At 61.5% G+C, this 56734-nt stretch carries 51 protein-coding genes and 1 tRNA gene (2 of these 52 cut by a window edge); 19 read left to right on the forward strand and 33 right to left on the reverse strand.

Going from position 1 to position 56734, the window contains the following annotated elements; all coding sequences use genetic code 11:
- The 5 genes in view from ACFWXH_RS24165 to ACFWXH_RS24185 are tightly spaced (at most 10 nt apart) and all read right to left on the reverse strand, a layout consistent with a single transcriptional unit that may run on beyond the window.
- On the reverse strand, positions 1–453 hold the 5' portion of the coding sequence (locus tag ACFWXH_RS24165; protein ID WP_379123880.1) for a sarcosine oxidase subunit gamma. 120 nt of this gene lie to the left of the window's left edge; only the first 453 of its 573 coding nucleotides appear in the window; the start codon lies at positions 451–453; its stop codon lies off the left edge, out of view.
- Complete coding sequence (locus ACFWXH_RS24170) at positions 446–3436, reverse strand: sarcosine oxidase subunit alpha (RefSeq protein ID WP_379123881.1); 2991 nt, start codon at positions 3434–3436, stop codon at positions 446–448. Before ACFWXH_RS24170 ends, ACFWXH_RS24165 begins: the two co-directional genes overlap by 8 nt.
- Complete coding sequence (locus ACFWXH_RS24175) at positions 3433–3729, reverse strand: sarcosine oxidase subunit delta (RefSeq protein ID WP_054312850.1); 297 nt, start codon at positions 3727–3729, stop codon at positions 3433–3435. The genes ACFWXH_RS24170 and ACFWXH_RS24175 overlap by 4 nt, the downstream gene beginning before the upstream one ends.
- 10 nt (positions 3730–3739) lie before the next feature.
- On the reverse strand, positions 3740–4168 hold the full coding sequence (locus ACFWXH_RS24180; RefSeq protein ID WP_379123882.1) for a hypothetical protein: 429 nt from the start codon (positions 4166–4168) through the stop codon (positions 3740–3742).
- A complete protein-coding gene (locus tag ACFWXH_RS24185; protein ID WP_054312852.1) occupies positions 4168–5421 on the reverse strand; it encodes a sarcosine oxidase subunit beta in 1254 nt (417 codons plus the stop codon). Before ACFWXH_RS24185 ends, ACFWXH_RS24180 begins: the two co-directional genes overlap by 1 nt.
- Before the next feature lie 204 nt (positions 5422–5625).
- Between ACFWXH_RS24185 and ACFWXH_RS24190 the strand changes: the two genes are divergently transcribed.
- From ACFWXH_RS24190 to ACFWXH_RS24205, 4 genes are all read left to right on the forward strand, one after another.
- Positions 5626–6384, forward strand: a complete 759-nt coding sequence (locus ACFWXH_RS24190) for an SDR family oxidoreductase (protein ID WP_379123883.1) — start codon at positions 5626–5628, stop codon at positions 6382–6384.
- A gap of 263 nt (positions 6385–6647) precedes the next feature.
- A complete protein-coding gene (gene rpsU, locus ACFWXH_RS24195) occupies positions 6648–6908 on the forward strand; it encodes a 30S ribosomal protein S21 (protein ID WP_024926224.1) in 261 nt (86 codons plus the stop codon).
- A gap of 169 nt (positions 6909–7077) precedes the next feature.
- Positions 7078–7923, forward strand: a complete 846-nt coding sequence (locus ACFWXH_RS24200; RefSeq protein WP_379123884.1) for a tetratricopeptide repeat protein — start codon at positions 7078–7080, stop codon at positions 7921–7923.
- Positions 7924–8173: 250 nt separating this feature from the next.
- Complete coding sequence (locus ACFWXH_RS24205) at positions 8174–8644, forward strand: DUF992 domain-containing protein (protein ID WP_054312855.1); 471 nt, start codon at positions 8174–8176, stop codon at positions 8642–8644.
- A gap of 62 nt (positions 8645–8706) precedes the next feature.
- Here the strand turns inward: ACFWXH_RS24205 and ACFWXH_RS24210 are convergent, their stop codons facing one another.
- Positions 8707–10653 (reverse strand): DUF4139 domain-containing protein, encoded by a 1947-nt coding sequence (locus ACFWXH_RS24210; protein ID WP_379123885.1) that lies wholly within the window; start codon positions 10651–10653, stop codon positions 8707–8709.
- A gap of 255 nt (positions 10654–10908) precedes the next feature.
- Here ACFWXH_RS24210 and ACFWXH_RS24215 point away from each other — a divergent pair, with 255 nt between their 5' ends.
- The gene (locus tag ACFWXH_RS24215; protein ID WP_379123886.1) at positions 10909–12348 is read left to right on the forward strand and encodes an MFS transporter; all 1440 of its coding nucleotides are present in this window, start codon (positions 10909–10911) and stop codon (positions 12346–12348) included.
- Positions 12349–12367: 19 nt separating this feature from the next.
- Here ACFWXH_RS24215 and coaBC read toward each other — a convergent pair whose 3' ends face one another.
- The 3 genes from coaBC to ubiE are packed head-to-tail and all read right to left on the reverse strand — an operon-like array spanning position 12368 to position 15983.
- Positions 12368–13594 carry a bifunctional phosphopantothenoylcysteine decarboxylase/phosphopantothenate--cysteine ligase CoaBC gene (coaBC, locus tag ACFWXH_RS24220; protein ID WP_379123887.1) on the reverse strand — a complete coding sequence of 409 codons (1227 nt, stop codon included), beginning with the start codon at positions 13592–13594 and terminating at the stop codon, positions 12368–12370.
- A gap of 24 nt (positions 13595–13618) precedes the next feature.
- Positions 13619–15193 (reverse strand): 2-polyprenylphenol 6-hydroxylase, encoded by a 1575-nt coding sequence (gene ubiB, locus ACFWXH_RS24225; RefSeq protein WP_379123888.1) that lies wholly within the window; start codon positions 15191–15193, stop codon positions 13619–13621.
- 13 nt (positions 15194–15206) lie between these two features.
- Positions 15207–15983, reverse strand: a complete 777-nt coding sequence (gene ubiE / locus ACFWXH_RS24230; RefSeq protein ID WP_379123889.1) for a bifunctional demethylmenaquinone methyltransferase/2-methoxy-6-polyprenyl-1,4-benzoquinol methylase UbiE — start codon at positions 15981–15983, stop codon at positions 15207–15209.
- 112 nt (positions 15984–16095) lie between these two features.
- Here ubiE and ACFWXH_RS24235 point away from each other — a divergent pair, with 112 nt between their 5' ends.
- The 3 genes from ACFWXH_RS24235 to ACFWXH_RS24245 all read left to right on the forward strand — a co-directional run bounded on the left by ACFWXH_RS24235 (position 16096) and on the right by ACFWXH_RS24245 (position 18466).
- Positions 16096–17073 carry an adenosine deaminase gene (locus ACFWXH_RS24235; RefSeq protein ID WP_379123890.1) on the forward strand — a complete coding sequence of 326 codons (978 nt, stop codon included), beginning with the start codon at positions 16096–16098 and terminating at the stop codon, positions 17071–17073.
- A gap of 90 nt (positions 17074–17163) precedes the next feature.
- The gene (gene upp / locus ACFWXH_RS24240; RefSeq protein WP_054312861.1) at positions 17164–17793 is read left to right on the forward strand and encodes a uracil phosphoribosyltransferase; all 630 of its coding nucleotides are present in this window, start codon (positions 17164–17166) and stop codon (positions 17791–17793) included.
- 118 nt (positions 17794–17911) lie between these two features.
- Positions 17912–18466: a TIGR02281 family clan AA aspartic protease gene (locus tag ACFWXH_RS24245; RefSeq protein WP_379123891.1), complete on the forward strand. Its 555-nt coding sequence runs from the start codon at positions 17912–17914 to the stop codon at positions 18464–18466.
- A gap of 15 nt (positions 18467–18481) precedes the next feature.
- On the opposite strand, the gene deoA is transcribed toward ACFWXH_RS24245, so the two are convergent.
- Genes deoA through ACFWXH_RS24275 form a run of 6 tightly spaced genes read right to left on the reverse strand, consistent with a single transcriptional unit; the run spans position 18482 to position 24647 of the window.
- Positions 18482–19801, reverse strand: a complete 1320-nt coding sequence (deoA, locus tag ACFWXH_RS24250) for a thymidine phosphorylase (RefSeq protein ID WP_379123892.1) — start codon at positions 19799–19801, stop codon at positions 18482–18484.
- Entirely contained in the window at positions 19801–20610 is an 810-nt protein-coding gene (locus tag ACFWXH_RS24255) for a purine-nucleoside phosphorylase (RefSeq protein WP_379123893.1), read from the reverse strand. The genes deoA and ACFWXH_RS24255 overlap by 1 nt, the downstream gene beginning before the upstream one ends.
- Entirely contained in the window at positions 20607–20999 is a 393-nt protein-coding gene (gene cdd, locus ACFWXH_RS24260; RefSeq protein ID WP_379123894.1) for a cytidine deaminase, read from the reverse strand. Before cdd ends, ACFWXH_RS24255 begins: the two co-directional genes overlap by 4 nt.
- A 3-nt stretch (positions 21000–21002) precedes the next feature.
- On the reverse strand, positions 21003–21974 hold the full coding sequence (locus ACFWXH_RS24265; protein ID WP_054312866.1) for an ABC transporter permease: 972 nt from the start codon (positions 21972–21974) through the stop codon (positions 21003–21005).
- A 1-nt stretch (position 21975) separates the two neighbouring features.
- Positions 21976–23118, reverse strand: coding sequence for an ABC transporter permease (locus tag ACFWXH_RS24270; RefSeq protein ID WP_379123895.1), 1143 nt, complete (start codon positions 23116–23118; stop codon positions 21976–21978).
- Positions 23115–24647 carry an ABC transporter ATP-binding protein gene (locus ACFWXH_RS24275; protein ID WP_054312868.1) on the reverse strand — a complete coding sequence of 511 codons (1533 nt, stop codon included), beginning with the start codon at positions 24645–24647 and terminating at the stop codon, positions 23115–23117. The genes ACFWXH_RS24270 and ACFWXH_RS24275 overlap by 4 nt, the downstream gene beginning before the upstream one ends.
- A 252-nt stretch (positions 24648–24899) precedes the next feature.
- Here ACFWXH_RS24275 and ACFWXH_RS24280 point away from each other — a divergent pair, with 252 nt between their 5' ends.
- Together ACFWXH_RS24280 and ACFWXH_RS24285 are read left to right on the forward strand one after the other, a co-directional pair.
- Positions 24900–25103: a SlyX family protein gene (locus ACFWXH_RS24280; protein WP_200911783.1), complete on the forward strand. Its 204-nt coding sequence runs from the start codon at positions 24900–24902 to the stop codon at positions 25101–25103.
- An 11-nt stretch (positions 25104–25114) separates the two neighbouring features.
- Complete coding sequence (locus ACFWXH_RS24285) at positions 25115–25516, forward strand: hypothetical protein (RefSeq protein ID WP_379123896.1); 402 nt, start codon at positions 25115–25117, stop codon at positions 25514–25516.
- Positions 25517–25548: 32 nt separating this feature from the next.
- Here ACFWXH_RS24285 and ACFWXH_RS24290 read toward each other — a convergent pair whose 3' ends face one another.
- The 4 genes from ACFWXH_RS24290 to ACFWXH_RS24305 form a co-directional block, all read right to left on the reverse strand.
- Positions 25549–26004: a GNAT family N-acetyltransferase gene (locus ACFWXH_RS24290; protein ID WP_379123897.1), complete on the reverse strand. Its 456-nt coding sequence runs from the start codon at positions 26002–26004 to the stop codon at positions 25549–25551.
- Between the two features lie 178 nt (positions 26005–26182).
- Positions 26183–27172, reverse strand: coding sequence for a BMP family protein (locus ACFWXH_RS24295; protein WP_054312871.1), 990 nt, complete (start codon positions 27170–27172; stop codon positions 26183–26185).
- Positions 27173–27408: 236 nt separating this feature from the next.
- Positions 27409–28077, reverse strand: coding sequence for a peptide-methionine (S)-S-oxide reductase MsrA (msrA, locus tag ACFWXH_RS24300; RefSeq protein ID WP_379123898.1), 669 nt, complete (start codon positions 28075–28077; stop codon positions 27409–27411).
- A 49-nt stretch (positions 28078–28126) separates the two neighbouring features.
- The gene (locus ACFWXH_RS24305) at positions 28127–28453 is read right to left on the reverse strand and encodes a hypothetical protein (RefSeq protein WP_379123899.1); all 327 of its coding nucleotides are present in this window, start codon (positions 28451–28453) and stop codon (positions 28127–28129) included.
- 419 nt (positions 28454–28872) lie between these two features.
- Between ACFWXH_RS24305 and ACFWXH_RS24310 the strand changes: the two genes are divergently transcribed.
- The 3 genes from ACFWXH_RS24310 (at position 28873) to ACFWXH_RS24320 (ending at position 32094) form a co-directional block, all read left to right on the forward strand.
- Positions 28873–28962: transfer RNA gene (locus tag ACFWXH_RS24310), tRNA-Ser, on the forward strand.
- 374 nt (positions 28963–29336) lie between these two features.
- Positions 29337–30689 carry an 8-oxoguanine deaminase gene (locus ACFWXH_RS24315; protein ID WP_379123900.1) on the forward strand — a complete coding sequence of 451 codons (1353 nt, stop codon included), beginning with the start codon at positions 29337–29339 and terminating at the stop codon, positions 30687–30689.
- A 64-nt stretch (positions 30690–30753) separates the two neighbouring features.
- A complete protein-coding gene (locus ACFWXH_RS24320; RefSeq protein WP_379123901.1) occupies positions 30754–32094 on the forward strand; it encodes a uracil-xanthine permease family protein in 1341 nt (446 codons plus the stop codon).
- A 165-nt stretch (positions 32095–32259) separates the two neighbouring features.
- Here the strand turns inward: ACFWXH_RS24320 and ACFWXH_RS24325 are convergent, their stop codons facing one another.
- The 3 genes from ACFWXH_RS24325 to ACFWXH_RS24335 all read right to left on the reverse strand — a co-directional run bounded on the left by ACFWXH_RS24325 (position 32260) and on the right by ACFWXH_RS24335 (position 37796).
- Positions 32260–33603, reverse strand: a complete 1344-nt coding sequence (locus ACFWXH_RS24325; RefSeq protein WP_379123902.1) for a purine-cytosine permease family protein — start codon at positions 33601–33603, stop codon at positions 32260–32262.
- A gap of 83 nt (positions 33604–33686) precedes the next feature.
- Positions 33687–35693 (reverse strand): hydantoinase B/oxoprolinase family protein, encoded by a 2007-nt coding sequence (locus ACFWXH_RS24330; RefSeq protein WP_379123903.1) that lies wholly within the window; start codon positions 35691–35693, stop codon positions 33687–33689.
- A 42-nt stretch (positions 35694–35735) separates the two neighbouring features.
- Entirely contained in the window at positions 35736–37796 is a 2061-nt protein-coding gene (locus ACFWXH_RS24335; protein WP_379123904.1) for a hydantoinase/oxoprolinase family protein, read from the reverse strand.
- Positions 37797–37992: 196 nt separating this feature from the next.
- Between ACFWXH_RS24335 and ACFWXH_RS24340 the strand changes: the two genes are divergently transcribed.
- The 3 genes from ACFWXH_RS24340 (at position 37993) to ACFWXH_RS24350 (ending at position 40279) form a co-directional block, all read left to right on the forward strand.
- Positions 37993–38406 carry a hypothetical protein gene (locus tag ACFWXH_RS24340; protein ID WP_379123905.1) on the forward strand — a complete coding sequence of 138 codons (414 nt, stop codon included), beginning with the start codon at positions 37993–37995 and terminating at the stop codon, positions 38404–38406.
- The gene (locus tag ACFWXH_RS24345) at positions 38403–39563 is read left to right on the forward strand and encodes a transporter substrate-binding domain-containing protein (protein WP_379123906.1); all 1161 of its coding nucleotides are present in this window, start codon (positions 38403–38405) and stop codon (positions 39561–39563) included. The genes ACFWXH_RS24340 and ACFWXH_RS24345 overlap by 4 nt, the downstream gene beginning before the upstream one ends.
- Positions 39564–39643: 80 nt before the next feature.
- Entirely contained in the window at positions 39644–40279 is a 636-nt protein-coding gene (locus ACFWXH_RS24350) for an ANTAR domain-containing response regulator (protein WP_379123907.1), read from the forward strand.
- 77 nt (positions 40280–40356) lie between these two features.
- Here ACFWXH_RS24350 and ACFWXH_RS24355 read toward each other — a convergent pair whose 3' ends face one another.
- The 3 genes from ACFWXH_RS24355 to ACFWXH_RS24365 form a co-directional block, all read right to left on the reverse strand.
- Positions 40357–40668: an Lrp/AsnC ligand binding domain-containing protein gene (locus ACFWXH_RS24355; protein WP_379124403.1), complete on the reverse strand. Its 312-nt coding sequence runs from the start codon at positions 40666–40668 to the stop codon at positions 40357–40359.
- A gap of 147 nt (positions 40669–40815) precedes the next feature.
- Positions 40816–41595: an aldolase gene (locus ACFWXH_RS24360; RefSeq protein WP_379123908.1), complete on the reverse strand. Its 780-nt coding sequence runs from the start codon at positions 41593–41595 to the stop codon at positions 40816–40818.
- Between the two features lie 55 nt (positions 41596–41650).
- Complete coding sequence (locus tag ACFWXH_RS24365; RefSeq protein ID WP_379123909.1) at positions 41651–42553, reverse strand: dihydrodipicolinate synthase family protein; 903 nt, start codon at positions 42551–42553, stop codon at positions 41651–41653.
- A 190-nt stretch (positions 42554–42743) separates the two neighbouring features.
- Here ACFWXH_RS24365 and ACFWXH_RS24370 point away from each other — a divergent pair, with 190 nt between their 5' ends.
- Complete coding sequence (locus ACFWXH_RS24370) at positions 42744–44228, forward strand: PLP-dependent aminotransferase family protein (RefSeq protein WP_379123910.1); 1485 nt, start codon at positions 42744–42746, stop codon at positions 44226–44228.
- On the opposite strand, the gene ACFWXH_RS24375 is transcribed toward ACFWXH_RS24370, so the two are convergent.
- The 4 genes from ACFWXH_RS24375 to ACFWXH_RS24390 form a co-directional block, all read right to left on the reverse strand.
- A complete protein-coding gene (locus tag ACFWXH_RS24375) occupies positions 44208–45428 on the reverse strand; it encodes a PLP-dependent aminotransferase family protein (RefSeq protein ID WP_379123911.1) in 1221 nt (406 codons plus the stop codon). The genes ACFWXH_RS24370 and ACFWXH_RS24375 overlap by 21 nt on opposite strands.
- A complete protein-coding gene (locus ACFWXH_RS24380; RefSeq protein ID WP_379123912.1) occupies positions 45388–46404 on the reverse strand; it encodes a D-cysteine desulfhydrase in 1017 nt (338 codons plus the stop codon). Before ACFWXH_RS24380 ends, ACFWXH_RS24375 begins: the two co-directional genes overlap by 41 nt.
- Positions 46405–46437: 33 nt before the next feature.
- Positions 46438–47382: an acetamidase/formamidase family protein gene (locus ACFWXH_RS24385; protein ID WP_379123913.1), complete on the reverse strand. Its 945-nt coding sequence runs from the start codon at positions 47380–47382 to the stop codon at positions 46438–46440.
- Between the two features lie 299 nt (positions 47383–47681).
- The gene (locus tag ACFWXH_RS24390; protein WP_379123914.1) at positions 47682–48245 is read right to left on the reverse strand and encodes a TetR/AcrR family transcriptional regulator C-terminal domain-containing protein; all 564 of its coding nucleotides are present in this window, start codon (positions 48243–48245) and stop codon (positions 47682–47684) included.
- A gap of 112 nt (positions 48246–48357) precedes the next feature.
- Between ACFWXH_RS24390 and ACFWXH_RS24395 the strand changes: the two genes are divergently transcribed.
- Both ACFWXH_RS24395 and ACFWXH_RS24400 read left to right on the forward strand, forming a co-directional pair.
- Complete coding sequence (locus tag ACFWXH_RS24395) at positions 48358–49809, forward strand: DHA2 family efflux MFS transporter permease subunit (protein WP_379123915.1); 1452 nt, start codon at positions 48358–48360, stop codon at positions 49807–49809.
- Positions 49810–50166: 357 nt separating this feature from the next.
- On the forward strand, positions 50167–50427 hold the full coding sequence (locus tag ACFWXH_RS24400; protein WP_379123916.1) for a hypothetical protein: 261 nt from the start codon (positions 50167–50169) through the stop codon (positions 50425–50427).
- A gap of 291 nt (positions 50428–50718) precedes the next feature.
- Here the strand turns inward: ACFWXH_RS24400 and ACFWXH_RS24405 are convergent, their stop codons facing one another.
- The 4 genes from ACFWXH_RS24405 to ACFWXH_RS24420 form a co-directional block, all read right to left on the reverse strand.
- Positions 50719–52056: an HlyD family type I secretion periplasmic adaptor subunit gene (locus ACFWXH_RS24405; protein WP_379123917.1), complete on the reverse strand. Its 1338-nt coding sequence runs from the start codon at positions 52054–52056 to the stop codon at positions 50719–50721.
- Positions 52056–54266, reverse strand: a complete 2211-nt coding sequence (locus ACFWXH_RS24410; RefSeq protein ID WP_379123918.1) for a type I secretion system permease/ATPase — start codon at positions 54264–54266, stop codon at positions 52056–52058. The genes ACFWXH_RS24405 and ACFWXH_RS24410 overlap by 1 nt, the downstream gene beginning before the upstream one ends.
- 24 nt (positions 54267–54290) lie before the next feature.
- Complete coding sequence (locus ACFWXH_RS24415; RefSeq protein WP_379123919.1) at positions 54291–56420, reverse strand: type I secretion protein; 2130 nt, start codon at positions 56418–56420, stop codon at positions 54291–54293.
- 100 nt (positions 56421–56520) lie between these two features.
- Positions 56521–56734 carry the 3' portion of a hypothetical protein gene (locus tag ACFWXH_RS24420; protein ID WP_379123920.1) on the reverse strand. The gene runs 1664 nt beyond the window's last position, so 214 of the gene's 1878 nt are visible here — the last part of the coding sequence; the start codon falls outside the window, past its right edge; its stop codon occupies positions 56521–56523.

Genomic DNA, 56734 nt, shown 5'->3' on the forward strand with positions numbered 1-56734 from the left:
GCCGAAGATGGTGCGCGAACAGGCGCCAACCGGAAAAACGGCCAACGATAGATCCTGCGGACAGCCAGCGCTGAGCGTCGCTTCCGCACCCGGACCGGTCACGCCGATCGCCACATTGCGGTGCGAGATGCCGACCGCGGAATGCAACTGCTTGACCTTGGCACAATCGGCCAGCGGGTCACCGCCAGCCTCGTCGATCACCAGCCACTCGTCCGGCCCCAGCCAAAGTGCAAGGCGGCCACCCTTCGAGGCTGAGGTTTTCGGCTTCCTTGGGAGCGTCAGCCCAAGCGCCTTGGAAAGGGCAGCGAGCGAAGCCTCCGGAGCACGCAGCGAAATGCGTTCGGCAGGGTCCAGCGCGGTCAGCGCAACATGGGCAGCCGACGCGTTGCGTCCCGCCAGAGCGGGGTGGCGCTCCGCCTGGACAATTCCGGTTTTCTGGGCAGCCTTAGCCATTGAGGCGTTCTCCCTTCTCGTCGAAGAACACCATGCCGGTGACTTCCACCTCGATCACCTTGTCAGGCATCGGCACATAAAGCGTTTCGCCCATACGGTCACGCTCGCCGGCAACCAGCGCCAACGCGATCGAGCGCCCGCAATTCTCCGACCAGTAGCTCGACGTGACATGACCGATCATCTTCATCGGGATCGGCTGGTTCGGGTTGTCGACGACCTGCGCGCCTTCTTCCAGGACGATCTTCGGGTCCTTGGTCCTGAGACCGACAAGCTGCTTGCGGCCCTTGGCAACGAGGTCGGGCCGCGTCAGGCCGCGAATGCCGACGAAGTCGGTCTTCTTCTTGCCGACCGCCCAGTCGAGACCGGCATCGTTCGGCGTGACGGTACCGTCCGTGTCCTGGCCGACGATGATGTAGCCCTTTTCGGCGCGCAGCACGTGCATGGCCTCGGTACCGTAGGCTGCGGCATCATGCTTTTGCCCTTCGGCCCAGAGCGCTTCCCAGACCGCCTGCCCGTAGTCGGCCGGCACGTTGACTTCGAAGCCGCGGTCGCCGGTGAACGACATGCGGAACAACCGGGTCGGCACGCCGCAGATCTTGCCCTCGCGCACCGACATATGCGGCATCGCCTCGTCGGACATGTCGATGCCTTCGACCAGCGGCGCGATGATATCGCGCGACTTCGGCCCTTGCACCGCGATGACCGCCCATTGCTCGGAAATCGAGGTCAGCCAGACATTGAGTTGCGGGAACTCGGTCTGGAGATAGTCTTCCATGTGGTTCATGACGCGGGCAGCACCGCCCGTGGTCGTCGTCACATGGAAGCGGTCGGCGGCAAGACGACCGACCACACCGTCGTCATAGATGAAACCGTCTTCGCGCAGCATGATGCCGTAGCGACAGCGGCCGACTTCCAGCTTTTCCCACGGGTTGGTGTAGAGCAATTCCATGAATTTGGCGGCATCGGGCCCGACCACTTCAATCTTGCCCAGCGTCGAGGCATCGAAAAGACCGGCGGTCTTGCGCACCGCCACGCATTCGCGGTCGACGGCAGCGTGCATGTCTTCGCCGGCGCGCGGGAAATACCAGGCGCGCTTCCACTGCCCGACATCCTCGAACACAGCACCATGCTTCTCGGCCCAGCCATGCATCGGCGTGCATCGCGTCGGGTCGAACAGCGGCCCCCGCGCGTGCGAGATGATGGCGCCGAAGGTGACAGGCGTATAGGGCGCGCGGAAGGTGGTGAGGCCCACTTCCGGGATCGGCTTGCTCAACATGTCGGCGGCGATCGCCAGGCCGTGCATGTTGGAGGTCTTGCCCTGGTCGGTCGCCATGCCGTTGGTGGTGAAACGCTTGACGTGTTCGATCGAGCGCATGCCTTCGCGCACCGCCTGGCGGATGTCCTTGGCGGTGACATCGTTCTGGAAATCGACAAAGGCCTTCACCGTCGCATCCGGACCAGCGCCGGGTGCGGAACCGAGCATGCCGCGCGACCAGACCTCGTCGGCATCGACCTTCGGCTTGTTGGCCTTGGCCGCTTTGCCGCCCGTTTCCTTCGCGGCCTTGGCGCCGGCGGCATAGGCTTCGTCCACCGAGGCAGCGAGCCCGTCGGTGCCGTTACACGCGCCGACCGAAACGCAGTCCTGCGCATAGGTGCCAGGTACGAAACGCTTGTCCTCGTTGAACGCGACTTTGCCGCGCGATTGCGAAAACAGATGCACCGACGGCGTCCAGCCGGCCGACATCAGCAAGGCGTCGATGGCGATCGTGCGCTCGCCGCCACCATTCTTCGGCTGCACGACCATCGACGAGACGCGCAGCTTGCCGCCGACGCGTGTGACCGCACGGCCGTCGTGGATCTCGATGCCGGCAGCGCGGGCCAGGTCGATCAACGCACCGGAAGGATTGTCGCGCAGATCGACGATGGCTGCGATATTGACGCCGGCCTTCTTCAGGTCGATCGCCGCGGCATAGGCGGAATCGTTGGCGGTGTAGACACCGACATTGCGGCCGACCGCGACGCCATAGTGATTGAGATAGGTCCGCGCAGCGGACGCCAGCATCACGCCCGGACGATCGTTGTCGGCGAACACCATGTGCCGTTCGATGGCGCCGGTGGCGAGCACGATACGCTTGGCGCGCACCTGCCACAGCCGCTCGCGCGGCACGTCATGGCCGGGATCCGCCAGATGCTCGCTGACGCGCTCCACCAAGGCGACGAAATTCTGCGCGTAGTAGCCGAACGCCGTCGTGCGCGGCAGCACCCGCACATTGCCCATGCCCTTCAGCTTGGCCACGACACCTTGCGCCCAGGCCCAGCCATCCTGGCCTTCGATCCCAGCGCCGCTCTCGAAGCGCAGCGCTCCGCCGAATTCCGCCTGCTCGTCGGCGACGATGACGCGTACGCCGGTTTCCGCTGCCGCGAGCGCCGCGGCAAGGCCCGCCGCACCACCTCCCACGACCAGCACATCGCAATGCGCGAAACGGGACGAATAGTGATCGGGATCCGGCTGATCCGGCGCGACGCCCAGACCGGCGGCCGAGCGGATATTCGGCTCATAGATGTTCTTCCAGGCCGACTTCGGCCACATGAAGGTCTTGTAGTAGAAGCCGGCCGAAAAGAACGGCGAAGCCACATCGTTGACTGCGCCCACGTCGAAGGACAGCGACGGCCAGCGGTTCTGCGACTTGGCCGACAGCCCGTCATAAAGCTCCTGCACGGTGGCGCGCACATTGGGCGTCTTGCGGGCGCTGTCGCGCGCGATCTCGACCAGCGCGTTCGGTTCCTCCGCACCGGCCGACAGGAACCCGCGCGGACGGTGGTATTTGAACGAACGGCCGACCAGATGCACTCCGTTGGCGAGCAGCGCCGAAGCCAGCGTATCGCCCTCGACGCCGGTGTAGGCCTTGCCGTCGAAGGTGAAACGGGCGGTCCTGGCCGGCGTCAAGCGGCCGGCATTGCCAATGCGAAAAGCCCCGCTCATTTCGAAACTCCGGGCAGCTTGGAAGGCTTCGGCTCGCCGGCCTTGTAGGTCATCACGAACTTGTCGCTGACGGTGTCGCGCACCGCGTTGAAGAAGCGGGCGCAACCATGCACGTGCCGCCAGCGCTCGTAGATGATCCCTTTGGGGTTCTGGCGGATGAAAAAGAATTTTTCGAAATCGTCGTCGCTGATGGCGGCGATATCGGTCGGACGCGCGATATGCGCCTCGCCGGCGTTGCGGAACTCGAGTTCCGGACGCTCTTCCTCGCAATAGGGGCAGCGGATGAGAAGCATTGTCTTGATCCTAGAGTTCACCGTCGCCGAGGCGCGCGCCTTGCGGCTGGTCGCAGAGCTTTTCGCCGAGCACCTCAAAGGGTGCGACGCGCTTAATCAGTGCCTCGACCGAGTCTGCCGGCGCGAAAAGGTCACGGTTGGTGATGTTGAGCAGGGTAAGTTCAAACGGGTCGGTCGTAACGATGACCATTCGTGGGTCCGGAGCGCCGCCATCATGAGAGGGCTCTCGCTTCTCCACAAAGGATACCGTCTTGCGTCCGGCGCTCCATACGCAGCCGAGATAGCCGGACGAAACCGAAAACGGCCAATCGTCTTCATGCGCGGCGCGGCTGATATCCTGCAGCCTCACCTCGCTGGCGTCGGGAAAATGGAACAATCCCTTCTCGCCAGTCAGCACAAAGGGCGCAGCCAGGGCCATGGTCGCCGCCAGCGCTTGCATCAGTGCGCCACCGCGGCCGCGGCCGCTTCATCGATCAGCCGCCCGCTGCGGAAGCGCTCGATGGTGAAGGGCGCGTTGATCGCATGCGGTTCGTCGCGTGCAATCGTGTGGGCAAAGACATGGCCCGAACCCGGCGTCGCCTTGAAACCGCCCGTGCCCCAGCCGCAATTGACATAGAGCCCCTTGACCGGGGTCTTGGCCAGGATCGGTGAACGGTCCGGGGTCACGTCGACAATACCGCCCCAGGAACGCAGCATCTTCATGCGCGTGAACATCGGGAACATCTCGCAGATCGCGTCCAGCGTATGGGTGAGAATGTGCAGCCCACCGGTCTGCGAATAGGAAACATATTGATCGGTGCCGGCACCGATCACCAGTTCGCCCTTGTCGGACTGGGAGATGTAGGCGTGCACCGTGTTGGACATGACCACGCAGGGGAACACCGGTTTCACCGGCTCGGATACCAGTGCCTGCAACGGATAGCTTTCAAGCGGCATGCGCACATCGGCCATCTGCATGATCACCGAGGAATGGCCGGCCGCGACCACGCCGACCTTGCGTGCGCCGATGAACCCTTTCGAGGTCTCGACACCGGTCACTGCGCCGCTGGCATCGCGCCGGATGCCGGTGACCTCGCAGTTCTGGATGATGTCGACGCCGCGCGCCGCCGCACCGCGGGCATAGCCCCAGGCGACCGCATCATGGCGGGCGGTGCCGCCACGCCGTTGCAGCGCAGCACCCACCACCGGATAGCGCGCGTTGCGCGAGATGTTGAGCGGCGGGCAATAGGCCTTGGCTTCTTCCGGCGTCAGCCATTCATTGTCGATGCCATTGAGGCGGTTGGCGTGGACGTGGCGCTTCAGCACCTGGACGTCGTGTACATTGTGCGCCAGCATCATCACGCCGCGCGCCGAATACATGACGTTGTAGTTGAGGTCCTGCGAGAGCCCGTCCCACAGCTTCACGGCGTGGTCGTAGATGCCGGCGCTCTCGTCATAGAGATAGTTGGAACGGATGATGGTGGTGTTGCGGCCGGTATTGCCGCCGCCAAGCCAACCCTTCTCGATCACCCCGACATTGGTGATGCCGTGTTCCTTGGCAAGATAATAGGCTGTCGCCAGCCCATGCCCACCGGCGCCGACAATGATGACGTCGTAGCTCTTCTTCGGCTCCGGCGAAGGCCACTGCTCTTCCCAGCCTTTGTGACCGCGCATGGCCTCGCGGGCAATGGCGAATACCGAATATTTCTTCACGTTATCTGGCCTCGCGTATGGCAATCGGGCGTCCGACGCGCGAGGAGTATCACTAGCGAAACCTCGCTGTCATCCTTGCACTGTTTGCGACGGCAATTGCCGTTTTGCGCCGTACCGTTCCCCGATCGTCGAGCCGGTTTCGGGTGGTTCGTCTCCTACCGATCTGCGAGCAAGCCTCATCCACTTCTGGAAAGGAACAGGACCATGCTCGCACTGACCAACAAGGTCGCCATCGTCACCGGCGCGTCCTCCGGCATCGGCCGCGCCACGGCGCTGCTGTTTGCCAGGGAAGGCGCCAGGATCATCGCCGCCGCCCGCCGCCAGGCCGAACTCGATGCCCTGGTCGCCGAGATCGCCGAGGACGGCGGTGAGGCGGTCGCTCTTGCCGGCGACGTCAACGACGAAGCCTATGCCAAGGCGCTGGTGGAGCTGGCGCAAGGCCGCTTCGGCGGACTGGATATCGCTTTCAACAATGCCGGTGCCGTTGGCCCTATGGGACCGGTGTCCGAAATGCCGCGCCAAACCTGGGAAGACGTGCTCGACACCAATCTGACCAGCGCCTTCCTGGCCGCCAAGCACCAGATCCCTGCGCTGCTGGCACGCGGCAACGGCTCGCTGATCTTCACCTCGAGCTTCGTCGGCGTCACCGCAGGCATGCCGGGCATGGCCGCCTATGCCGCCGCCAAGGCTGGCCTGCTGGGCCTGACCCAGGTGCTGGCCGCCGAGTATGGTCGCGAAGGCATCCGCGTGAACGCGCTCCTGCCCGGGGGCACCGATACGCCTGCCGCGACCTTCAAGACGGCAGACGAACGCACCTTTGTCGAGGGTTTGCATGCCCTGAAGCGCATCGCGCGTCCGGAGGAGATCGCCCGCTCGGCTCTCTATCTGGCGTCGGACGCCTCTTCCTTCACCACGGGCACCGCGCTGTTTGCCGATGGCGGTGTCTCCATCAACCGCACCTGAGCAAGAGATAGAGACGGCGACGAAGCGTCCGGACGGGATCGCGACTGTTTGAATTGACGGTTGCCTCCGGGCGCTTCATGTTGTGTGTATTGGTGGCATTGAATGGCGTAGCGGGGCAAAAACCGCGCAAGCCGGACAAGCAACTGTGGACAATCAGTCCCGATTCTGCTATCAGCCGCCGGAATTCGTGGTGGAAGCCGCCGCGGAGGTTTGTGGCTATTGCCACTTACCTATTGATTTCAAATCGAAAGACAGGATTGCCCGTGCAGGTACTCGTCCGCGACAACAACGTTGATCAGGCGCTTCGCGCGCTCAAGAAGAAAATGCAGCGCGAAGGCATCTTCCGTGAAATGAAGATGCGCGGTCATTACGAGAAGCCGTCCGAGAAGCGTGCGCGTGAAAAGGCCGAGGCCGTGCGCCGCGCCCGCAAGCTGGCACGCAAGCGCGCCCAGCGCGAAGGCCTGCTGCCTTCGACCCCGCGCCCGGCTCCTGCCGGCGCCGGTGCTGCGCGCGCTCCGCGCTAATCCTGCCTGCATTTCGTCCTTTTCGAAGGATACACAAGGTGGCGCGATGTAAATCGCCGCCACCTTTTTGTTTGACGCAAGCTGATATTTGTATAACGCAGAACGGCGGGACAGGGGCCGGAGCGATAGCCCGGAATGCCGGGCGTCGATGTTGAGGATACGGCAGCCGATGCATGTTTTGACCACGGAGCGCAAAAACTCCTTGAATGGTTTTGTCTTGAGTGCCGCCTTGATGGTGGGCTTGGCGCTTGCCGGCTGCCAGTCGACGCCGACAGGTGAGCTCGGCTCGATCGACCAAGCTCAGGGGTCCAGCGAGAATATCTCGTCGCTCTCTTCGGTGGTCGACCGCAATCCACGCGATCCCGAAGCCTACAACGTACGCGGTTCGGCCTATGGCCGCGGCGGCAAGTACCAGGCTGCCCTGAAGGATTTCGACACCGCGATCCAGTTGAAGCCCGATTTCTACCAGGCCTATTCCAACCGCGCGCTGATCTACCGCTTCATCGGCGATCAGCAGAAGGCACTGGCCGACTACAATCGCGCCATCCAGATCAATTCGAACTATGACGCCGCCTATATCGGCCGCGGCAACCTCTATCGCAAGGCCGGTCGCACGCAGGACGCCTTCAATGATTTCCAGAAGGCGATCCAGCTCGACACCACCGACGCACGCGCCTATCACAACCGTGGTCTGATCTATCAGAGCCAGGGCCAGCACACTTTCGCCATCGAGGACTTCTCGACCGCGATCTCGTTGTCGCCGGAGGCGTCCGAACCCTATAACGGCCGCGGCCTGTCCTATCTGGCGCTCAACCAGGACGACAACGCCTTCGCCGACTTCAACATGGCCATCAAGCTTGACGGCAAGAATGCCGAAGCCTGGACCAACCAGGGGCTCATCTATGAGCGCAAGGGCGAAAAGGCCAAAGCCATAAAATCATACAAGGAAGCCGTCCGACTGGCGCCGACCTATCAGCCGGCGCGCGATGGCTTGTCACGCGCGGGCGGAGCCTGAGCCAGCAAATCCATTGTTGCCTGCGCGGCGCATCGACCGACGCCGGAATCGGCAAGACGACGTACTGCCCCAGGTATTGCGTGTCAGAACGGACACGCCATGACCTACCGTGGCTGATCGGCAACGGCATTCCTCCATTTTAACCATGCGACAACACCACCATGATTGCGCCACCATCGCGCCACGGTTTTGAGGGAACGCTCTTCGTACTGAGCCGTTGTCCGGCATGAACTTCAGAAGGATCGCCACAATGAAAAAACTTGCTTGTTTAGCCGCCTTGGCCATGACGACCGTTGCCGCGCCGGCGAGCGCCGGCAGGGTTGAACTCGGCGTTCTCGATTGCGTCATCGATGGCGGTCAGTCCTATGTCGTCGCCTCCAACAAGGGCGTCACCTGTACCTACCGTCCCTACAACAGCCGTAGGTCCGAACTCTATACCGGCGTCATCTCCAAGGTCGGCGTCGACCTCGGCATGACGCACCAGGGGCAGTTGTCCTGGGCCGTTCTGGCTGCCTCGAGCAGCTACGATTCCGGCGCTCTTGCCGGCAAATATTTCGGCGTCAACGCCGAGGCCAGCGTCGTGACCGGTGGCGGCCTGAATCTACTCGTCGGCGGCTTCGACAACTCCTATGCGCTGCAGCCGCTTTCCGTACAGGCGCAGACCGGTCTCAATGTCGCGGCGGCCGTGACCTCGCTAGAACTGCTGCACTCGCTGAAATAAGCTGAATTTCGATCCCAGAGCGTTTCCGTATATACGGAAACGCTCTGACCCTTTGTCGACCCTTAGAACGCCCGCACCCGATCGCCCAGCACACGGCGCGCTTCTTCATACTTCGTGCGAGCGTCGACAATATCCTTGTCCAGTTGTTCCAGCGCTCGTTCCTGATCCAGCATCTTCTGCGCATAGAGGCGCGCGAGATCCGATCCTTCGGGGGCAGCGCCGATATTCTCGCGAATCCGCTGCTGATCGGCGGTGATTCCGTCACGGCGCTCCTGCCGGCTCGCCAATGCCAGGCTTGCCTCGTCGCTCGCCTTGGCCGCTTCTGCGATCGCGGCAAGTCGTGCTTTGCTTTCGGCATCAAGCTCCGTGCTGGCGATCAGCGCGAGAATGCGCTCGGCGGTCAGTTCCTGAATGGCGACCGTCTCGACGACAGGCCGCTCCATCACCACCGGAAATTCCCTGGTCTTGCCGGGCTCAACCTCAAAACGCATCCGGTAGGCGGAACCGGTCAGCGTCGCTTCCTCGGCTTTCGGCTGCACCAGATGCCAGTCCTTGGCGCGCGGCTGCTCGATCACCATGCGCCTCGCCTCTGCGGCGATGTTCTTGACGCGGTAGAGCGTCGTCTCGCGCAGTTTGCTTTCGATCTGCAATGCACCATCGACCGACTTGACCTTGGTAACGGACGAAGCCGTCCGGTTTTCGCGGTCGACAAGGATCTTCTGCTCCGCACCAAACCCGACAAGGCGGGAATCGCCCGCCGGCAGAAGCGGAAATTGCGCTTCACCCGAAAACAGCGGGCCCGCGTCGGTCGCCTCGTAGATGGTGGCCGATCCGGCGGGCAGCGACATCGTCCCATCATTCTTGAGGGTCATCCCCTGCCATGGATTACGCCCGGCGCCCTGATACCAGGACACGGCTTCCGCCGGTACTTTCTGGTCGACAAACGGGATGGTCAGGCTTTCACCGGATCCGACGCTGACCGGGATCGACAGCGTAAAGCTGGCGCCCGCGGCATTCTCGTCGGTTGACGCCGGTACAGCATCGGCCTGCTGAACCATCTCGTCCTGAACAGCGGCCGTTGCCTTGCGAGCCACCATCCGCTTTTGCTCCGGCGCTGCGGGCACGGCCATCTCAGCATAGTTGGCCCCACCAAGCGCAACCTGCCCCTGATCGGTTCGCGGCAAGGCGGCCTGGCTCACCGGCGGTGCAATGATCTGGCGCGAAACGTAGTAGGGATCGTAGAGCGCCTGACGGAAAGTAACAGGCGCGGCCGACGACAGCGTCACCGCAACATCCTTCCAGGCATCGCCGGTCATGTTCTCCAGCACCACCCAACCTTGCAGCTGCGCCTTGTCTTCACCCGCTTTTGGCAGGGTCAGGCGGTACGCGGTTTTCCAGACAGGAGCCTCGGCAACATAGCCGATGCGCACGGTGCGCTGCGCACCGTCAGCCAGATGGATGGAAATGTCGCGTCCGGAACGATCCTGCGCGCTGCGCAGCGCGGTCAGCGCGCCGGAAACTTGCTCGCCCAGCCGCGCGTCAGCAAACTCGAGACCTTGCGCGTCTTCAAGAACAAACTGATCCATCGACGCGCCTGAAAACACCCAGACGCGCGTCCGCGTGGTTGTCCGGCCGTCCTTGTCCGTGATCTGTTCTGATTGGACGCTGGCAATGCGGCCCACCATGCTGCGTGGCGCCGAGACCTTGATCTCCGCGCCCTTCAGGGCCGCCATCAGAGATGGCATGCTGTCCAGATCTGATCGCGAAAATGGCAGCGCGTTGAAGGCTTCGTCGGCACCTGCCTTGCCCGGCAGCGTGGCCGACCCCGTGCCGGCGGGATCGAGGACGATCATGCTTTTGAGAATGTCGTCGACTTGATCAAGCCGCGATCGCAAGGTCAGCGTTTCCCGACCGGTGACCGTAGCCTCATATTCGAAATAACCGACGCCCCCGGTGCCGAGAACCGCCCGTTTGAGCACAAGATCGGCAGAATGAGCAGAGGCAGTCATCGCAGTTGCTCCGAGCAGAATGAGGGTGAAAAGGCGCATCGAGGTACCTCGTTTCATAAGATTCGGCGACGCTGCAGACTATTCGTGGCGATGTGATGAACGAAAGCCAGGTACCCGGCAACGGGCGGGCCGCAATCAGGACTCCGTTGAAGGGCAACAAAAATATCGCTTGCGTTCAAGCCCGCTTGAGCTTTTACAAGTATACACTTGGAAAAACATTGAGCCGGTCGCAGCTGGGGGCTTCGGACGAACCGCATGACGCAGGGCAAGGCGAACCGGGTGGATTGGCGCGCGTTGTGGGCCAGCGGCGACTTGGCCCGCTTCTGCTTCATCTCACTGGGAATTTTGCTGCACGCCACGAACGAAACGATGGTGGCAACCATCATGCCCGCCATGGTGGGCGACCTGGCGGGCGTGCAACTGGTCGGCTGGTCGCTGGCCATCTACGAGCTGGGCGCGATCGTCGCGGGCGCAGCGGCGGGTCGCATGGTCAGTTACGTCGCCCTGCGCAGCAACGTCATGGTGGCCGCACTGCTCTATTCAACCGGTGCCCTCATCTGCGCCGCAGCACCATCCATGCAAATCTTCCTTGCCGGCCGCCTCATCGAAGGTCTTGGCGGTGGCGCCTTGGTCTCGCTGGCCTTTGTCTCGGTGGAACGGCTGTTCCCACGCGCGATCTGGCCGCAGCTGTTCGGCCTGATGTCGGCGATCTGGGGTGTCGCGGCCTTCAGCGGCCCGTTGCTTGGCGCCCTGATGGCAGAATTTCTTTCCTGGCGCTGGGCCTTCGGCGTCTTCGTCATTGGCGGCGTGACAATGGCGCTGGCGAGCCTTGCGGTGCTGAACACGCCGGAAGCCCGACGCAGGCGCAATGCCGGCACAGGACTGCCGCCTTTCCCCGTTGTCCCGCTGGCCTGCCTGGCGGTCGGCGTGATCCTGATCGCCTCGGCAGGCGTCGAGGTCGCCTTGCTGCGCTCAAGCCTGCTGCTCAGCCTGGGGCTTTTGGGGCTGGCGCTGTTTTTCCGGATCGACGCGTTGAAGCCGCAATCCAGGCTGTTCCCGGCGAACCTGTTTTCATGGCGCACCCCGGTCGGCAGCGGTATGACGATGATTGCCGCGTTCTCGGTCGCCACCTGTTCGTTCGCCGTCTATGGGCCGCTGATCCTGACCAGCCTGCACGGCATCTCGATGCTGACCACCGGCTACATCATTGCAGCGGAATCGATCGCGTGGTCGATCCTTTCGATTCTGGTCGCCAATGCGCCACCGGAACGTGAACGGAGCATCATCGTCTGCGGTGCCTTCATGATCGCGGCCGGTATCGCCGGCTTCGCTTATACGGTGCCGCACGGCTCAATTCCGCTCATCCTCTTCTGCGCACTCTTGCAGGGCGGCGGCTTCGGCATCGCCTGGCCCTTCGTGACACGCGTCATCGTTGCCTCCGCACCCACCGACGAGCAGACCATCGCTTCATCGGCCGTACCGACCATGCAGCGCATCGGTTATGCGGTGGGCGCTGCGAGTGCCGGCATCGTCGCCAACGCCAGTGGATTTTCAGAAGGCATCAACCGCGCAGCCGCGGCAAATGCCGGGGTCTGGCTTTTCCTGGCTTTTGTACCGCTGGGATTGCTCGGCTCCATCGCGGCGTTCAAACTGTCCTCCGAGCCACGGCGACCAGGACAACCACAGGAAGCGTGAATTGCCGGCAAGTCGCTGATCAGACGGTTTTCAGGCGTTTCGCAATCAGCTCTGCCAGCCGCGACGCCACCTCTGCCTTGGTAAGCTCGGGCCATTCCTCGACGCCCGTTTTCGAGACGATGCGAACGCGGTTGCGATCGCCGCCCATGACGCCGGCGGGGCCGACGCCGCTGTCGTGCGAGACATCGTTGGCAACGATGAAGTCGGCGCCTTTCCTGCTCAGCTTGGCTTCTGCGTTCTTTTGAATTTCCTGTGTCTCGGCGGCAAAACCCACCACAAGACGCGGGCGCTTCGCGTGATGCCCAATACCAGCCAGAATATCGGGGTTCTCCACCATCTGCAGCGCAGGCGGCCCCTCGCCCGCCACTTTCTTGATCTTTTCGCCAGCCGAATTCGCTGTCCGCCAATCGGCCACGGCGGCGACGAACACCGCTGCGTCCGCGGGCAACAGACCTTCGACGGCTGCCTGCATCTGCCGCGCCGTCTCGACATGGATCGTTGCCACGCCGGCCGGATCGGCGATCGTTACCGGACCAGAGACCAGATGGACGTCGGCACCGAGCCTTGCGAGAGCGCCGGCCAGCGCGTGGCCCTGTTTCCCCGACGAGCGGTTCGCAATGTAACGCACGGGATCGATCGGCTCATGCGTCGGACCGGATGTGATGATGATCTTCCTGCCAGCCAGCGGTTTCGGCTGGCCGTCGAACTGCGCCTCGATCGCCGCCACGATCTCCAACGGTTCGGCCATGCGGCCTTCGCCGGCTTCGCCGCTTTCGGCCATCTCGCCCTTGGCCGGGCCGACGAAGGTCACGCCGTCCTTGAGAAGCGTGGAGTGGTTGCGCCGCGTTGCCGGATGCGCCCACATTCTGGGATTCATCGCGGGCGCCATCAGCACCTTCTTGTCGGTGGCGAGCAGTACCGTCGAGGCAAGATCGTTGGCATGGCCGTTGGCAAGCTTCGCCATCAGATCGGCTGTGGCCGGCGCCACGACGATCAGATCCGCTTCGCGCGACAGCCTTATGTGGCCGACATCGTGCTCGTCCTGGCGATCGAACAGATCGGTGAAGACATGGTCCGCCGAAAGCGCGCCAACCGAAAGCTGGGTGACGAATTCCTGTGCCGCCGAAGTCATCACGCAACGCACGGCCGCGCCGCGTTCACGCAGCCGTCGGATCAGATCAAGCGACTTGTAGGCCGCGATGCCGCCACCGATGACGAGAAGGATACGCTTTTCGGAAAGGGTCATGCTTTGCTCTCAACGGCAATGCCGTCAGATTAGCTTCCAGGCAATGAAGATCAAGGTCAGCGCGATCACCCAGAGCGCGACCCGCCCGGAGCGCGTGTGACGCGCCTCCGCCTTGCCGATCGCCTTGGCGGTCGCCTCGTCGAAACGCAGGCCGTGTTCGGCCATCAGGTCGATCTCGCGCGACAGCCGCTCGGCGCGCGCTGCGAGGTCCGGCGCCTGCCTGGCCAGCGAGACCAGCGCACCGACGCCCTCGCGGGCATCGTCCAGCATACCGCGTGGGCCAAGGTTCGAGCGGATCCAGTCGCCCACCACCGGCTCAGCCGTCTTCCACATGTTGAAAGCCGGGTCGAGCGTGCGGGCAACGCCTTCCACCACCACCATCGTCTTCTGCAGCAGGACCAGTTCCGGCCGCGTCTGCATGTCGAACAGTTCCGTCACCTCGAACAGCAGCGTGAGCAGCTTGGCCATCGAGATGGTTTCCGCCGGCTGACCGTGGATCGGCTCGCCGATCGCGCGGATCGCCTGCGCGAAGGCGGCGACATCATGCTTGTGCGGCACGTAGCCGGCCTCGAAATGCACTTCCGCCACGCGCAAGTAGTTGCGGGTGATGAAGCCGTAGAGGATTTCTGCCAGGAAGCGCCGTTCCTTCTTGCCAAGGCGGCCTGCAATACCAAGGTCGACCGCAACGATGGTGCCGTCGGCCTCCACGAACAGATTGCCCGGATGCATGTCGGCATGAAAGAAGCCGTCGCGCAACGTGTGGCGCAGGAAGGATTGGATCAGGTTGGCGGCAATCGCCTTGAGATCGTGACCGGCCTCGGCCAGGCCGGCGATATCGTTCATCTTGATGCCGTCGACCCACTCCATGGTGAGCACGTCGCGGCCGGTGCGTTCCCAGTCGACAGCCGGAACGCGAAAACCCGGATCAGCCTTTGTGTTTTCGCCCAGCTCCGAAAGCGCCGCTCCTTCGAGCCGCAGATCCATTTCGATCTTGGTGGTCTGCGCCAGTGTTTCGGTCACTTCGACTGGACGCAGGCGTCGCGACGACGGAATGTATTTTTCCTGCAGGCGCGCGGCCAGGAAATAGCTTTCGAGGTCGTGGTGGAAACGCTTGCGCACCCCCGGCCGTATCACCTTGACGGCAACCTTGGTCGGCACACCGTCATATGCCACTTCCGCCTCATGCACCTGCGCGATCGAAGCCGCCGCCACCGGATCCTCCAGGCGGACATAAAGATCGGAAACGCGCCGGCCGAGCGACGCTTCGATTGCCGTGATCGCCGCCGACTGTGGGAAGGTGCGCATCTTGTCCTGCAGAAGAGCAAGATCGAGCGCGATGTCGTTGCCGACCACGTCCGGCCGCGTCGCCAGGAACTGACCGAGCTTGACGTAGGACGGCCCAAGCCGCGCCACCGCATGCGCCATGCGGTCGCTGCGGCCCTCGCGGAGCGCTCGCCGGCGTGTGAACAGCCTGGCCATCCGCCAGCCGAATTTCGGCATGCCGGACAGCTGGTCGCCCGGGATCGCCGCGACGACGCCCTCGCGCACCAGCACCCAGCCGGCCCGAACGAGCCGGAATGCCGCTCCGACAGAACTCATGAACGCGCCCGCCTCAAAGCTTCCAGCCCGAATGAGCAGCCGCAATGCCGCCGGTGTAGTTGCGGAAGCTGACGCGCTCGAAACCGGCCCTGCCGATCATCGCGGCGAAATTCTGCTGGTTCGGGAACTTGGCGATCGATTCGACCAGATAGGCATAGGGTTCGCCATCGCCGGTCACAGCCTTGCCGATCTTCGGAATGGCGTTGAAGGACCAGGCTTCGTAGACCTTGTCGAGCAGCGGCATCTCCACTTCGGAGAATTCGAGGCACAGGAAGCGTCCGCCAGGCTTGAGGACCCGGAAGGCTTCGCCCAGTGCAACTTCGATGCGCGGCACATTGCGGATGCCGAAGGCGATCGTATAGGCGTCGAAGGAATTGTCGGCGAACGGCAGGTCCTCGGCATTGGCTTCGACGAAATCGATGTTCGCGGCCAGCCCGCGTTTTTCCGCTCGTTCGCGGCCGACCGCCAGCATCGAGCCGTTGATGTCGAGCACGGTGGCCTGAGCCTGACCCTGGCTGGCATCGATGATGCGAAAGGCGATGTCGCCGGTGCCTCCTGCCACATCCAGAACCCTCCAGCCCGGCCTTTTCGGCGGGTTGAGCCAGGCGACCATGGCATCCTTCCACAGCCGGTGCAGACCGGCCGACATCAGGTCGTTCATCAGGTCGTAGCGCTTGGCGACCTTGTGGAACACCTCGTTGACCAGCGGCTGCTTCTCGCCGGTCCCGACCTGCCGGAAGCCATAGGAGGTCTCCATGCCCCCGGTCGCAGTGGTTCTCTCAACAGACATTGTTTCGATCCGCCTTAAAATCGGCCGGACCATAGCCGATCGCAGTAGGCGAAGCTATTGTCAAAGGCGCGGTGTTCGGCCGCGCCGGACGGCCCGTTCACAGGAATGCCTCATGGTCTTGAAAGCCGAATTGCACTGCCACATCGAAGGAGCGGCAGCACCGGAACTCGTAGTCCGGCAGGCGCGAAAATATGGCAAGGACCCTTCTCCCTTCATCCGGGACGGTTCGTTTGTCTGGCACGACTTCACCTCTTTCCTCGCCGCCTACGACTTTTCCGCCGATCTTTTCCGCTCGGAAGAGGACTACGCGGTGCTCGCCGAACACTATTTGACCAGCCTGGCGCGCGATGGCGCCATCTACTCGGAAGTGTTCACCTCTCCGGACCATGCCGTGCGCGCCGGCCTGTCGCCCAAGGCCTATACCGAAGCTCTTGGCGAAGGCATGGCGCGCGCAAAGGCCAAGACCGGCATCGAAGGACGCATGATCGTCACCGGGGTTCGGCATGTCGGTGTCGAGGCGATCGAGAAGGCCGCCCGCTTCGCAGCCAGATGCGGTCATCCACTGGTGACCGGCTTCGGCGTCGCCGGCGACGAACGCATGGGTGATTTCGAGGACTATGTACGCGCCTTCGAAATCGCCCGCGAAGCGGGTCTCGGCATCACCATCCATGCCGGCGAGCTGATGGGCTGGGAAAGCGTGCAGGCCGCACTCGACCATATTCGCCCCTCGCGCATCGGCCACGGCGTCCGCGCCATCGAGAACGCGGATCTCGTGCGCCGCATTGCCGATGAAGGCGTGGTGCTGGAATGCTGCCCCGGTTCCAACATCGCGCTGAAGGTATTCGACAGTTTTGCCGACCATCCGTTCCCGGCGTTGAAGACAGCCGGGTGCAAGGTAACGTTGAATTCCGACGATCCGCCCTATTTCTGGACTTCATTGAAGCGCGAGTACGATATCGCAGCCGAACACTTCGGCTTGAACGACAAGGCGCTGACGGCCGTGACCCGCACCGCAATCGACGCCGCATTCGTCGACAAGAAGACCAAAGCCGCGCTCATCGCGCGGCTGGACAAGGCAAGCGTGCGCTGAAACCCGCAAAAACTGTGGTTGGCGCGCCTCTGGGCGTTTCTTGGCCGGAGCTAAATCGCTAGGGTCGTTCCAAGTATCGAGGAGAAGACCATGAAGGGCGTAACCGTCGTCGACCACCCGCTTGTCCAGCACAAGCTGACCATCATGCGCAACAAGGAGACGTCGACGGCGTCGTTCCGGCGGCTGTTGCGCGAGATCTCGCTGCTGCTCGGCTATGAGGTGACGCGCAACCTGGAACTCACCAAGACCACGATCGAAACTCCAATGGAGACGATGGAAGCGCCCACGCTTGAAGGCAAGAAGCTGGTCTTTGCTTCCGTGCTGCGCGCCGGCAATGGTTTACTCGAGGGTTTGCTCGACCTGGTGCCTGCCGCCCGCGTCGCTCATATCGGTCTCTATCGCGACCATGAAACGCTGGAAGCAGTGGAGTACTTCTTCAAGGCACCGAGCGATCTCGCCGACCGCCTGATCATCGTGGTGGATCCGATGCTCGCCACTGCCAATTCGGCGATCGCGGCGATCGACAAGCTGAAGGAGCGCGGCGCGACCAACATCCTTTTCCTGTGCCTGCTCGCAGCCCCCGAAGGCATCGAGCGCTTCACCACGGCCCATCCGGACGTGCCGGTCTTTACCGCGTCCATCGATCGCCAGCTCAACGAAAAAGGCTATATCCTGCCCGGCCTCGGCGATGCCGGCGACCGCATGTTCGGAACGAAATAGACTTTTACCTTTCGTTTACGCAGCCGCGTGGTTTCGGACCGCTGCAGGACAGATAGCGCCGTATATTAAAACGCCAGATACCAAGAGTGCCTAGGATCGCCTCGAGCGGGGGCGTTTCATGCTGCGTAAATTGGTCATTCTGGGTGTTTTCGCCGGCGGCACGGCGGCAATCCCGTCCGTTTTCCAATCGAACCCGAACCTCCTCAACAATCTCCTCGGCAGGGGCAGCGAGGTATCTGCCACGGCGGTCAACCTGCCGAGCAACTCGGGCGCGGCCGCAGCAACTTCGCAGCAGCCCCTCGGCCGCAAGGTACTGATCAAGGCCGATGCGACCGGACATTTCCGTTCGCCCTTCAAGATCAACGGCCGGCAGGTGGATGCCCTTATCGACACGGGTGCGACGCTGGTGGCGCTCAACACCTCGACGGCGCGGCGCGTCGGGCTTTCGATCAGCCCTTCCGATTTCACCCAGCAGGTCTCGACTGCGAATGGTCCGGTCAAGGTGGCGGTCGTGCGGCTCTCCAGTCTGCAGGTCGGCAAGATCGCGCTGGAGAACATCGACGCGGTCGTCATCGACGACAAGGCACTCAGCACCAATCTGATCGGCATGAGCTTCTTGAGCCGCTTGGGCAAATACGCTGTCGAGGATGGCGCATTGCTGATGGTGCAGTAGGCGCCTGTCTTTGACCTATCCGCGCGGGGCAACGCGGCGCAGGATCGCCTTTTCCGTGGCCGGTTTGGTGCGACCAACCGCATAGGCGGCCGAAACAGCCACGGCAGCCTGCTCGGCCGCCGCCAGCGAGCGCGCATGTACAAGCGCGATTGCGTCACCCGGATGCACCTCCGCGCCGACCGGCAACAAGGCCGTAAGCCCGACTGCATGGTCCACCTTGTCTTCTGGCCGTGTCCGGCCGCCACCCAATGCCACGACGGCCAGTCCGATCTCGCGCGTCGCGATACCGGTGACAAATCCTACGCGATCCGCCTTCACTTCAAGTCGCACGGGCGCTTGCGGCAGGTATTTTGCGGCCTTCTCGACAAAATCCGCAGGACCACCGAGCGTCGAAACCATGCGGCCGAACACTGCTGCGGCTCGCCCACTCGACAACGCTTCCATGGCGCGCTGCAGTCCGTCCTGGTTGGAGGCAACGATGCCGGCCGATTGCAACATCTCGGCGGCAAGCGCCAACGTCACTGTCTCCAGGCGTTTGTCGCGACTGCGGCCGGTCAGGAAATCGACCGCATTCTGCACCTCCACCGCATTGCCGGCAGCCGAAGCGAGCGGCTCGTTCATGCCCGTGACCAGTGCGCTGGTCTTCAGGCCTGCGCCAGTCGCCACCTCGACCAGGCTGGTCGCAAGCGCCGTCGCATCGCGCGATTTTTCCATGAAGGCGCCGTTGCCGACCTTCACGTCCAGAACCAGTGACTGCAGCCCGGCAGCGAGTTTCTTCGAGAGGATCGAGGCCGTGATCAGCGGCACCGATTCCACGGTGGCCGTGACGTCTCGGATGGCATAGAGCCGCTTGTCGGCAGGTGCCAGGTCGCCGGTCTGGCCAATGATGGCCGCACCCGCTTCCAGCACGGCCTGTCGCAGCAAACCAAGATCGGGCTGGCTGACATAGCCGGGGATCGAATCCATCTTGTCCAGCGTGCCGCCGGTATGACCAAGGCCACGGCCGGAAATCATCGGCACATAGGCGCCGCAGGCCGCCACGATCGGCGCCAGCATCAGCGAGACGTTGTCGCCAACCCCGCCCGTGGAGTGCTTGTCGGTGACGGGACCGGGCAGATCCGACCAGTCGAGCACGTCGCCGGAATCGCGCATTGCCGTGGTCAACGCCACCGCTTCGTCGCGGTTCATGCCGTTGAAGAAGACAGCCATGGCAAAGGAAGCTGCCTGCCCTTCCGTAACGGCGCCGGAGGTAACCCCTGAAACGAAGGACGTGATCTCCTCGGCCGACAGTTTCAGCCCGTCACGTTTCCTGCGGATGATTTCCTGAGGCAGCATCAGGCGCCGTCCAGCAGTCCATCCTGGAACACCTTGTGCAGCACCTTGGCGAGCTTGGCACCGCCGATCGGCGCCATGTCCTTGGTCTCGGTGTGCGAAAGCTCGGCGCCCGTCATGCCGGCAGCCAGGTTGGTGATGACGGAACAGGCCGCCACATTCAACCCGAAGAAACGGGCCAGGATCACTTCCGGCACCGTCGACATGCCGACCGCCGTGGCGCCCATGATGCGCGCCATGCGGATTTCCGCCGGCGTCTCGAAGGACGGTCCGGAGAACCACATATAGACGCCCTGGTGCAGTTTGGTGCCGGTGATCTTCGCGGCCCGCTCGATCGCCGCACGCATGCCGGCATCATAGGCTTCGGTCAGCCCCACGAAGCGGCGATCGGTCGGCTCGCCGAACAGCGGATTGGAACCCGAGAAATTGATGTGGTCATTGATCAGCATCACCGATCCCGGCGGCATGTCGGGATCGACGGAGCCGGCGGCATTGGTGAGGATCAGCTTCGTTATGCCGATGCCGGCCAGTGTCTCGATCACCGGGCGCATCACGGCGGCATCGCCATGCTCGTAATAGTGGGAACGGCCGGCCAGCATCAGCACCGGCTGCCTGGCGAAATGACCAGCAACAACCGCGCCGGCATGGCCAGTCACACCACTCTTCGGGAAGCCCGGCAAGTCGGAGTAAGGAATGCGGACGGCATCCTCGACTTGGTCGACCAGCCCGCCAAGCCCCGAGCCCAGCACCAGCGCGACACTCGGCGCAAGGCCGTCCAGCCGTTCGACGAGACGATCGATCGCGTCTTTCATTTGAGGATATCGCCCCTGAAGCCATAGGGCAGCATATCGCCCATGGTAACGGTTTCGGCCACGCCCGTCTCATCGCAGAGATAGAGCTTGGTGTCCGGCCGTGTGAACTCCGCCAGCCGCTGGCGGCAGCCGCCGCAGGGCGAGCATTTCGCCATGCGTTCTGCGATGACGGCGATTTCCACGATCTTGCCGCCGCCACCCATGATGTAGTGCCCGAGTGCCGTCGTCTCCGCGCACCAGCCTTCCGGATAGGAGGCCACCTCGATGTTGGCGCCCGCGAAGATACGCCCGTCCTCGGTACGAAGCGCTGCGCCCACCGGAAACTTCGAATAGGGCGCGTAGGCCTTGGCCATGGCCGCCCTGGCGGCAAGGTAGAGGTCATGCGACATGGATCAGCGCTCTTTCACATAGGGCACGCCGCCGGCGCGCGGCGGGATCGCCTTGCCGATGAAGCCAGCCAGCAGGATCACGGTCAGGATGTAAGGCAGCGCCTGCATGAGTTGCACCGGCACCTTGCCGATGATCGGCAGCGGCGCGCCTTGCAGGCGGATCGCCAACGCGTCGAGGAAACCGAACAGCAGGCAGGCGAACATGGCGTTGACCGGCCGCCACTTCGCGAAGATCAGCGCGGCAAGCGCGATGTAGCCCTTGCCTGCCGTCATGTCCTTCACGAAACCGCCGCTCTGCACCATGGAAAGATAGGCGCCGGCGATTGCCGTGAGGACGCCGGTGCAGATCACGGCACGGTAGCGCAGCCACGCTACCGAAATACCGGCTGTATCGACCGCCGCCGGGTTCTCGCCGACGGCACGCAGCCTGAGCCCGAAGCGGGTGCGGAACAGCACCCACCAGGTGAACGGCACGGCAAGGAAGGCGACGTAGACCAGCAGCGAGTGGCCGGAGATCAATTCGGAGTAGATCGGCCCGATGATCGGCACCTCGCGTATCGCGTCGGCACCAGGAAGCGTGATCGCCTCGAACCGTTCGTTCGGCGCCAGCGCCGGCGTGCGGCCGCCCTGTTGGAACCAGGCCTGGCCAAGGATGATGGTGGAGCCGGCGGCGACGAAATTGATGGCGAGGCCGGAAACGATCTGATTGCCGCGATGCGTGATCGAGGCAAAGCCGTGCACCAGGGCGAGCGATACCGAGACCAGGATGGCGATGCCAAGCCCAATCCAGGCCGAATGGAAAACCGAGGCCGCCGCGGCACCGGCGAAGGCCGCAGCCAGCATCTTGCCTTCCAGGCCGATGTCGAAAATGCCCGACCGCTCCGAATAAAGACCGGCCAGGCAGGCCAGCAACAGCGGCACCGACAGGCGGATGGTGGAATCCAGCGTCTGGATGATGACGTCGAAGAAACTCATCTCAGGCCCCCTCGCCCTTCACGGCGGCCATGCCGACCGACTTCGGGCTGATCGAAGCGAACAGCGTCTGGATATAGGGCCGGAACATGTGCTCGAGCGCCCCCGCGAACAGGATCACGAGTCCCTGGATGATGACGATCATGTCACGGCTGATCGCCGGCATCTCGAAGGAGAGTTCGGCGCCGCCCTGATAGAGCATTCCGAAGAGGATCGAGGCGAGAATGATGCCGAGAGGGTGCGCGCGCCCCATCAGCGCGACCGCGATGCCGATGAAGCCGGCGCCACCGGCCAGATCGACATAGACGCTGTGCTGGTCTCCCATGATGGCATTGATCGACATCATGCCGGCGAGCGCTCCTGAAATCAGCATGGCGATGATGGTGACACGCACTTCCGAAATGCCGGCATAGCGCGCTGCCTTCTGGCTGAAGCCGAAGGTGCGGATCTCGTAGCCGAGCTTGGTGCGCCAGATCAGCAGCCAGACCAGATAGGCCATCACCAGCGCCAGCAGGAACGAGACGTTGAAGGGCGCGGAACGGATCCTGGCTGTCCCGAACAGCTCGATGATCCAGTTCAGCCGCGGCAGTTGCGCACCCGCCTCCAACATGCGCGTCTTGACCTCCTGCATCGCCTCCGGCTTCAGGATGTCGCGCAACACATAGATCATCAGGCTGGCCGCGATCATGTTGAACATGATGGTGGTGATGACGATGTGCGAGCCGCGCTTGGCCTGCAGATAGGCCGGGATGAATGCCCATGCCGCGCCGAACAGGGCAGCGCCGGCAATCGCGAAGGGGAATGTGACATACCAGGGCACCACCCTGTCGAGCGCCAGGCAGACCAGCCCCACACCGAGGCCCGCGACATAAGCCTGGCCTTCGCCGCCGATGTTGAACAGGCCAGCATGCATCGCAACCGCGACGGCAAGACCGGTGAAAATGAAATTCGTCGCGTAGAACAGCGTGTAGGCGATGCCTTGCCCGCGCCCGAAGGCTCCTTCCACCAGGATGGCAGCGGCGCGGAAGGGGTTTTCCCCCACCAGCAGCACGACAAGACCGGCGACGATGAAGGCGACAGCCAGATTGATGAGCGGGATCAGCCCATAGTCGGCCCAGGCCGGGAGCTTGGCATAGGGCGTGCTCATTCGGCTGCTTCCTTCTGCTCGACGCCGGCCATCAGCAGACCAAGCTCGCCCTCGCTGGCTTCAGGCCCACGCTCGCCAACGACGCGTCCGGCAAACATCACCAGGATGCGGTCGGACAGCGAACGGATCTCATCGAGTTCGACCGAAACCAGCAACACCGCCTTGCCCTGGTCGCGCATGGCGATCAGCCGCTTGTGGATGAATTCGATGGCGCCGACGTCGACACCACGCGTCGGCTGGCCGACGATCAAGACACCCGGATCCTGCTCGATTTCCCGCGCAAGAACGATCTTCTGCTGGTTGCCGCCTGAGAAATTGGCTGTCCTCAAGCGCGGATTGGCAGGGCGGATATCGTATTTCGCGATCTTGTCCTTGGCGTCAGCCATGATGGCATCGACGTCGAGCAACGGCCCTTTGAGGTAGCGCTTGTCGTTGTGGTAGCCGAGGATCGAGTTCTCGTTTTCCTCGAAGGCCAGGACCAGGCCGACATGATGCCGGTCCTCCGGCACATGCGCGAGCCCGCGCTGACGCAGCTCACCGGGGTCGGCGGCGCCGGTCAGGTCGATCGGCTTGCCGTCCAGCGTCACGCTGCCTGAGACCGCCTTGCGGATACCCGAGATCGCCTCGAGCAGCTCCGATTGGCCATTGCCTGCAACGCCGGCGATGCCGACAATCTCGCCGGCGCGCACGTCGAAGGAAACGTCGTCGACCATGGTGACGCCGCGCTGGTCCTTCACCACCAGATTCTTGACCGAAAGCTTGACCTCGCCAGCCCTGGCTTCGCCCTTCTCGACCCTCAAAAGCACGCGCCGGCCGACCATCAGCTCGGCCAGTTCCTCGACGGTCGTCTGCTTGGTTTCGCGCGTCGCCACCATCGTGCCCTGGCGCATGACGGAGACAGAATCGGTGATCGCCATGATCTCGCGCAGCTTGTGCGTGATGAGCACGATCGTCTTGCCCTGTTCCTTCAGTTGCCTGAGGATGCGGAACAGGTGATCGGCCTCCGCCGGTGTCAGCACACCGGTCGGTTCGTCCAGGATCAGGATTTCGGCGCCACGATAAAGCGCCTTGAGGATTTCGACGCGCTGCTGCAGACCGACCGGCAGTTCCTCGATGATGGCGTCGGGGTCCACTTCCAGCCCGTATTCGCGCTCGAGCCGCTCGAGTTCCGAACGCGCTTTCGCGATCGAGGATTTCAGCAGCGCGTCGCTTTCGGCGCCGAGGATGATGTTCTCGAGCACTGTGAAATTGTCGACCAGCATGAAATGCTGGTGGACCATGCCGATGCCAGTCGCGATGGCATCGTTGGACGACTTGATCGAGGTCGGCTTGCCGTTGACGCGGATCTCGCCGCTGTCAGCCTGGTAGAACCCGTAAAGGATCGACATCAGCGTCGACTTGCCTGCGCCATTCTCGCCGACGATACCGTGGATGGTGCCGCGCGTGATCTCGAGATTGATGTCGCGGTTGGCGCGCACCGCGCCAAAACTCTTGCTGATGCCGATCAGCTCGATTGCGGCTTCCGCCATGCGATCGCTCCCACAGGTTTTTTATCGTTTGGTCAAAATGCCTAACACGGCGCCCGTTCCCTGCCAATTGGCCGGCCATGGCATCCACTCTCGACAAATCCCGGCATGCTTGTCAATTTCGAACACACGAGGCATGCGCTATTGGCAGGCGGTGTTGTGCAACTCAAGTCTCAAAGCATGCAGCGCAGATGCAAAAGTGTTGGGGCGTCCTTGCGGCTCCAGATGGATGCGCGGCGCTCTAAGGAAATTGACATGTCCGAAGAACGATTGACGACGCTGGAAATCCACATCGCCGAGCAGGACAAGACCATCGAGGAATTGTCCGGTCAGGTCGGCGAACAGTGGAAGACAATCGAACGCTTGCAGAAGAAGCTCGACGCGCTGACCAGCCGCTTTCTGGCGCTGGAGGAGCAGACCGCGCCGGACGTCCCGGTGACCAAACCGCCGCATTGGTGAAAGGCGAAGCGATGACTGGGGAAAGCGACCGCATCGCGCGCGCCAGCGACTACGTGCTCGGACTGATGAACGAGCGCGACCGCGAGCGGGCGGAACGCGACCTTGAGATCGACCCCGCCTTCCGCAATGCCGTGATGCAACTGGCCGAACGCATGCATCTGTTCGACCGCACCACCACGCAGGAGGCTGGCCGGCCCTGGCAGGAGGTTGTCGCCCGCATAGCCGAGCTGCCGCAAATGCCGCCTCGGGGACAGGAAACATCAAGGACCGACCGACGTATCATCGATGGGCCGCGTGCCCCTGCCGGCATCGGCCTGCATGCCTTGCCTGGCCGACTGGCCATTGCAGTGGCTGCCGGATTGATCGTCGCCTTCGCGTTTGGCTATCTCGTCGGTCGTATGGGCATAGGCTGAAGCAGACAGCCAGGATCAGAAGGCATTCTCGACTAAAGTTTCCGTTTCATCAGAACCAGCGCTTCGCCTTCGATGTCCATTCGTTCGACGACGACCCAGCCGAGCTTGGCGTAGAGCGCCTCGGCGCTGTCGGTATAGAGATAGAGCTCATCGCTGCCGACCGACCGCGCATGTTTCTCGACAGCCTCGACCAGCGCGCTGCCGAGCCCACGCCCACGATAGGCTTCCGCGACGACCAATCCGGCGAGCCAGGGCGAAACGTGGTGCAGCTGTTCGATCTCCTCGCGTACGAACAGGCATGAGCCTGCCAGCGTGTCATCGATCTCGGCGACAAAACCGACCTCGAAGCCGTCGCTGTCAATCAGCTTCGCCAGCCCGGCCATATCCGCTTCCTGCGGGAATTTGCCGTCGCCGAAGAAGGTGATGTGTCGCAGCTCCGCGAGCGGCGTCAGGTCGGAATGCCGCATCTTGCGGAGGATCGGGGACATGGCGGTTCTCGTCGAGTCGGCTGCGGCAGGTCTTTGAAACTGCCGTGGACACCTGCCCGCATCGAACCGACACGGCAAGGTTCACGCCAGCCAGGCGGGTGGACCACTGAGAAGGGTGGCCAAAAAAGAACCGCCGGACTTTCGCCCGGCGGTTCTTCATCCCTGATTCAGCAGTCGATCAATAAGGGCACTTGTTATCGCTGGAATAGTCGTGCACTTCGATCTTGCCGGCGATGATCTCTTCCTTGGCCTTGTCGGCGGCCGCCTTCATATCGGCGGTGATGAGATCCTTGTTGTTGTCGTCCAGGGCGTAATCCACGCCGCCTTCCTTGAGGCCGAGATTGTTGATGCCGCCGGTGAACTTGCCGTCCTTGGCATCCATGAACGCGCTATAGACAGCGACGTCGACGCGCTTCAGCATCGAGGTCAGCACCTTGCCGGGCTGCAAGCCGTTCTGGTTGGAATCAACGCCGATACCGAGCTTGCCGGCATCCGCCGCAGCCTGGAGCACGCCGACGCCGGTACCACCGGCTGCCGCGTAGATCACGTCGGCGCCCTGGTCCATCTGGGTCTTGGCGATTTCACCACCCTTGGCCGGATCGTTCCAGGCCGCCGGCGTGTCGCCGGTCATGTTGTAGATGACGTCGGTCGCACCGTTTGCCTTGGCGCCGCCCACATAACCGCAGCCGAACTTGCGGATCAGCGGAATGTCCATGCCGCCGATGAAGCCGACCTTCTTGCTCTTGGAGGCCATCGCGCCCAGCAGGCCGACGATGTAGGAGCCTTCCTGTTCCTTGAACTTCAGCGAGCGCACGTTCGGCAGGTCGACCTGATCGTCGATGATGGCGAATTTCAGTTCCGGATATTCCTTGGCCACCTTGGTCAGGGAATCGACCCAGGAGAACCCGGCCATGACGATCGGGCTGCGGCCGTCTTCGGCGAAGCGACGCAACGCCTGCTCGCGCTGCGAGGCATTCGACACCTCGAATTCGACATAGGAGACGCCGCTCTCCTTCTTGAACTTCTCGGCGCCATTGTAGGCGGCTTCGTTGAAGGACTTGTCGAACTTGCCACCGAGATCATAGAGCAACGCAGGCTTGATATCTTCAGCCATGACCGGGAAGGCCAGCGCGGTTGCGGCCAGAAGGCCGAGAACGATACGTTTCATAGGATCCACACCCCTGAGGTTTATTTTTCCAGTCTGCCGCAGGTCGGGGTTCCGGCCCGGCTTGCGACGTCCGGCAGGAGCTGTTCCCTCCCGCTCAAGCTTTATCTTGCACGGCTAGGAACAAAACTCACGTGGAATTTTGACCCTTTGGAAAAACCATGGCGCCGATGCGGCGCCATGGAAAATCGTTTCTGAATAGGACGCTAACGGCGGCTGGTGCCACCCGCCGCCCGGTATCAGGCCGTGGCGGCGGCGGTGGGAATGGCGCAGCTCACGCCGGTGCCCTTGAGCCCGCAATAGCCGTAAGGATTCTTCGCCAGATACTGCTGGTGATCTTCCTCGGCGAAGTAGAATTCGGGCGCCGGTGCTATCTCGGTCGTGATCTTGTCGCGGCCGGCTGCGCGCAACGAGGCCTGATAGGCATCGCGCGAGGCGACCGCGTCCTGCTGCTGGGCATCCGAGAAGGTGTAGATGGCGGACCGATAGGTGGTGCCGACATCATTGCCCTGGCGCATGCCTTGCGTGGGATCATGCGCCTCCCAGAATATCTTCAGCAGCTCTGCATAGGAAACGACCTTCGGATCGAACACGACCAGCACGACCTCGGCATGTCCGGTGAGCCCGGTGCAGGTTTCCTGATAGGTCGGATTGGGCGTGATGCCGCCAGCATAGCCGACTGCCGTCACCCACACGCCTTCGATTTGCCAGAACAGCCGTTCCGCGCCCCAGAAGCAGCCAAGTCCGAACAACGCCGTTTCCAGCCCTTCCGGATAGGGTCCCTTCAGCGGTCGTTTTGAGACGTAGTGTTTCGAGGCGGTCGGGATCGGCCGGTCACGGCCGGGCAACGCCTCTTCTGGTTTCGGCAGATTGATCTTCTTGTTCAACATATCACTGAGGAAAAACATGAATGTCTCCCTGTTCATCGATTTCTAATTCGCCGCAGACGCCGGAATGTTACGCATTGGCCGCGAAATGCCCCGCGCGTCGCTGCCTGCGGTGGCCGATCGCGAAGAGCAGGAAGGCCAGCACGGCGAACAGCACGAAGCCCGGCAGATCGAGCGCCTTGTCGATCACCGAATCCCAGGCCACGGCACCTGCCTTCTCGCGCACGAACGCTTCCGTCCTGGCCAAAGTATCGGGCGAAACCGCGCTCCAGCTTACCTTGAGCGGTGTCATCACCAGATGCGAAGCGGCAACCGTGCGGGTGGTGTCGAGCACGGCCATGATAACCGCAACGGCCAACGCCACCATGGCGGCAAGTCTGAACAGGAAACGGAACATGCAGACCTTTCCAGCGTCTGTTTGCCTACAGATATGGCGTGATGCGGCGCCAGGCAATCGGACGCGGGCGATAAACCTTTTCCACACTTGGTCATCGTCGCTTTCTGGATATCCCGCGGACAGACAGCACAGACATTCGGAAGGCAGCCGAGTGGCTTCGCGACCTGAGAGAACCACACACCTTTCGTCACCGTCGCAAGAAAGCGCGCAGATGCACCGGGATTACCATCGATATGACTTGGCATTCGCCGCTGGATCGACTAGATGAGCCCCGCGCCCGAAGCTTTGACGGCTCAGGGCGCTGGAAAAGAACCAGCCATCGGTCACGGCAGTTCGATGCGGATTAGAAATCCGCTTTCCGAAAGGGATGCGCTCCCTCGAGACCGGCGCGGCGAAACCGGCCGCGACAGCGCGAGGACGGAGAGGTGGCCGAGTGGTTGAAGGCGCACGCCTGGAAAGTGTGTATACGGGGAACCGTATCGCGGGTTCGAATCCCGCTCTCTCCGCCAGATTCCTGAAAAAGTTTTGTTTTCAAAAAGCTCGCTGTGTTCACACAGGATCGAAACGCATCTCTTTCTGTCGCATGGTTGCCGGTCTCTGCGACGGCTGGACGCCTCTGTTCCCTTCAGGAAAATTATTTGACAGATGGGCAAATATGCGATTGCATCGCCCTTGCCTGATGATGCGATAGCGCGAGCATCGCCAGGCAGGGGACCGACGGTTTCCCAAGCCGGTTTCCCGACCAGCACTGATCAGAGCATGCCCGCTCAACCTAGCAGTCGATGACGATCCGGAACTCGCAATTCCAGGGACAGGGCTCATGGCGGACGAAGCTGTAACGCAGCTTCGTCGAGTTGAATGAGAACCGACCTGGAGAAATTGCATGTCCGTAGACCTGCTCGTGCGCGATGCACATGTTTATGTCGATCGCGGCTGGGAAATCGCCCATGGCTGGGTGGCCATCAAAGACAAGAGGGTTCACTCGGTGGGCAAAGCGGGCGAGGAGCCCACTGCCCTGAAGGCCATCTCGGCGCACGGTCGTCTGGTAACACCCGGGCTCATCAACGCCCACCACCACATGTACCAGAACCTGACGCGCTCCTATGCGCCGGTCACCAACGGCTCGCTGTTCGAATGGCTTACCGGGCTCTATCCGTTATGGGCAGGGCTCACCGAGGAGTCGGTCTACCTCTCCACTTACATCGCCATGACCGAACTTCTGATGGGCGGCTGCACGACATCGATGGACCATATGTACGTCCATCCCAAGCCCAGGCTGATCGACGCCCAGTTTCGGGCCGCCGCCGATATCGGCTTTCGTTTCTACGCAACGCGTGGCTCGATGACCCGTTCGGTCGAGAATGGTGGCCTGCCGCCGGCCTCCGTCGTGCAGCGCGAGGATGACATCCTCGACGACAGTATCCGCCTCGTCGAGACGTTCCACGATGCTTCGCCCGGTTCGATGAGACGCCTAGCGCTGGCGCCATGCTCGCTGTTTTCGGTCACCGAACGCATCATGTCGGAATCGGCGCGGCTGGCCGACAAATACGACCTCAGGCTCCACACCCACCTCGCCGAGGATCCGGAGGAGGACACATATTGCGCCGAGGTCTACGGCTGCACGCCGACCGAGTATTTCGAGCGTGTCGGCTGGGCGAGCAGGCGCTCCTGGGTCGCGCATTTCATCTACCCGAGCGACGATGAGATCGGCCGTCTTGCCCACGCCGGCGTCTGTGCCACTCAGTGTCCATGCTCGAACATGCTGATCGGTGGCGGCTCCGCCGACGTCATGGGCCTTCGTGCCCGCGGCATGCGGGTCGGCCTTGGCTGCGACGGCTCGGCCTCGACCGATCACGCCTCGATGTGGCTGGAAGCGCGAACCGCGCTGCTGCTCGGCCGCTACCGCAACGGACCGAATTCCATGTCGGCGCGCGACGCGCTTGATGTTGCCACGCGCGGCGGAGCCGCCTGCCTTGGTTGGGACGACGAGATCGGCCATTTGCGCCCGGGCGCCTGCGCGGACCTGGTCATCTGGAGCATGTCGGACGTTGCCCTTGCCGGCGCCCATACGGACCCAGTCGAAGCGTGGCTTCGCTGTGGCCCGGCAACGGCCGGCACGACAATCGTCAACGGCAAGGTCCTGGTCGAGGAGGGACGGCCGGTCATGACCGAGCTTGGCGACGTGCTGCGCGAGCACGCCAGGCACTCGCGTCGCATGCAGTGCGTGGAGGCCTGAAGACCGACACGACCGCGAACGCCGCCGCGGCGGCTCATACTTCTGGGAGGAGGTAGTTCAAACCATGACTGGATATGCAGATGCCCATTCGGACGCAACCGAACACGGGCTGGTCGACGACACTGTCGGGGATATAGAGGAGGTCATCCCCGCCAAGCGCCGCATCGCGTTGGGGTTTCAGCAGGCGCTCGTTTCGAACGCGTGGCTCGATCCCATCTTCATCGCTTCTGTAGCGGGTTTCTCCGCCACGCTGGCGACCAACCTGGTGACGGCGACCTTCCTGGCGGCCGGTGTCGTCACCGTCGTGCAAAGCACCAAGCTGGTGCGCCTGCCGGTGGTGCAGGGTCCGTCGTCAGCGTTCTCGCCCCTGGCGATTGGCTATTACAAGGCTGGCACGATCTCTGCCGCCAGCCTTGGCCTGATCATCGGCGCAGCCTTTGTGTTCGTGCTGTCCGTGCTCGGCCAGTTCGCCCGGTTGCGCCGTCTGCTTTCACCGGCGGTTTCGGGCACCATCATCACCCTTGTCGGGATCGCGCTGGCAGGCTTCACCTTCATGGAGTTTTTCGGCGGCGTCGGCTCGCCGAACTTTGCCACCGGGTCGAGCCTGCTGCTTGCCTGCGTCACCACGACGGTCGTGATGGCCAGCGCCGCACTTGGAGGCACCTGCCGCATGTTCGGCTTCCTGATCGCATTGATCATCGGCGACATACTGGCGCTGGGCCTGAGCCTGCTCGATTTCTCCGGCGTCAGCGCGGCACCTTGGATCGCATTTCCGAAATTGCTGCCCTACGGCTCCCTGACCTTCGATCCGGCGATCACGATCACAATGTGCATCGTTTTCGTCGTTGCTGTCGTGGAAGCCATGGGCATGTATGAGGCGACCGCCAAGCTCACCGGCGCCGAACTGACCGACCGGCGTGTCAATGCGGGCATTGCCGGCGAGGCCGGCGGCTCGATGCTTGCCGCGCTGATCGGCGGCTTCGGCACCACGGCCTATGCGCAGAATCTCGGTGTCATCCGGCTGACCGGCGTCGCCAGCCGTCATGTCGTGCGTGTCGCCGGCATCGTCTTCATCGTGCTCGCCTTCCTGCCCAAGGTCGCAGCGGTGCTGGTGGCGACACCCGCGGCCGTCGTCGGCGGGCTGTTCCTGCCGGCTGCGGCCACCGTCGTCATGACCGGGATCCAGATGGCCAGCCAGGATCGCGGCTCACCGGTCAAGAACATGGTGGCACCGTTCGGGCTGATGGCTGGCCTCGGCATTCCGGCACTGTCAGGTGCGCTGTCTCCAGGGCTGCCGCAAATCCTCGGCGAGATGCTCAGCCATTCCATCGTCGTCGGCGCGGTGACGGTGATGCTGGCCGAGTTGGTCCTGGTCAGACTTCCAGACTTCATGCGGTCTCGGTGAAGGCACTCGTGCGCGAGATCGATCGAACCGGATGCCGGCTGAAGCCGGCATCCGGGAGCGTCGCTAAAGCAATTCCAGGAAAAGTGCGTAGCGGTTTTCCGTCCGGAATTGCGTGAAAACAAAGAGTTAGAGCGTTTCCGCGTTTCCGTTAAAAACGAAAACGCTCTAGCGCTGATAAGCGGTCTTGGCGACCAACGTCCGTGTCGACAGCGCCCAAAACAGAAGGAAGCTGCTGGTAACCGTTGCCGGGGCTGATAGCAGTTCCAGGTGTGGAACGGCGAGCAGCACGATGCCAATGGCAACGGCCCCGAACCAGGCGACCATGCCTGGAGTGTAGTAGGACGGGAAATCGTCGTCGGCTCGCGCCCCCTCCTCGCCGGTGCCGTCATGATGCCCGCACAGGATGTATGCGAGCGCGACACCGACCCAGGCGACCACAAAGATGCCCTGATATGCCAGCGCCAGGAGCAGATACTGGAAGATGTTGGCGAGCATCACGACATAGACGATGACGCCGACGATGATGGCCCAGATATATTTCGGCATGTCGAGCTTGAACACCAGGCGGAAGAATGCCTGCATGTTGACCGTCGACAGGTAGAAGTTGGTGGTGTTGATACGGGTTTGGCTGATCCAGACAAAGAGCAGGCCAAGTGCACCCATCATGACGACGAGGGCCTTGACGACGGAGACTTCGGTCGTCGCGCCTTCGAGCGGGATGGTCTGCACGAGGAAGATACCGACCAGGCCGTTGACGAAGTAGGTCAGCGTGTAGAACGGCAGGCCGAAATTGAAGACCGCGTGATAGTTCTCGTCTTCCTTCTTGCCGAAGCGTGCGAAATCGAAGGTGCACATCATCATCCACCAGACGCCCATGAAGGCGATGAAGACGTTGATCCAGCCATAGGGCGGAGCGCCGCCCTCCGGCGTCATGGTCAGCCAGGCGTTGCTGTAGCCGTAGTGGGAAATGGCGTAGATCACCGTGCCCATCAGCCCGAGCAGATAAAGCGGCAGCAGATATCCGTTGAACTTGTCGAGCCAGTGCTGGACGCTGCCGAGGATCAGCGGCACGCTGTAGATACAGACGATCAGGGCTGCCACTGCGAAGGTCAGTCCTTCGAAATAATAGGTCGCCGCAGTGGCGATCACCGACCCTTCGAAGACGGCGTAGTAGATGCTGCTGACAGCGTAGATGAAGGTCGCGATCGCCGATCCATAACGCCCGAACAGCATTCTCGAGAACAACGAGACCGACAGTCCCGACCGGATGGCATAGCGGGTGATCACGGCGTTGATCGCCGAATACGAAATGACCGTCAGGATCAGGCCGATGATCGTGTTGGCCGTGCCGTAGATCTCGGCCAACGTCGCCGAGATGATGAGAAAGAACATGGCGCTGCAGATCGCCCAGAACGCCATGGTCAGATTAAGCTTGGGCATACGGCCACTGGGCGGGACAGGTTTTTGCGAATAGTCCAATTCGCCGGCGACATCGATACTTCCAGACATAGCTCTCCTCCAGATTTCTTTTTCTTAGGTTTGGCTGTCTGAGACGACAGCAGGCCCGCTTGCGAGCCTGCTGCCTGGTTGCGTCAGGCGACTTTCAGGGTTGCCCGTTCAGTTTGTCCCGCCGTCCAATAGGGAACGGTGCGGCGCTTGAGCATTTCTCGGAATTCCGCGGTGGTTTCAGGAAGCAGTTCGCCCGAACCCCAGTCGACGATGACGCCGTACTGCCGGATCAGGTCGAACATATCGAGCTCGCGGGTCCGATAGCGCGCCGCGACCTTCTCGGCGTCCTCGTTCAACCATTCTCTGCGATGCGAAGCGATCCTGGCGCGTTCGGCGAGAGTCGCCTGCTCGTCGAGCTTGTATTCGCTCAGATCCGCATCGACTTCGTGGACGACGACACCGTAGTCTTTCCTGGCGCGGGCGACGGAGACGTAGCCTTCGATCACGTCGTTCAGCACCGCCTCGACATCGCGCTTGAGTGGGTCTCCAAGGCCACCGCCGCCAGCCGAGGGGCGCTGGACGGTGTCTCCCTGCTGCAGCGGCACGCCCGAGAAGAGAGAACCGAGATAGCGCTCCCCAGGCTGGCCCTGGTTGATCCACACACCGTGGGGGATGGACGGCAAGCCACCCCACAGGCCCCAGGTGATCGAACGTTCGCGGTCGCAGCAATACGACACCACGGTGCGCTCGCAGGCATAGAGCGTGCCGCCCTTCTGCACGCCGAGGCCGCCACGGAACTCGCCGGGCCCGCCGGAATCGACCATCAGCTCATGGCAGGTGGTCAGCACCGGCGACAGCCGCTCCTGGCCCTCGAAGGGTTGGGTTCCGAGCTGCACACCGAATACCGGGCCGGTGGCGGCCCAGCCGTCGCGGTCGTTGCGTGCACCCCAGCCGCCGACCATCCAGTCGTACCACATGAAGTACGGCTTGCCTTCGTGACGCGTGTCGCGGCCGCCGATCAGCAGGTAGTCGAGATTGAAGGTACAGGCCATCGCCCGCTCCGGCAGAACCTCGGCCCAGAGCTCAAACACCGCATTCATGATCTTCTCGAACGGACCGGAGGCGAAACCGGCAACCGGCGTCGGCCACTCGGCGTTGACGACCGATCCAAGCGGTCCGGCATCGACCGTGACGACGCGGTAGAAGCCGGAATTCATCGGGATGTCAGGCGACTGCATCTTGGTGCCGGCAACCACCGCGGCGAATGCCCCGCCGTAGCAGCAGTTCAGGAAGGAGCCGACGGTCTTGGGATGGGAGCCGGTCAAATCGTAGTGGACGCGCTCGCCGTCGATGGTCATCTTGACCTTGATCGGCACCAGCCCTTCGCCCTCGTCGGGATCGACGTCGATGTAGTCGACAGTCTCCCAGATGCCGTCAGGCAGCTCCGAGATGCGCTGGCGCGTCATGTCCTCGACGTAGTCCTGGACCTCGTTGAAGGACTTCTTGATCGTGTCGACGCCGTACTTGTCGCACAGGCGCTGAATCTCCCGCTCGGCAAGACGGCAGGCTTCGGACTGTGCCTGCAGGTCGCCGATGATGTCGTTCGGCGCCCGGGTGTTGTGGGCGATCAGCTCGGCCACGTCGGAGAGGTAGACACCCTTGCTGTAGACGCGAACGGGGGTGATGCGGAGGCCCTCGGCCATATGGTCGAGCGCATTGACGTTGAAAGAGCCAGGAACGGCGCCGCCGACATCCGCCCAGTGGCCGTTGGCCTGAGCAAAGCCGAGCAATTCACCCTTGTAGAACATGGGGGCGAACAGGCGGGTGTCGTTGAAATGCGTGCCGCCCTGGTAGACGTCGTTGATGACGAAGACGTCGCCGGGATGGACGTCGTCGCCGAACTTCTTGATCACTGCCTTGGCGGTGAGATGAAGCGTGCCGACATGCGCGGCGATGTCGCCGCTGCCTTGCATGATCGTGTCGCCCTTCGGGTCGCACAAGGCGGAGGAAAAGTCCCGGGAGTAGATGACGAAGGAGTAGCAGGTGCGCAGGATTTGCTCGGCCATCTGGTCGACGATGTTGACATAGGCGTTCTTCAGAACCTCGAACGTGACCGGATCGAGCGTGCGGCGATCTTTTTTCAGTGCCATTTCAGGTCTCCAATTCACAGTGTTGGGGATGTGCGCTGATTTTCAGGAAAGCTGGGGGACGTGCATCTTGATGATCAGATATTCGTCCACCTCGGCCTTGATCCCGGGCGGAACGACGATGGTGGAGTCGAGCTGGTCGATGATCGCAGGCCCCTCGACCACCGCACCCGCATGCAGCGTGGAGCGATCGTAGATCGGGGTCTTGATGCGCTGGGGCGCCTCGTCGAAACGCACCATCCGCTCGCCGACCGGCGCCGGCAACGGAGCCTCGCGAAGCTCGTGCTTGGCCAGTTCCGCCTTGCGGTTGAGGCCGGTGGCCTTGACCTGGATGCGGCACACCTCGACCGGTGCATCCGGCCTCGAATAATTGTGCTCGCGGCCGTGCTCCTCGTGGAACTGCCTGACGGCTTCGTCGAGGTTGGCGATGTCGGCGCTGACCGGAATCGACATCGACCGCCACTGGCCGAGATAGCGCATGTCGATGTAACGCTGGAACAGCATGCGATCGGGCGAGATATCCTCGCTCAGCAGGCGGTCATGGCCGTCCTCCTCAAGGAGGCGGAAGGCGTTGTTGAGTTCGGACATGTCGATGTCGCTGACCGTGTCGGTGTACATCTGGGTGATATCGTGGGTGATGTCGACGAGCAGGCACCCCATCGCGGACGTGACACCCGGGTTCGGTGGGATCAGGACGACGGGGATATAGAGGTCCCTGGCCAGCGCCACGCCGTGCAAGGCGCCTGCCCCGCCGAACGCGACGAGAGCGAAATCACGCGGATCATAACCCTTGCGTAGGGAGACCAGGCGCACGGCATCCGCCATGTTTGCGTTGGCGACCTTGAGGATCGACAGCGCCGCCTGTTCGGTGTCCATGCCGAACGGTTCGGCGATGACGCGGTTGATGGCGCCCTCGGCAAGCTTGGTGTCGAGTTCGACCCTGCCACCCGCCAGCTTGGTGCCCAGCCGCCCGAGGAAGACATTGGCATCGCAGTTGGTCGGCTCCGTGCCGCCCTGGTTGTAGCAAACGGGTCCCGGGGTCGAGCCTGCCGATTGCGGGCCGTTGCGCAGGGCACCGGCCGTATCGCGCCAGGCCAGTGAACCGCCGCCGGCGCCGATGGTCAGGACTTCGATGCTCGGGAAGCGGATCGGATAGCCGTATTCCACATGCCAGTCGTTTGTGACGTGGAGGTGGCCATCGGAGCACAGGCTGATGTCGGTGCTGGTGCCGCCCATGTCGAGGCTGATGGAGTTCTTGTAGCCGGCGAGCTCGGAAATGAAACGGCTGGCAATGGCACCGGCGGCGATACCGGACGCAGCCAGGCGGGCGGCAAATTTCGTCGCGCCCTTGGCCGTCATCACGCCGCCGCCGGAATGGAGCAGCAGCACCTCGCCGCTATAGCCGCCATCCTGCATGCGGCTTTCGAGCTCCGCGCCATACTGTCCCGCGACCGGGCCCAGAACGGTATTGGCCACGGTGGTGTTGAAGCGCTCATGTTCGAAAATCTCCGGCATGATGTCGCTGGACAATGAGATCGAAATGCCGGGCAGCTCTTCCAGCAGGATGTCACGCATGCGCTGCTCGTTGTCAGGATTGACGAACGAATTGACGAAGCAGATGGCGACGTTGCTGACGTTGCGCTTCTTGATGACGCGAGCGAGTTCGCGCGCCTCGGCCTCATTGACGCCTTCGATGATCTTGCCCGAGTAGTCGACGCGCTCGGTGACGACCAACCGGTCGCGGCGCGGCAGATAAGGCGGCGCCATTTCCTTGTAGGTGTCCCAAAGATCGTCGCGGGTGCCGCGGCGGATTTCGATGACGTCGCGAAAGCCCTTGGTCGTGATCATGATGGCCGGTGGGAAACGACGGGTGATCAGCGCGTTCGTCGCAAGCGTGGTGCCATGCGAGAACAGGATGATGTCGCGCAGCGCCACGCCGCCCGCGTCGATACCCTTGAGAACGCCATCGATCGGATCCGGCGTCGTCGGCGTCTTGGCGACATGTATCTTGCCGGAATCCTCGTTCAGGATGCACACGTCGGTAAACGTGCCGCCGACATCGCAGGCCACACGCACCGCTGTGCTGAAGGTTTCGACCTTGTTCACTTCCAGTTCCTCCTCGTGCTGATGTTGTTCTGGTCTTGCAGAAGCGGAGATTTTTTCGGCAAAGCTCCGCACACCCGGGATTCGGCAGGAATCCCAACGGTTCTTGTTGGTGAGCAACGCGCGTTGCTCGTGGCGGCAATGGGTATCGTCAGCGTCGTTGCTGCCTGCGCAGCCGCAGTGTCGGCGGACGCAGTGCATGGTCTTGAACGCAAAAAGGCTCCGGCGGAACGATCCGCGGGAGCCTTTTTGCTCTGGTCTCGGCCAGCATCGTCGCAGGCCTGATATCGACAACCATCCGGGATTTCCATTTTTCTGTCAACTGGCAATTCACCCGACCTATTCGAAGGGCGGCAGGATCGATGTTGATGGCCTTGGACAGCCTGTGCATGGGGAAGCTCAAATCGCATCGGATCGAAATGATCTCGATTGCTTCGCCGGCATTGGCTTCAAATCGACCGCCGGCACGTTGACTGGCAGCAAAGCTTCAGGCAAAACTTACGTAAGGGCAGCGATGCCCTCAAGCAAAGGCGCTTGCAGCGGTTTCTCCCGCGCGAGGCGCTTTTTTTGTGTCGAGTTCGCGGATGAACAATCTGACGGAGTTGGCAATTGACTGAGACAAGAACCCAGGAGCCGATCAAGGTCGGCGTGTTGTTCTCCGAGACCGGGGTCACATCCGTGACGGAGCGCAGCATGCTGAACGCGACGCTGTTTGCCATCCACGAGGTGAACGAGGCCGGTGGCATCAATGGGCGCGAACTCGTCGCAATCCGCTACAACCCAGGCTCCGATGCCCCTGCCTACAACCGGCTCGCAAACAGGCTGCTGGTCGATGACGGTGTCCGGATCATTTTCGGCTGTTACATGTCCAGCACCCGCAAGGCCGTGCTGAAGGCAGTCGAGCACCGCAACGGACTGCTTTGCTACCCTGCCCAGTATGAAGGCTTCGAATACTCGCGCAACGCCATCTATTGCGGCGCCGCCCCGAACCAGAACAGCGTTCAGCTGGGCGAGCACCTGCTGAAGCATATCGGCAAGCGCTTCTACATGGTCGGCTCGGATTACATATGGCCGCGCGAGTCGGACCGCATCATGAATGAAATGGTGCTGAAGCATGGCGGCGAAGTGGTCGGCAGAGGCTATCTGAAACTCGACGCCGAGCGGCAGGCCTTCAAGCCGTTGATCGCCGAGATCAAGCGCAAGAAACCGGACCTGATCTTCTGCAACTTCGTCGGCGAGAGTATTATCCACTTCTACCAGGCGTTCGCGGAAGCTGGTCTCGATGCGAAGTCGATGCCGATTGCGAGCCTGACGACCAGCGAATCCGACATCCAGGCGATGGGCGCCGACGTTGGTGCCGGACACATCACCTCGGCTTCCTATTTCCAATCGGTGGGCGGATTGCAGAACGAACGCTGCGTCGAGCGCTACAAGAAAAGGTTTGGCAGTGATGCCGTGACCAACATGTGCTGGGAAGCGGCCTATTTCCAGGTCCATGTCGTGGCCAATGCGCTGCGCAAATCCAACACGGACGATGTCGAAGCGCTGCGGCCGGCAATTCTCGGGTCCGAATTCGATGCCCCGCAGGGACGCATCCGGATCGATCCCGACAACGCGCATAGCTATGTGTGGCCGCGGGTGGCGCGGGCAGGCCAGGATGGCCAGTTCGAGATCCTGTCGAAGTCCGCTACCGCAATTCGGCCCGACCCCTACCTGGCCAGCTATAACCCCGAAGAATGGGGAGAACGATTGGCATTGCACTTGACTTGATCCTGCGCCGAGGGGGCGCAAGGACGAGCAACGGAAGACCATTGCCGCGATGAGGAACGATGGTATCACGTAGCCCACACGTGGCGTCACATGCCGGATCCGCGCCGATCCAGATCAAGGATATCCGATCGCTTCGCGTCTTGTTGCTTCAGCCCAAGAGCAGCGAAGGCGAGGAGCTGTGGCAGCACCTCAACAGGATCGGCTGCCAGGTGCAGACAAACTGGCCTCCGCCTGCTGAAATTCCGGCCAATATCGATGTGGTGTTCGCCTTCATTCGCCCATTGGTCGAAGGTGAGATCGCCTGGAACTGGAACGCGGACGATCCGCCGGCGGTGCTCATTGCCATTGTCGACTACGAAAACCCGATCATCGTGGAAAAGGTGTTGCGCCTGAAGGCCCAGGCCGTAATCGGCCTGCCGCTACGGACCTTTGGCATCCTCGCCAACATACTGCTTAGCGTCAACAACCACCGACGCGAAGCGCGGCTACGCACCAGGGTCGATCGGCTCTCCGCAAAACTCAAGGCGCAGCGCGATATCGACAAGGCCAAGGAAATCCTCATGGCCACCAACAAGGTCTCGGAACAGGTCGCCTATGAGACTTTGCGTGAGCAGGCTATGAACAAGCGCACTACGATCGAAGCGATCGCCGCGGCCATCATCAATGCCAGCGACCTGTTGAATCTCCCATTGCGTCAAGCTGTCGATGTCGCTTGATGCTGGCTGTCTCTTTTTGAGCCCTCAATCGCAGATGCATTGATGGCTGGCACGGGCCCGGTTCAGGCGAGGTCGCATCAAAAACCCTTGACGCTCCTGAGCGAGAGGGTCGACCTAATTCGCTTCATTTGCGGAAGCCTCGTAATCACTTCCCGATGTATTCTCGTGAAATCTTCAAAAGACTTCGACACAACAATCAGCATGTAATGGGCGGCCCCGGATATCGCGTAGCACTGCCTGATTTCCGCATGCGAATTCACAGCATATTCAAACCGGGCAACACTGGGCTCCGTGAGATCCCACAGCGTCACCTCCACAAAGGTTGCTGCGACGTCCACTTGGCTTTCAGCTGGTTGGGGAAAGCGGTGTTTCGCTCGACGTTGTGCCATGCGCAGCAACTGGTTTTGATAGCGAACAAATCTACGCGGCCGGATTCGCCGATGCGATCGGCATGACAAGCGCCTGGTCCGTGACCCGCCACACCGTGGCCGCGCCGATCATTGCCGCGTCTGCGGCAATGATCGATCCGCAAAAGACTATGCGGAAATCGGCGCCGGCGTCCCGCGCGTCTGGCGACACCAATATTCGAATGTCGCATTCACGATCGAGGGCTTCAGCAGGTAGTCATGCGCCTCGCGAGCGAGGGTGTCGTCTACCTGGGTAAGTTCCCCAAAAGTGCGCGCCCTCGCCTGCATTCGTGCAGCACGCTCAAGATAGACCGAGAGATACGTTGCTTCCTCGACCGACTTGCCTGCGGTCAGATAGCCATGATGTGCCAGGATGATGGCGCGCTTGTTGCCCAAGGCCTTCGAGATGATCACGCCCTCCTCATCGGCAATGGGAACACCCGGCCAATCGGCCAGAAAGGCGCAGTCGTCGTGCAAAGGCGTCATATCCATCTGTGAAATCACAAGCGGCTGCCGCGCCGCCGCCAGCGCCGAGGCCCATGGCGAGTGCGTGTGTATGATCGAATTGACATCCGGCCTGGCCTCATACACCCAAAGGTGAAACCGGGTCGCGGGATTGGGCATGCCCTCTCCAGTCAAAGTGTTGAGGTCGCCGTCGACTTCTATGAAATCCTCCGGCGTTGCCTCATCGAAGCCGAGCCCAAATCGTAGCGTCCAATATGCATTGGGTCGCTCGGAACGGGCTGTCAGTTGTCCGGCAAGGCCTGCCTCTTGTTCCGTCAAGGCGAGTATCCGGGCCGAATAGGCAAGGGTTTCCTGCAAAGTACGCTTGCTGCTCCGGAGATGCTGCTTCATCTCCCGGGTCGCACGATTGTCGAAGTATTTCTTATCCCTGAGTTGAGTGGCCACGTCGGATACTCCCGAGCTAGTTGTTTCCATTTCAAAGAGGACGTTCGGGCAGCCGCTACCGTGTGAAGTCTTCGGGCAGTTGTGCCAGCACCGAATGGAGGCGCTTTTTGACGTCAGCCGAAAGTCCCTGCACGGGTTTTGGAAGAGATGTGTGATTCAGATCCAGATGCTCAGCTATTGCGTAGACGGTACGGACGCTCGAAAACTCTCTGAACAATTCCCACAACGGCGCGAGCACGGCGCCGAGCCGCCGCGCTTCGTTAAAATCGCCACTTTGCGCAGCCGCAGTCAGGCGCAGGCAAATCTCGGGAAGGATGCCACCGAGAACGCTGTGCCAGACATCTGCGCCGGCAACCATGGCATCCGTAGTGCTCCAGTCACCGCTGTATCCAAGAGAGAAACTCTGGGGGACGAACTTGCGCAGGGAAGCAAGGTGATCGGCGACCTCAGACGACGGCATGGCCGGGCTTTTCAGCGCCACAACACCATCCACTTCGGCAAGGCGATGGAGAAGCCCATCGGTGAATCGAAAATGAGACGTCCCCGGATTGTCATAGATGCAGATTGGAAGGCGGCTTTCCCGTGCAACGGTAGCGAAGTGATCAAAGACCTCGTCTTCGGTCAGCGGCTGGTACGAGACCGCCGCAAGCAGCCCGGCCGCGGCACCCGTCGCTTTCGCATCCTGCGCCAGTTTCACCACTTGATCGGTGCGAAGAGACCCGATGCCGACAAGGATCGGGATCTGGGGGCCCACCTCATCGCGAGCCGCCTCAACGGCGCGCCGCCGCTCCTCTCGGGTGAGATATGGGTAGCTGCCCGTGCTTCCCAAGAGCCCTATCGCGTCGACTTTGGCGTCACGAAGTCGCCCCACGAGATACCGCAACGCAGAAGTATCCACCTTTCCGGACTCATCGCTTGGCGTGATTGGATAGGCTGCGAGGCCCCTTGGCAGTGTCATTTCAGCAGTTTCCCTGTTCGTGGTGACAAACTTGACTTCAGGTCACCGCAATAGGCCGTCGGTTGCGGCCGCTTGCGGTTCTGAACATAGCTCTCGTCCATCGAGACCATTGACTTGTTTCCGGCCAACAGTAGTACGATACTGGACAACACCGAACGTCCAGTTTTGGCAAATTTTAGCAGTCCAGTTTATGAAACTTGGCACACGAAAGGGCGCACTGGGCGCCCGGCAAATCTATGAAGCTCTCCGCGATCAGATCGTAAGCGGCGTCTATGGTTCGGACGGCCTGCTGCCATCCTCGCGAGCTCTGGCTGGCGAACTCGCCGTCTCCAGGACGACGATCACGGCCGCCTACGAGCAGTTGAGCGCCGAGGGGTTTATCGATGTCCGGCAGGGCGCCCGGCCACGCGTAGCCCCGGCGGTCGTCGACCAGAACAAGACCATCCAGCCACCGCGAATCCACGGCCCGACACGCCTGTCGGACTATGGCAACAGACTGAAGAGCATCAGCCAGCCTTACCAGGAACGACGGCACAATCTCATTGTCGATTTTAAGTATGGCGATCTCGCACTCAGCGACTTCCCTGCTCTGGCGTGGAAACGTGCAGTCAACACGACTATGGCCAATTCACCGGATCGCCTGAGCTACAGCGATCCAAAAGGGTCGCGACGCCTCCGCTGTGCGCTCCAAGGGTATTTGTGGCGAGCGAGAACGCTGCGCTGTAGCCCGGATCAGATCATTGTCGTGAACGGCTCACAACAGGGGCTCGATGTCTGCGCCCGGCTTCTGCTCAACGAACACGATAGCTTTGTTGTCGAGAACCCCTGTTATACGAGCGCCCGATATGCGTTTCGCGCGACTGGTGCAGCCCTCATCCCGATAAACGTGGACAAAGACGGGATGGAGACACAGCATCTGGCAGACCACGACGCGCGGTTGGCTTATGTGACCCCATCGCATCAGTATCCGCTCGGGGGCGTCATGCCGATCGGCCGGCGCCATCAACTGCTTTCTTGGGCACGGCAGAGGGACGCATACATCATCGAGGACGATTACGACGGCGAATATCGCTATGATATCAACCCTGTGCCGCCCCTCTACGGTTTGGAAAGCACCGAAAACGTCATCTATCTCGGAACGATCTCCAAGACGCTCTCTCCCGCCCTGCGTCTCGGCTATCTTGTCGTGCCCTCGCAGTTGCAGGACGCATTTGCTCTGGCGAAGCAGCTCGCGGATCGGCACACGCCGACAATGGAACAGGAGGCACTCGCAACACTGATAGAAAGCGGCACATATGAAAGCCATGTTCGGCGGGTTCGTCGAAGAAATGGCGAGCGTCGTGCCGTGCTGTTGGGCGCCTTGCGTCAGGCCTTTGGAGACCGCGTCGTCATAGAAGGTGCAGATGCCGGATTGCATATCGTCGTATGGTTTCGCGACTTTCCAAGCTCCATGGAAAACGAGCTGGTCGACGCTATCCTCACGAGATCGGTGGGCGCCTATCCTGTCACGTCTCTCTACGAACCGGACCAGTCTGCGATACGCCCGGACTTTGCGGGTCTCGTCTTAGGATATGCTGCACTGACGACTTCCCGCATAGAGCGTGGCATTCGGTTGATGGGTCAGGCCGTCAACGATTTCGAGGCCAAACGACGCTCAATACCCGCCCGCTCCTGAAGAACGTCCGCACCGCAACTCCATCGAGCGCTCCAGGGCGTCGAAGATTCGGGCATCCGTCAGCCGGGCAACATTGAATCGCAGAAAACTGCGCGCACTTTTCGAGTTGCCGAACAGGGTTCCAGGCGCGAGGGCAACGCCTTGATCCGCGCATCCGGCTGCAATGGCTCTTGCGTCGTATCCGTCTGGAAGGCGGCACCAAAGAAAAAACCCACCCGCCGGCGTGAGCCACGGAACGATGCCGAACGGAGCAAGTCGAGTAACAGCCGCCTCTCTTTCCAGGGCCAGGCGATCGCGCAATCCCGACATATATTTCCCATAGAAGGGACCGGAAAGGACGCTCGCGATGATCTCTGCGGCAAGAGGGCTGGATCCCACCACGCTTGTTGCAGCTTGCAGTTTGGCCAAACCTTCAATCCAGTCTCTTCGGGCTGCAACGTAGCCGCAACGGACAGTCGCCGAGATTGTCTTTGAAAAGCTCCCTATGCGGACAACTCCCTGCAAACCATCGAGGGCAGCAAGACGAGCAGAACGCCTGGGTTCGAAATCTGCAAAAACATCATTCTCTACGATCGTGACACCGTGAGTCGAAGCGAGGCTGACAATCTTGTGGGCTGTTTGCGCCGAAAGGCTCGCGCCGGTCGGATCGTGTACAGCCGTGTTCGTGATGTAGAGCTTCGGTTGCGCGGAGATCAGCACCGTTTGAAACGCTGCCGTGTCCGGGCCATTGGAAGTATATGGAACGCTGACAATGCGGGCGTGATGCGCTCCAAGGAGTTCGTAAAGGTTCTCACCACACGGATCATCGACAAGGACAACGTCCCCAGGACTTACCGCGTATCGGCAAATAAGGTCCAGGGCCTGGGTGCTGGATCCCGTCAGCAGGATCTGGCTCAACTCCACCTCGACGCCCTCGCTGGCAAAGCGGCTCAGCAAGATGTTTCGCAGCCTGCATGGCCCATGAACCTCTTGGCTGCCCGCTTGGAACGCATGGTCTGTTTGCCCGATGCACCGGATCGCGCGTCGCACTTCTCGACCGGGCAAGTAATCGGCGGGTAAGTGGCCGCAACCGGGGTCGAGAATTGGAAGTGCGATGTTCAATGATTGCCCTTGAACCAAGCTCTCGACCCAGCGGAGAAATACCAACGCCCGCGTCGAGTTAGCTGAGCTCCTCAGCCCGGTTTGCCATGATGTTTCCATATCCGAAAAGCGATGCCGCCCCTCCAGTATGGAGGAACACGACCTTCTCACCAGCGGTGAAGCGACGCTTGCGGCAATAATCGATCAATCCCGCCGCCGCTTTTCCTGAATAGACGGGATCCAGCAGTATCGCTTCCAGTTGCGCGAACATGCTGATCGCCTCCAGGGTGTCCTTGCCGGGCACGCCATAACCGGGTCCCACATAGCTGCTGTCGGCGATCACATCATCTCGTGACGGCAGGGCCCCAGGGCCGATCAGATGCGCGGTCTGGATCGCGAGATCGAACACGTTTTTTTCCTGGACTGCCTGATCCTGTTTCACGCTTATTCCCGTCACTCTAATTCCAGCCTTCGCGGCTGTGAATCCAACGACAAGGCCCGCCTGTGTGCCGCAGCTTCCGGTCGCTGTAATCAGGTGGTCGATGGGGAGCTTTCGCTCTGTCGCCTGTAGGGTGAGCTCGAGAGCACAGTCGACATACCCAAGCGAACCTACCGGGTTTGACCCTCCCACGGGGATGACAAACACCTTGCGTCCTTCTTCTTGCAGCTGTTTCAACACCACCGCCAGCTCGGTTTGCAAGTCGACGATTGCCGGCCGGTGCGAGATTGTTGCGCCATGAAGATGATTCAAAAGCACGTTGCCATTGGTACCGTAGAGTGCGTCATGCAATCCTGTCCGGTCTTGCAGCAGGATGTGACAATCCATCCCCAGCTTGGAGGCAAAGGCCGCGGTTTGTCGTACGTGATTGGACTGGACCGCCCCGCAGGTTAAGACGGTATCTGCCTGCATGGCTTGAGCTTCCGCCATCAGAAACTCAAGCTTTCTGGCCTTGTTACCACCGGTCGACAAGCCCGTGCAGTCGTCGCGCTTGATCCAGATTTCCGGACCGTCGAGTTCTTTGGAGAGTCGATCCAGCCGTTCGAGCGGTGTCGGCAAATGCGCGAGCTGGATACGGGGAAAACCGGGTAGCTTCATCGAGCTGCCTCCACCATGGCGTAGGATGCAGCCTCAGGAGAACACGATACGGGGGAAGTAGAACGACACCACCCAGTTCGGCCGGTTGACCACCGCACTCACGCGAAGGTCGCCGCATACGGAACAGAGCATGTAAGCGTCCATCGGATTCAGGCCGTGCTGTGTCGCCAGCAGGTCGATCATCCGCTTCACCGCCTCACGGGCACCTGCCATCAAGTCCGGTCCAATGCCGGTCGTTATTTCATAGCCTGCAGCGTCAAGATGGTTCGTAACGGGCCCGGGCGTCGTACACCGCGGCGCTTGCAGCATAGCCCCTTTGACGAGCTCGATCTTAATCTCGACATCCATCTGGGTTTCGATCGCGGAGCCAGCAATTTCACCGTCACCTTGGGCCGCGTGCGTATCTCCTATGGAAAGCAACGCGCCTTCCACTTCCACCGGGAGGTAGAGAGTCGTTCCGGCCGTGAGGTCACGGATGTCGATGTTGCCACCGACATTGCGTGGCGGCACGACCGAATGAATTCCTGTTTCGGACGGCGCGACACCAACGGTGCCAGCGAAGGCCTTCAGCGGAACGCGACCGCCGGACCCATAAGCGCACGGCTTCATGCTGACCGTGTCATAGTTCCAAAAATAAAGGGCAGGATCTTTGAACTGATCCGCAAGCAACCCAAATCCGGGAATGTTTCCACTCCAGCCCTTTCCGGAAGGATGGTATTTGAGGAAGCTGATCTTCAGCGCATCGCCCGGTTGCGCGCCCTCCACATAGACTGGTCCGGTGAGCGGATTGATCTTGCTGAAATCGAAGCTCGCAATCGTATCGACAGTTGAATCAGCGGTGATCAGCCCGCCCGAAGAATCCAAGCACTGAAAAAGGATGGTGTCTCCAGGTCTCGCTGTCAGTTCGGGAGCGTAATCTCGGCACCATCCAAAATTATGCTGGTGTCTATGTATTGTATGAGTGCACGATATGCACATGCCACGCATCTCCGAACGGGTTGGAAACCATCAACGACATGGCGTGACACGCGGATACAACCTGTCCGTACTTGGCCAATCCATGATGGATCGGATCATAGACATCAACTGGCGCAGGCTTAAGGTCCAGTTTTAAGTCATTTTGCCAATCCAGTAGCCTGACATTCCGTTCGGTCGGTTCCCCTAAGCGCGACTTCGAAAATGAGCTGGTTGGCCATCACAGGGGCTAAATTTGGAAACGCGCCGATTTGCGGCGACCAAGCGTGCCACGGACGCGTCCCGTAGGTACTGGACGAAGGTCAGCGTTTGTCGATCGTGTTGCGCAGTCCTTCGACAATGATGCGCAATCCGAACTCGAATATGGATTCCGCCGATATCGCTATCAGCTTCCCTGATTCTGCCGAGACGCCTCGCTCTAAATGTGATTGCTCCTCCAAAACGCAACCGACGGTGAAGTGGCTGGTCGTACCAAGTGCCATCAACGCTTCCTCATGGGTGAAACCCGCCGCCATGAGGTAGTCGGTCTTGCTCGAAACCTGTTCGCTGCCAGGTCTTGTGCCGGCGTGCAGTCGGGCCCCGTCCCGATAGAGAAGCAAGGCTCGCCGGAAACTACGAGCGTTTTCCGCAAACCATTCGGGCCATTCGCTTGCCGGCTGCGAAGTTGTAACGCGATGATGAGTGGCCATCACCTCCTCGGCCATCTCTCCAAGCAACGCCGCTTTATCTCGGAAATGCCAGTAGAGCGTGGCCGATTTGATGCCCAGCTTGTCCGCGAGTCGTCGGGTTGTCAGATCCTCGATTCCCACCTCGTTCAGCAGGACCAAGGCAGCAGCAACAACCTCGTCTCTTCTGATTTTTGCCATCTTGACTCCCTAACAATGATAGATTACTCGATCGTTGATAGGGAAATATCGCATGGAGCCCGTCGGCTGTCCAGACTCGATGAGCTTGCGGAGATTGAGAGGAATTTCAGCGATGTCATATCGAAAGGCCCCGACGGCCGGCACGATTGGCCCGCAGCATGCCGACACCGTATCGGACCTCGAGCATATTCCCTGGTCTATTTGGGGCCAGGCGGTGATCATCGTGCTCGGCGCATTCAGCTCCATGCTGTCGTCGACCATCGTGAACCTGGCATTGGCGGCCATCGCCAGTGATTTGGACGCGTCGCCGACAGCGACCCAATGGATCGCTACCGGCTATCTTCTTGCACTCTCGGCAGGCGTGCCATTGAGCAGCTGGGCTGCAAAGAGGATCGGCTCGACGCGACTATGGCTGGGTAGTCTAGCTCTATTTTCCATTTTCTCGATCTGGTGCGCGTTATCGACAACGCTGCCCATTCTCATCGTAGGAAGAGTGCTGCAAGGACTGGCGGGAGGCCTTTTGGTGCCTGCAGGGCAGACAATTCTGGCGGTTGTCGCCGGCCGGGGACGGCTTGGCCGGATCATGAGCGTCGTTGGGATTGCCATAGTCGTGGCTCCCACGCTCGGCACGACGCTCGGGAGCGTTGTGCTTGATCGTCTCGGTTGGACCTCCGTGTTTCTGATCAATGTCCCACTCGGCGCAGTTGCGCTGATCGCAGGTGCACTGTGGCTGCCAAAGGTGCAGGCTGGCATCGCTGGCCGCTTGGATTGGTTCGGTCTGCTCTTAGTCATGACCGGTGTGCCGTTGTTGATCTATGGGGTCTCGGCCGCCGGCAAGGGTGGAGGGTTAGGGCGGGTTCACGATATGGTCAGTCTCGCAGCGGGCGCGGCTCTCCTCGTTCTCTTTCTCCTGTGGACGTTGAGAGTCAGCGAACCCGTTTTAAATCTGAAGCTCTTCACAAGTTCCCGTTTCTCATTGGCGGCAGGTATCATATTCGTGGGCGGCGCCCTGAACTTCGGTGCATTGCTGCTCCTGCCCTATTACTTCGTCGATGTTCGCGGCGAGACTTCCGCAGCCGCGGGCCTCCTCATTGCCCCGCAGATCGTTGGCACGGCCATTGGCTTTCCATTCGCCGGCCGGATCAGCGACCGGTACGGCTCTGGCCTACTCCTGTTAGGGGGTGGAGCGCTAACAGTCCTGGCCACGTTGCCGCTCGCACTGGTTGCGCTTGATGCAAATTATTGGTGGCTTGGCACGGTACTGCTCGTGCGAGGGTTCGGCATGGCGCTATGCACGATTCCTGCGATGACAGCAGGACTGGCGCGCATCGGCCCCGCAGAGATCCCCGACGCCATGGCAATCATGAACATGCTGCAACGAACCGGCGCATCCATCGGAATTGCTCTCGTTGCAATCCTGTATGGCGCTAACACAAGTAGCGCCCTAACGGCCGAGGGCTTTGCGAGCGCCTTCACGCATGCCGCCTGGTGGCTCTTTGCAGGAGCGTTGCTGCTCAGTTTGCTGTCGGCCTTTTACCGTCGTGCCGAGAGGGCCAGTGCTTGATTGAGATCGTTCGTCCGGTGACAGCAACGGACGAACGAACCATTCCGGGGGCAGCCGCCTTTCCAAATAAGGACTTTCGAAGGATGCGATGCTCAGCCGCATTGTCGAAACTGCGGTGATCGCGTGCCAAGTGGGCAATTCACTACGTCTTTGGGCGTAACCCGAATGGGACTGGAGCTTAGGCTGACGAGGGGGTATTCTGTTATTCTTGTATAGCCCCAGATGTACGTGGGCCTCATTCAAGTGAGGCAGTTCATCCGGCCTGGGTTGGACGCAAATGGCAACATTTGTGTGAGTTGGGGTGTGTTGAGCACCCCTCGTCCAATCGCATTATTGGGTCGGCAAGGGCAATTCGTTATGGACATAAAGATCGGACCGGCAAAGCGACCAGGGGTCGAGAAGACAATCCTTAAACAGCCACTCGAGCTGATCGAAGTGGGCGTCGAGGGCGATGAGGTCCAGCTGCGTTTTTGCGCCGGCGGCCTCTACGACGATAAATCTCTCTACCGCTACACGATGCGGTTCTCGCGCGATGAGATGTTGGAATTACTCGCGACGGTCGGGCGTATTGATCCGAGGTGGCTGCCGGAGCTGTCACCAGTCAGCCTGGGAACCTAAGAGGTTGCGAAGCCCGCCCGGTCTATCAATGGCGCCGAATGTCCAACAGGAACAGGCAAAAAACCGTTGAAGTCGCGGCGGCGACCAGGACCTGTGCAAGATCGCCCACATTGGCGGGGTTTCAGGGCTTGATTGGTTCCATTGGGCCTCTCGATCGCCCTCCACGACTTCCTGTTAGTGCATTTTGTAGCCAAGTGGGATCGCTTGGCGTTACAAAAATGCTGCGAAAACAAAACTTAGAGCGTTTCCGCGTTTCCGTGAAAAACGGAAACGCTCTAGTGAATCCGTCGCCTATCGTTCAGTGAAGGCCCGCGACATGCTTTCGCGGATCGGCTTCGTCAGATAGTCCAGGAAGGTCCGCTCGGCCGTCTCTATCATTACCTCGACAGGCATGCCGGGCGTCGCGGTGAATCCGGGAATCCGGGCAAGCTCGCTTGCCGGCAGGCGGATGCGTGCCAGATAGACCTCCGTGTTCGGGATGGTGGCGTCGGACAAAGCGTCGGCGGAGACGTAGTAGACGTCACCAAACAGCACCGGCGTCGTACGCCGGTTGAGCGCCACCAGGCGGATGCTCGCTCTCTGGCCCGGCTTGACCGCGTCGATGTCCTTGCGCTGGATCTGGGTCTCGATGATGAGCGGGACGTTGGCGGGAAGGATTTCGAGTATCTTCTTGCCGCTTTCGATGACGCCGCCCGAGGTGTGGTAGTACATCCGCACGACGGTGCCTGAAACCGGCGCATTTATCATCGAGCGCTGCATGATGTTTTGCGCCTGGCGAGCCTCCTCGCGTACGGCGTCGAGTTCCCCCTGGCTGCTCTGCAATTCGTCGAGCGACTTCTGGTTCAGCTCGGTGATTGTCTGATCGATCTGCTGGCGGAATTTTTCGGCCTGGGCATCCGTCTCGGCGACTTCCGCATTCAGCCTGCCGATCTGGCCCTGTGCATCGGCGATGGCCCTCTGGATCGCGTTGACCTCCGGCTTGCGCATGAGCCCCTGGTTGAGGAGCTTCAGCTTGCCTTTATATTCTTCCTGCAGGAAGGAAAGCTGGTCGGACATGGAGGTGCTTTGCCGACGGAAGCCTTCCGAGCGGAATTTCAGCGACTCCATATTCTGCTTGAGCAATCCGATCTCGCTTTCAACCCGGCTCTGGGCCGAACGAAAACTGGCGATCTGCCCGTCGACGATCGAGCCGATGTCGCTGTCGTTCCTGTTGTCGATGATGATGCGGGGAAAGTTGATTTCAGGCTTGTTGGTGACCTGCGCGGAAAGGCGCGCCGCATTCGCTTCGAGGCGCGCCTGGCGCAGGAAAAGTTGCCGCTGCTTTACCTGTGCGGCAATTCCGTCGAGCCGGATCAAGGGCCGGCCGGCGGTGACGTGATCGCCCTCGTTGACCAGTATCTCCTGGATGATCCCGCCTTCGAGGTGCTGGACCACCTTGTTCTCGCCGGTTGCGACGAAACTGCCCGCGCTGATCACCGCGGCTGCCAGCGGCGCGGTCGCCGCCCATGTCCCGAAGCCGCCAAACACCGCCAGGATCAGGGCCAGCCCGACGAGCGCGTGCCTGCGTATCGAACGCGGCACCTGGCCATACCACTCGATATCGTGAACGTCCGCGATGCTCGTGCTCATCACGCCACCTGTGCCGCCCGGTCGGCCACGGCGGGACGTCCGCCGGCGGCGTTATAGGGTGCGAGCGCCTTGAGAACCTCCTGGCGCACGCCGAACATCGAGACGGTGCCGTTGGACAACAGCATGATCTTGTCGACGCAATTGAGCAGCGACGGCCGTTGCGTGATGGTGACCATCGTGATCTTTTCCTCTTTCGCGTGCGCAAGGGCTCGCAGCAGCGCGGCGTCGCCCGCCCCGTCCAGATTGGAATTGGGCTCGTCCAGAACGACCAGACGCGGATTGCCGAAAAAGGCGCGAGCCAGCGCGATCCGCTGTTTCTGGCCTCCCGACAAAGGCGCGCCATCGGCTGCGACCATCGTTTCGTAGCCTTGGGGAAAGGTCGAGATCAGCTCGTGCACATCGGCCAGCATAGCGGCCTTGTAGATGTCATCGTCGCTGGCGTCTTCGCGCATGCGGCCGATATTGGCCTTGATGGTGCCTGGAAAAAGCTGAACGTCCTGAGGCAGATAGCCGATATTCTCGCCGAACTGGCGCTGGTCCCAGTTGCGCAGGTCCATCAGATCCAGACGTACGTTGCCGGATGTCGGCAAGATCGAACCAACGAGCATCTTGCCGAGCGTTGTCTTGCCGGCGCCCGAATCCCCGATGACGGCAAGCGAGTCACCAGGTGCGAGCGTGAATGATATCCCGTTCAGCACGACCCGTTTGGTTCCCTGCGGCACGAAGAGCAAGCGCTCCACGTCGAGCCGTCCTTGCGGCTGCGGCAATTTCAGCCGCTCAAAATTCAAGGGAGACGATTTGAGCAGGGTTGAAATGCGCTCATAGGCGGAACGGGTATTGATGAACTGGTGCCAGCCTTCGATGGCGCCTTCCACGGGAGCCAGCGCGCGGCCGGCGATGATCGACGCGGCGATGACCATGCCGCCCGTCAGTTGGCCTTCAAGGGAAAGGTAGGCGCCCCAACCCAGCATAGCCACCTGCGCAAGCAGACGTATCCCCTTGGAAATCGAGGCGGAAATGACGTTGCGGTCCTGGGCGAGCACCTGGGCCTTCAGGGACCCTGCCGTGTCCTGCCCCCAGATCTTCACCGTCTCCGGGATCATGGCAAGCGCGTTGATGATCTGGGAGTTGCGTGACATGGAATCGAGATGCAGGTTCGCCCTGCTCTGGAAATTATTGGCCTCATGGAACGAGGCGGCGGTCATCCGTTGATTGATGAACGCGATCACCAAAAGCAGGATGGCGGCGACCACCGTGATGAAGCCGAGGTCGGGATGCACCAGAAACACCGCCAGCATGAACAGCGGCGTCAGCGGCGCGTCAAGAAAAGCGAGGAGCGTGCCCGAGACGAGGAACGACCGCAATTGCTGCAGGTCGCCGAGCGTCTGGTATTCGCGCCCGTTGCTATGGAGCGAGGCGCGGGCGGCAGCGCCAAGGATGGGCGCGCCGAGCTGGACCGCCACCTCGACTGCCGTGCGCATCAGGATGAAACGGCGGATAGCGTCGAGCACGGCGTTGAGGACGACCGCGCCTGCGATCAATATTGTCAGCATCACCAGCGTATCGATCGAGCGGCTCGTCAGCACGCGATCGGATATCTGAAAGAGATAGATCGGGATCGCGAGGACCAGGACGTTTGTCGCCACGGTGAAGGCCATGACAACCGCGAGGTTGCGGCGGACGGCGCGTATTCCCGACTTCAGATTGTCGGCGAGATTGATCGGTCCGAGACGACGATGGAACACGTCGGCGGAACCAGCGTCCGCGTTCCCGGCGCGCTTGTTCGGTGTCTTTGAGCCGGAGGGATGCGCCTCCGCTTTTATTGGACCGTTGTCGACATCCATCACTTTGAGGCTGCCGCCGGGCATGTCCCGTTCTCCTCGCTGCCGGAACCGGCGGTTTCGCCCGAATGCCGGCTCGTCCATTTCCTCCGTCGTATCCCTATCCTCGCTCCGGGATTCGTCTCGATCGGACACGGGCGCCGCTTCCTCATCGTCATTGGCCGGACGGAACCAAATCGAATTTGTTTTATTCCTCCTCAGATCGGCAGCCGCCCGATCGACTTCCGCCATGAAGACAGCGAACCGTAGGTCAAGCTTGTCCTTGGCACCCGATGTCGTGTCGCCGGATTTACCAGGTTCGCCATAGTCGGTTTCGGCACCGTCAGGCGCTGCCGTCATTTCCGCGTGATTTCCCGAACGCTCGTCCATCGCCCCCCTCGATTGCAAGATGCTTTAGGAAATTACGGACTGCATGACGTCGCTGTGCCCGGGATGAACATCGAGTGGGTCCTTCAGATGTGAAACCGGGTCTTCGTGGGCTGGGCCGACCATGTCGTCACTGAGGAACGCCACGGCCTCATTGACCAGATGATCGGCATCCCGTGTTTCCAGCAGGTGGTCGGTACGGATGATGTCGGTCTGAACCAGCAGTTCATCCGTATAGCGGTCGCCGCCAACATAGATCTCGCTGCCCGGATCGACATCCACGATCTGGGCCGAATTCACCAGAGCGTTGGAGCCGGTGGTTATCGACCAGTCGGCATCGATGGCCGGGCTGGCGGAGTTCATCGCCAGCGCGATTTGGTCGGCGTCGCCAAGCACATTGGTCTGGTGGATGTATTGCAGGTCGTAGATGCTGCCCGAGATGTAGAGAACTTTGAGGCCGGGAAGACCGAGGAACGCGCTGTCGTTCAACACGTCTGAGGAAAGCGTCTTGTTGCCGTTCCCGAATTCGTGGATCGCGTGCAGAAAGCCGTTCGGCAATCCCTCCGCTGCTCCGGTGCCGATCGAAGTGATGCTGGCATTGTTCCAGAGCAGGTTGTCACCGGTCGACACCGAGCCGTGACCCGAGCTATGAAACCCACCGACCGCGCCCACGATGTCGTCATCGAGAAGCACATTCGTCTGCGAGATGATATTCGCGTCGTAGTAGTTTCCGCCGATCAGCACGAGATCGTAACTCTTCCCGAGATCGGCGATCGAGAGGCCGTTGAAGCCCTGGTTCTCACCGGTGCCGACCTGCGTCGTCACACCGAAGGAAGAGGAGATGACGGCGGTGTCGTGATCAATGATGAAATTGAGTTGCTGTATCCAGTTCAGGGAAATGAAGTCACCACTGATCTCCGTGACAACCCAGCTGCTTGGAAATCCCGCTGCTGCTTGATGATCGGACCCGGCTTCAGCTCCGGCGTCGATTCGTACCATCTCCGCGATGTTGAATGCTGAGGTGGCGGCCTGGTGCGTGGCGGCGTTCCAGCCGTTCACACTCGACCCGATCGCATCGGAATCGCTCCACGCATTGATCTGGATGATGGCATCGAGCGAGAAATGATTGCCGGCCACCGCGAAGACACCGCCCGCGAGCGCAGCGTTCGTCACTGTTGCGGAATTGACCAGGGCATTGCCGCCGGTGCTGAGTTCCACCGAAGTGTCTGCCGACACGACGCCCTCTCCGTGGACCGTGCCGCCGGTGACGGTCGAGGCGACATTGCCGGGCTCGGGATCGCCGCCATTCGCCGCCGCCGGTTCATGGACGAGGGGAGATGCCGCCGGAAGCTTGTCATCCAGCTCCGGCTTCTCCGCCACCTGTCCGTTGACATATGTCCCGTTTCCGACCGGATCGGTCACGACCGAGACATGCGCGTAGACGGAAATCCCGTCGGCACCGACTGGCGTGGAAGGATCGTCGCCTGAACTGCCGGGGGTAGGATCCTCTGCCATTTTGCTGACTGCGTCGGCAAAGCGGTCGAGTGACGCCGCCGTTTCGGCGACGAAGGAACCGATGTCAGAAGGGGCGCCGAACGACGGCGACTGGACCGGAAGGAATTGCAGTGCGTCGTGATGCAGCGTTTCGAGCGCAAGGTTCGGCGAGCCGATCGGATGGAAATCGACGTTTCCTGCACCGATATTGACGAAATCATTGTCGAAAAGGCTGTTGATCTGCGCGACATGCACAGCGACCGATCCGACAGGTTGGAGCTCGAAGACCGGAGCGCCCGAATGTCCCGTGTGATGTGCCGTGGGAGAAATGTGTGGCGCAAGCGCAAGGTAGCCCGGATAGACCACGGGCGGCACCTCGGCTCCGATCGCAACCTCCATCCGGACATATGCCGGTTCGGCATGCACGGTCTGCGTTTCGAGCGCAGGACCAGCCGGAACATAGTGCAAGCCCGGATCGGGGTTGTTGAAATCATAAGGGGATTGAAAAGCGATCGGGAGATGTTCGTCCGGCGGAATCAGATCCGGTGCCGCCTGCCGGGCCTTGAACTCAAGGTAGTCGTCGCGCAACCGTGACTGTTCCGCCGCTATCTGGAACAACCCTATGAAGTGGGCGATCGCCTCGCTTATCCTGTCCAAATACACGGAGCCGTCCTTCCATCTGCCGCCGCGTCTTTTCCGCCGAAGGGCGGTTGGTGGCTACGCGGCACAAGCCGCGTAGCCACCGTTCTTGCATGCAACGTACTCAGGAATCGTCGCCGCTGTTCATGCTGTCGTAGTTCCCGCCGACGATCGTCTGGCTGAGCAGGTTTTCCATCAGATTGGCACCCGTGACGATGCTCTGGTTGAAGGCGCTGGTATCGACGGTCGCATCTGCGTGGGCTTGCGACAGGCCGTTCACATAGCTGTCATGGCCATTGTTGGATCCCCACATGCCGCCGTCGCCGCCGTCACCGCCG

Origin of the sequence: Mesorhizobium sp. NPDC059054, assembly GCF_042739215.1 — a bacterium.
Taxonomy (GTDB): domain Bacteria; phylum Pseudomonadota; class Alphaproteobacteria; order Rhizobiales; family Rhizobiaceae; genus Mesorhizobium.

What these genes read in the sequence shown, in the direction of transcription:
- ACFWXH_RS24170 (WP_379123881.1), bottom strand. Translation starts at nt 3,436, where the DNA reads ATGAGCGGGGCTTTTCGCATTGGCAATGCCGGCCGCTTGACGCCGGCC.
- ACFWXH_RS24175 (WP_054312850.1), bottom strand. Translation starts at nt 3,729, where the DNA reads ATGCTTCTCATCCGCTGCCCCTATTGCGAGGAAGAGCGTCCGGAACTC.
- ACFWXH_RS24180 (WP_379123882.1), bottom strand. Translation starts at nt 4,168, where the DNA reads ATGCAAGCGCTGGCGGCGACCATGGCCCTGGCTGCGCCCTTTGTGCTG.
- ACFWXH_RS24190 (WP_379123883.1), top strand. Translation starts at nt 5,626, where the DNA reads ATGCTCGCACTGACCAACAAGGTCGCCATCGTCACCGGCGCGTCCTCC.
- ACFWXH_RS24200 (WP_379123884.1), top strand. Translation starts at nt 7,078, where the DNA reads ATGCATGTTTTGACCACGGAGCGCAAAAACTCCTTGAATGGTTTTGTC.
- ACFWXH_RS24205 (WP_054312855.1), top strand. Translation starts at nt 8,174, where the DNA reads ATGAAAAAACTTGCTTGTTTAGCCGCCTTGGCCATGACGACCGTTGCC.
- ACFWXH_RS24210 (WP_379123885.1), bottom strand. Translation starts at nt 10,653, where the DNA reads ATGACTGCCTCTGCTCATTCTGCCGATCTTGTGCTCAAACGGGCGGTT.
- ACFWXH_RS24215 (WP_379123886.1), top strand. Translation starts at nt 10,909, where the DNA reads ATGACGCAGGGCAAGGCGAACCGGGTGGATTGGCGCGCGTTGTGGGCC.
- coaBC (WP_379123887.1), bottom strand. Translation starts at nt 13,594, where the DNA reads ATGACCCTTTCCGAAAAGCGTATCCTTCTCGTCATCGGTGGCGGCATC.
- ubiB (WP_379123888.1), bottom strand. Translation starts at nt 15,193, where the DNA reads ATGAGTTCTGTCGGAGCGGCATTCCGGCTCGTTCGGGCCGGCTGGGTG.
- ubiE (WP_379123889.1), bottom strand. Translation starts at nt 15,983, where the DNA reads ATGTCTGTTGAGAGAACCACTGCGACCGGGGGCATGGAGACCTCCTAT.
- ACFWXH_RS24235 (WP_379123890.1), top strand. Translation starts at nt 16,096, where the DNA reads ATGGTCTTGAAAGCCGAATTGCACTGCCACATCGAAGGAGCGGCAGCA.
- upp (WP_054312861.1), top strand. Translation starts at nt 17,164, where the DNA reads ATGAAGGGCGTAACCGTCGTCGACCACCCGCTTGTCCAGCACAAGCTG.
- ACFWXH_RS24245 (WP_379123891.1), top strand. Translation starts at nt 17,912, where the DNA reads ATGCTGCGTAAATTGGTCATTCTGGGTGTTTTCGCCGGCGGCACGGCG.
- deoA (WP_379123892.1), bottom strand. Translation starts at nt 19,801, where the DNA reads ATGCTGCCTCAGGAAATCATCCGCAGGAAACGTGACGGGCTGAAACTG.
- ACFWXH_RS24255 (WP_379123893.1), bottom strand. Translation starts at nt 20,610, where the DNA reads ATGAAAGACGCGATCGATCGTCTCGTCGAACGGCTGGACGGCCTTGCG.
- cdd (WP_379123894.1), bottom strand. Translation starts at nt 20,999, where the DNA reads ATGTCGCATGACCTCTACCTTGCCGCCAGGGCGGCCATGGCCAAGGCC.
- ACFWXH_RS24265 (WP_054312866.1), bottom strand. Translation starts at nt 21,974, where the DNA reads ATGAGTTTCTTCGACGTCATCATCCAGACGCTGGATTCCACCATCCGC.
- ACFWXH_RS24270 (WP_379123895.1), bottom strand. Translation starts at nt 23,118, where the DNA reads ATGAGCACGCCCTATGCCAAGCTCCCGGCCTGGGCCGACTATGGGCTG.
- ACFWXH_RS24275 (WP_054312868.1), bottom strand. Translation starts at nt 24,647, where the DNA reads ATGGCGGAAGCCGCAATCGAGCTGATCGGCATCAGCAAGAGTTTTGGC.
- ACFWXH_RS24280 (WP_200911783.1), top strand. Translation starts at nt 24,900, where the DNA reads ATGTCCGAAGAACGATTGACGACGCTGGAAATCCACATCGCCGAGCAG.
- ACFWXH_RS24285 (WP_379123896.1), top strand. Translation starts at nt 25,115, where the DNA reads ATGACTGGGGAAAGCGACCGCATCGCGCGCGCCAGCGACTACGTGCTC.
- ACFWXH_RS24290 (WP_379123897.1), bottom strand. Translation starts at nt 26,004, where the DNA reads ATGTCCCCGATCCTCCGCAAGATGCGGCATTCCGACCTGACGCCGCTC.
- ACFWXH_RS24295 (WP_054312871.1), bottom strand. Translation starts at nt 27,172, where the DNA reads ATGAAACGTATCGTTCTCGGCCTTCTGGCCGCAACCGCGCTGGCCTTC.
- msrA (WP_379123898.1), bottom strand. Translation starts at nt 28,077, where the DNA reads ATGTTTTTCCTCAGTGATATGTTGAACAAGAAGATCAATCTGCCGAAA.
- ACFWXH_RS24305 (WP_379123899.1), bottom strand. Translation starts at nt 28,453, where the DNA reads ATGTTCCGTTTCCTGTTCAGACTTGCCGCCATGGTGGCGTTGGCCGTT.
- ACFWXH_RS24315 (WP_379123900.1), top strand. Translation starts at nt 29,337, where the DNA reads ATGTCCGTAGACCTGCTCGTGCGCGATGCACATGTTTATGTCGATCGC.
- ACFWXH_RS24320 (WP_379123901.1), top strand. Translation starts at nt 30,754, where the DNA reads ATGACTGGATATGCAGATGCCCATTCGGACGCAACCGAACACGGGCTG.
- ACFWXH_RS24325 (WP_379123902.1), bottom strand. Translation starts at nt 33,603, where the DNA reads ATGTCTGGAAGTATCGATGTCGCCGGCGAATTGGACTATTCGCAAAAA.
- ACFWXH_RS24330 (WP_379123903.1), bottom strand. Translation starts at nt 35,693, where the DNA reads ATGGCACTGAAAAAAGATCGCCGCACGCTCGATCCGGTCACGTTCGAG.
- ACFWXH_RS24340 (WP_379123905.1), top strand. Translation starts at nt 37,993, where the DNA reads ATGGTCTTGAACGCAAAAAGGCTCCGGCGGAACGATCCGCGGGAGCCT.
- ACFWXH_RS24355 (WP_379124403.1), bottom strand. Translation starts at nt 40,668, where the DNA reads ATGGCACAACGTCGAGCGAAACACCGCTTTCCCCAACCAGCTGAAAGC.
- ACFWXH_RS24365 (WP_379123909.1), bottom strand. Translation starts at nt 42,553, where the DNA reads ATGACACTGCCAAGGGGCCTCGCAGCCTATCCAATCACGCCAAGCGAT.
- ACFWXH_RS24370 (WP_379123910.1), top strand. Translation starts at nt 42,744, where the DNA reads ATGAAACTTGGCACACGAAAGGGCGCACTGGGCGCCCGGCAAATCTAT.
- ACFWXH_RS24375 (WP_379123911.1), bottom strand. Translation starts at nt 45,428, where the DNA reads ATGGAAACATCATGGCAAACCGGGCTGAGGAGCTCAGCTAACTCGACG.
- ACFWXH_RS24380 (WP_379123912.1), bottom strand. Translation starts at nt 46,404, where the DNA reads ATGAAGCTACCCGGTTTTCCCCGTATCCAGCTCGCGCATTTGCCGACA.
- ACFWXH_RS24385 (WP_379123913.1), bottom strand. Translation starts at nt 47,382, where the DNA reads ATGTGCATATCGTGCACTCATACAATACATAGACACCAGCATAATTTT.
- ACFWXH_RS24390 (WP_379123914.1), bottom strand. Translation starts at nt 48,245, where the DNA reads ATGGCAAAAATCAGAAGAGACGAGGTTGTTGCTGCTGCCTTGGTCCTG.
- ACFWXH_RS24395 (WP_379123915.1), top strand. Translation starts at nt 48,358, where the DNA reads ATGTCATATCGAAAGGCCCCGACGGCCGGCACGATTGGCCCGCAGCAT.
- ACFWXH_RS24400 (WP_379123916.1), top strand. Translation starts at nt 50,167, where the DNA reads ATGGACATAAAGATCGGACCGGCAAAGCGACCAGGGGTCGAGAAGACA.
- ACFWXH_RS24405 (WP_379123917.1), bottom strand. Translation starts at nt 52,056, where the DNA reads ATGAGCACGAGCATCGCGGACGTTCACGATATCGAGTGGTATGGCCAG.
- ACFWXH_RS24410 (WP_379123918.1), bottom strand. Translation starts at nt 54,266, where the DNA reads ATGGACGAGCGTTCGGGAAATCACGCGGAAATGACGGCAGCGCCTGAC.